The sequence below is a fragment of the Amycolatopsis sp. MtRt-6 genome (assembly GCF_017308975.1).
In the GTDB taxonomy this organism is placed as follows: domain Bacteria; phylum Actinomycetota; class Actinomycetes; order Mycobacteriales; family Pseudonocardiaceae; genus Amycolatopsis.
In genome coordinates, this window is the sequence record NZ_JADWPD010000012.1 from 180,409 (window position 1) to 236,171 (window position 55,763).

52 protein-coding genes are annotated in these 55,763 nt (G+C 71.2%); 28 read left to right on the forward strand and 24 right to left on the reverse strand.

The window, feature by feature from the left end; all coding sequences use genetic code 11:
* The first annotated feature begins 149 nt into the window (after positions 1-149).
* From mtrA to I4Q55_RS21910, 7 genes are all read left to right on the forward strand, one after another.
* Entirely contained in the window at positions 150-827 is a 678-nt protein-coding gene (gene mtrA / locus I4Q55_RS21880; protein WP_005150760.1) for an MtrAB system response regulator MtrA, read from the forward strand.
* 7 nt (positions 828-834) lie between these two features.
* A complete protein-coding gene (gene mtrB / locus I4Q55_RS21885) occupies positions 835-2,559 on the forward strand; it encodes an MtrAB system histidine kinase MtrB (RefSeq protein ID WP_206790130.1) in 1,725 nt (574 codons plus the stop codon).
* Positions 2,556-4,292, forward strand: coding sequence for an LpqB family beta-propeller domain-containing protein (locus I4Q55_RS21890; RefSeq protein ID WP_206790131.1), 1,737 nt, complete (start codon positions 2,556-2,558; stop codon positions 4,290-4,292). The genes mtrB and I4Q55_RS21890 overlap by 4 nt, the downstream gene beginning before the upstream one ends.
* 800 nt (positions 4,293-5,092) lie before the next feature.
* Positions 5,093-5,338: a hypothetical protein gene (locus I4Q55_RS49285; protein ID WP_374194481.1), complete on the forward strand. Its 246-nt coding sequence runs from the start codon at positions 5,093-5,095 to the stop codon at positions 5,336-5,338.
* A gap of 922 nt (positions 5,339-6,260) precedes the next feature.
* On the forward strand, positions 6,261-6,947 hold the full coding sequence (gene hpf / locus I4Q55_RS21900) for a ribosome hibernation-promoting factor, HPF/YfiA family (protein WP_091317677.1): 687 nt from the start codon (positions 6,261-6,263) through the stop codon (positions 6,945-6,947).
* 296 nt (positions 6,948-7,243) lie between these two features.
* Positions 7,244-10,129, forward strand: a complete 2,886-nt coding sequence (secA, locus tag I4Q55_RS21905) for a preprotein translocase subunit SecA (protein WP_206790133.1) — start codon at positions 7,244-7,246, stop codon at positions 10,127-10,129.
* A 69-nt stretch (positions 10,130-10,198) separates the two neighbouring features.
* Positions 10,199-11,410: a cytochrome P450 gene (locus I4Q55_RS21910; protein WP_206790134.1), complete on the forward strand. Its 1,212-nt coding sequence runs from the start codon at positions 10,199-10,201 to the stop codon at positions 11,408-11,410.
* A gap of 205 nt (positions 11,411-11,615) precedes the next feature.
* Here I4Q55_RS21910 and I4Q55_RS50200 read toward each other — a convergent pair whose 3' ends face one another.
* On the reverse strand, positions 11,616-12,071 hold the full coding sequence (locus I4Q55_RS50200) for an Rv3235 family protein (RefSeq protein ID WP_206790135.1): 456 nt from the start codon (positions 12,069-12,071) through the stop codon (positions 11,616-11,618).
* A 198-nt stretch (positions 12,072-12,269) separates the two neighbouring features.
* Here I4Q55_RS50200 and I4Q55_RS21920 point away from each other — a divergent pair, with 198 nt between their 5' ends.
* A complete protein-coding gene (locus I4Q55_RS21920; RefSeq protein WP_206790244.1) occupies positions 12,270-12,641 on the forward strand; it encodes an HAD-IA family hydrolase in 372 nt (123 codons plus the stop codon).
* A 3-nt stretch (positions 12,642-12,644) separates the two neighbouring features.
* Here I4Q55_RS21920 and I4Q55_RS21925 read toward each other — a convergent pair whose 3' ends face one another.
* Complete coding sequence (locus tag I4Q55_RS21925) at positions 12,645-13,406, reverse strand: RNA methyltransferase (RefSeq protein WP_206790136.1); 762 nt, start codon at positions 13,404-13,406, stop codon at positions 12,645-12,647.
* A 34-nt stretch (positions 13,407-13,440) separates the two neighbouring features.
* Here I4Q55_RS21925 and I4Q55_RS21930 point away from each other — a divergent pair, with 34 nt between their 5' ends.
* Entirely contained in the window at positions 13,441-14,847 is a 1,407-nt protein-coding gene (locus tag I4Q55_RS21930) for a wax ester/triacylglycerol synthase family O-acyltransferase (RefSeq protein WP_206790138.1), read from the forward strand.
* Positions 14,844-15,335 (forward strand): hypothetical protein, encoded by a 492-nt coding sequence (locus I4Q55_RS21935; protein ID WP_206790139.1) that lies wholly within the window; start codon positions 14,844-14,846, stop codon positions 15,333-15,335. Before I4Q55_RS21930 ends, I4Q55_RS21935 begins: the two co-directional genes overlap by 4 nt.
* Positions 15,336-15,346: 11 nt before the next feature.
* On the opposite strand, the gene I4Q55_RS21940 is transcribed toward I4Q55_RS21935, so the two are convergent.
* From I4Q55_RS21940 to rsgA, 3 genes are all read right to left on the reverse strand, one after another.
* Positions 15,347-16,093: a hypothetical protein gene (locus I4Q55_RS21940; protein ID WP_206790140.1), complete on the reverse strand. Its 747-nt coding sequence runs from the start codon at positions 16,091-16,093 to the stop codon at positions 15,347-15,349.
* A 70-nt stretch (positions 16,094-16,163) separates the two neighbouring features.
* A complete protein-coding gene (locus I4Q55_RS21945) occupies positions 16,164-17,057 on the reverse strand; it encodes a hypothetical protein (RefSeq protein ID WP_206790141.1) in 894 nt (297 codons plus the stop codon).
* A 101-nt stretch (positions 17,058-17,158) separates the two neighbouring features.
* Positions 17,159-18,181 (reverse strand): ribosome small subunit-dependent GTPase A, encoded by a 1,023-nt coding sequence (gene rsgA / locus I4Q55_RS21950; RefSeq protein ID WP_206790142.1) that lies wholly within the window; start codon positions 18,179-18,181, stop codon positions 17,159-17,161.
* Between the two features lie 116 nt (positions 18,182-18,297).
* Here rsgA and I4Q55_RS21955 point away from each other — a divergent pair, with 116 nt between their 5' ends.
* A complete protein-coding gene (locus I4Q55_RS21955; RefSeq protein ID WP_206790143.1) occupies positions 18,298-19,044 on the forward strand; it encodes an SOS response-associated peptidase in 747 nt (248 codons plus the stop codon).
* Positions 19,041-19,649, forward strand: coding sequence for an alpha/beta family hydrolase (locus I4Q55_RS21960; protein ID WP_206790144.1), 609 nt, complete (start codon positions 19,041-19,043; stop codon positions 19,647-19,649). Before I4Q55_RS21955 ends, I4Q55_RS21960 begins: the two co-directional genes overlap by 4 nt.
* Position 19,650: 1 nt before the next feature.
* Here I4Q55_RS21960 and ybaK read toward each other — a convergent pair whose 3' ends face one another.
* The gene (ybaK, locus tag I4Q55_RS21965) at positions 19,651-20,127 is read right to left on the reverse strand and encodes a Cys-tRNA(Pro) deacylase (protein WP_206790145.1); all 477 of its coding nucleotides are present in this window, start codon (positions 20,125-20,127) and stop codon (positions 19,651-19,653) included.
* A 192-nt stretch (positions 20,128-20,319) separates the two neighbouring features.
* Between ybaK and I4Q55_RS21970 the strand changes: the two genes are divergently transcribed.
* Both I4Q55_RS21970 and rsrA read left to right on the forward strand, forming a co-directional pair.
* On the forward strand, positions 20,320-20,943 hold the full coding sequence (locus I4Q55_RS21970) for a sigma-70 family RNA polymerase sigma factor (RefSeq protein WP_206790146.1): 624 nt from the start codon (positions 20,320-20,322) through the stop codon (positions 20,941-20,943).
* Positions 20,940-21,260, forward strand: a complete 321-nt coding sequence (gene rsrA, locus I4Q55_RS21975; RefSeq protein ID WP_206790148.1) for a mycothiol system anti-sigma-R factor — start codon at positions 20,940-20,942, stop codon at positions 21,258-21,260. Before I4Q55_RS21970 ends, rsrA begins: the two co-directional genes overlap by 4 nt.
* 64 nt (positions 21,261-21,324) lie before the next feature.
* On the opposite strand, the gene I4Q55_RS50985 is transcribed toward rsrA, so the two are convergent.
* Positions 21,325-21,399, reverse strand: coding sequence for a 50S ribosomal protein bL37 (locus I4Q55_RS50985; protein ID WP_098515123.1), 75 nt, complete (start codon positions 21,397-21,399; stop codon positions 21,325-21,327).
* 74 nt (positions 21,400-21,473) lie between these two features.
* Here I4Q55_RS50985 and I4Q55_RS21980 point away from each other — a divergent pair, with 74 nt between their 5' ends.
* Positions 21,474-22,994 carry a sensor histidine kinase gene (locus I4Q55_RS21980; RefSeq protein WP_091320522.1) on the forward strand — a complete coding sequence of 507 codons (1,521 nt, stop codon included), beginning with the start codon at positions 21,474-21,476 and terminating at the stop codon, positions 22,992-22,994.
* Between the two features lie 455 nt (positions 22,995-23,449).
* On the opposite strand, the gene I4Q55_RS21985 is transcribed toward I4Q55_RS21980, so the two are convergent.
* On the reverse strand, positions 23,450-23,704 hold the full coding sequence (locus I4Q55_RS21985; protein WP_072481920.1) for a WhiB family transcriptional regulator: 255 nt from the start codon (positions 23,702-23,704) through the stop codon (positions 23,450-23,452).
* 274 nt (positions 23,705-23,978) lie between these two features.
* Complete coding sequence (locus tag I4Q55_RS21990; RefSeq protein WP_206790150.1) at positions 23,979-24,905, reverse strand: diacylglycerol kinase family protein; 927 nt, start codon at positions 24,903-24,905, stop codon at positions 23,979-23,981.
* 324 nt (positions 24,906-25,229) lie between these two features.
* Here I4Q55_RS21990 and I4Q55_RS21995 point away from each other — a divergent pair, with 324 nt between their 5' ends.
* A complete protein-coding gene (locus I4Q55_RS21995; protein WP_206790153.1) occupies positions 25,230-25,700 on the forward strand; it encodes a hypothetical protein in 471 nt (156 codons plus the stop codon).
* Here the strand turns inward: I4Q55_RS21995 and I4Q55_RS22000 are convergent.
* Both I4Q55_RS22000 and I4Q55_RS22005 read right to left on the reverse strand, forming a co-directional pair.
* Positions 25,697-26,179, reverse strand: a complete 483-nt coding sequence (locus I4Q55_RS22000) for a GNAT family N-acetyltransferase (RefSeq protein ID WP_206790155.1) — start codon at positions 26,177-26,179, stop codon at positions 25,697-25,699. The two genes, I4Q55_RS21995 and I4Q55_RS22000, sit on opposite strands and share 4 nt — an antisense overlap.
* Before the next feature lies 1 nt (position 26,180).
* Entirely contained in the window at positions 26,181-26,768 is a 588-nt protein-coding gene (locus tag I4Q55_RS22005; RefSeq protein ID WP_206790156.1) for an acid phosphatase, read from the reverse strand.
* Positions 26,769-26,851: 83 nt separating this feature from the next.
* Between I4Q55_RS22005 and I4Q55_RS22010 the strand changes: the two genes are divergently transcribed.
* On the forward strand, positions 26,852-27,325 hold the full coding sequence (locus I4Q55_RS22010; protein ID WP_206790158.1) for a hotdog fold domain-containing protein: 474 nt from the start codon (positions 26,852-26,854) through the stop codon (positions 27,323-27,325).
* On the opposite strand, the gene I4Q55_RS22015 is transcribed toward I4Q55_RS22010, so the two are convergent.
* Positions 27,322-27,972, reverse strand: a complete 651-nt coding sequence (locus I4Q55_RS22015; RefSeq protein ID WP_206790159.1) for a hypothetical protein — start codon at positions 27,970-27,972, stop codon at positions 27,322-27,324. The two genes, I4Q55_RS22010 and I4Q55_RS22015, sit on opposite strands and share 4 nt — an antisense overlap.
* A 99-nt stretch (positions 27,973-28,071) precedes the next feature.
* Positions 28,072-28,677, reverse strand: coding sequence for a dTDP-4-dehydrorhamnose 3,5-epimerase (rfbC, locus tag I4Q55_RS22020; protein WP_206790160.1), 606 nt, complete (start codon positions 28,675-28,677; stop codon positions 28,072-28,074).
* Between the two features lie 360 nt (positions 28,678-29,037).
* On the opposite strand from rfbC, the gene I4Q55_RS22025 reads away from it, so the two are divergent.
* Complete coding sequence (locus I4Q55_RS22025) at positions 29,038-30,219, forward strand: NADP-dependent malic enzyme (RefSeq protein WP_206790161.1); 1,182 nt, start codon at positions 29,038-29,040, stop codon at positions 30,217-30,219.
* Positions 30,220-30,310: 91 nt separating this feature from the next.
* Here the strand turns inward: I4Q55_RS22025 and I4Q55_RS22030 are convergent, their stop codons facing one another.
* Complete coding sequence (locus tag I4Q55_RS22030; RefSeq protein ID WP_206790162.1) at positions 30,311-31,720, reverse strand: bis-aminopropyl spermidine synthase family protein; 1,410 nt, start codon at positions 31,718-31,720, stop codon at positions 30,311-30,313.
* A gap of 93 nt (positions 31,721-31,813) precedes the next feature.
* Here I4Q55_RS22030 and I4Q55_RS22035 point away from each other — a divergent pair, with 93 nt between their 5' ends.
* From I4Q55_RS22035 to I4Q55_RS22050, 4 genes are read left to right on the forward strand one after another with little or no spacing between them, the layout of a single operon-like run.
* On the forward strand, positions 31,814-32,899 hold the full coding sequence (locus I4Q55_RS22035; protein WP_206790166.1) for an ABC transporter ATP-binding protein: 1,086 nt from the start codon (positions 31,814-31,816) through the stop codon (positions 32,897-32,899).
* Complete coding sequence (locus I4Q55_RS22040) at positions 32,896-33,564, forward strand: ABC transporter permease (protein WP_206790167.1); 669 nt, start codon at positions 32,896-32,898, stop codon at positions 33,562-33,564. The genes I4Q55_RS22035 and I4Q55_RS22040 overlap by 4 nt, the downstream gene beginning before the upstream one ends.
* Positions 33,561-34,244, forward strand: a complete 684-nt coding sequence (locus I4Q55_RS22045; RefSeq protein WP_206790168.1) for an ABC transporter permease — start codon at positions 33,561-33,563, stop codon at positions 34,242-34,244. The genes I4Q55_RS22040 and I4Q55_RS22045 overlap by 4 nt, the downstream gene beginning before the upstream one ends.
* Positions 34,241-35,113 carry an ABC transporter substrate-binding protein gene (locus I4Q55_RS22050; protein WP_206790169.1) on the forward strand — a complete coding sequence of 291 codons (873 nt, stop codon included), beginning with the start codon at positions 34,241-34,243 and terminating at the stop codon, positions 35,111-35,113. The genes I4Q55_RS22045 and I4Q55_RS22050 overlap by 4 nt, the downstream gene beginning before the upstream one ends.
* 345 nt (positions 35,114-35,458) lie before the next feature.
* On the opposite strand, the gene I4Q55_RS22055 is transcribed toward I4Q55_RS22050, so the two are convergent.
* Both I4Q55_RS22055 and I4Q55_RS22060 read right to left on the reverse strand, forming a co-directional pair.
* Positions 35,459-36,418, reverse strand: a complete 960-nt coding sequence (locus I4Q55_RS22055) for an LLM class flavin-dependent oxidoreductase (RefSeq protein WP_206790170.1) — start codon at positions 36,416-36,418, stop codon at positions 35,459-35,461.
* Between the two features lie 15 nt (positions 36,419-36,433).
* On the reverse strand, positions 36,434-36,952 hold the full coding sequence (locus I4Q55_RS22060; protein WP_206790171.1) for a GNAT family N-acetyltransferase: 519 nt from the start codon (positions 36,950-36,952) through the stop codon (positions 36,434-36,436).
* Between the two features lie 125 nt (positions 36,953-37,077).
* On the opposite strand from I4Q55_RS22060, the gene I4Q55_RS22065 reads away from it, so the two are divergent.
* The gene (locus tag I4Q55_RS22065; protein WP_206790173.1) at positions 37,078-37,779 is read left to right on the forward strand and encodes a hypothetical protein; all 702 of its coding nucleotides are present in this window, start codon (positions 37,078-37,080) and stop codon (positions 37,777-37,779) included.
* 53 nt (positions 37,780-37,832) lie between these two features.
* On the opposite strand, the gene I4Q55_RS22070 is transcribed toward I4Q55_RS22065, so the two are convergent.
* Positions 37,833-41,528 (reverse strand): multifunctional oxoglutarate decarboxylase/oxoglutarate dehydrogenase thiamine pyrophosphate-binding subunit/dihydrolipoyllysine-residue succinyltransferase subunit, encoded by a 3,696-nt coding sequence (locus tag I4Q55_RS22070; protein ID WP_206790175.1) that lies wholly within the window; start codon positions 41,526-41,528, stop codon positions 37,833-37,835.
* Positions 41,529-41,786: 258 nt separating this feature from the next.
* Between I4Q55_RS22070 and I4Q55_RS22075 the strand changes: the two genes are divergently transcribed.
* Positions 41,787-42,059 (forward strand): hypothetical protein, encoded by a 273-nt coding sequence (locus I4Q55_RS22075; RefSeq protein ID WP_206790176.1) that lies wholly within the window; start codon positions 41,787-41,789, stop codon positions 42,057-42,059.
* Here I4Q55_RS22075 and I4Q55_RS22080 read toward each other — a convergent pair.
* From I4Q55_RS22080 to I4Q55_RS22095, 4 genes are all read right to left on the reverse strand, one after another.
* Positions 42,056-42,526 carry a DUF4291 family protein gene (locus tag I4Q55_RS22080; RefSeq protein ID WP_206790177.1) on the reverse strand — a complete coding sequence of 157 codons (471 nt, stop codon included), beginning with the start codon at positions 42,524-42,526 and terminating at the stop codon, positions 42,056-42,058. The genes I4Q55_RS22075 and I4Q55_RS22080 overlap by 4 nt on opposite strands.
* A 170-nt stretch (positions 42,527-42,696) precedes the next feature.
* Positions 42,697-46,443 carry an ABC transporter ATP-binding protein gene (locus I4Q55_RS22085; RefSeq protein ID WP_206790178.1) on the reverse strand — a complete coding sequence of 1,249 codons (3,747 nt, stop codon included), beginning with the start codon at positions 46,441-46,443 and terminating at the stop codon, positions 42,697-42,699.
* A 95-nt stretch (positions 46,444-46,538) separates the two neighbouring features.
* On the reverse strand, positions 46,539-47,420 hold the full coding sequence (locus tag I4Q55_RS22090; protein ID WP_206790179.1) for an ABC transporter permease subunit: 882 nt from the start codon (positions 47,418-47,420) through the stop codon (positions 46,539-46,541).
* A complete protein-coding gene (locus tag I4Q55_RS22095) occupies positions 47,420-48,484 on the reverse strand; it encodes an ABC transporter ATP-binding protein (RefSeq protein WP_206790180.1) in 1,065 nt (354 codons plus the stop codon). Before I4Q55_RS22095 ends, I4Q55_RS22090 begins: the two co-directional genes overlap by 1 nt.
* A gap of 536 nt (positions 48,485-49,020) precedes the next feature.
* On the opposite strand from I4Q55_RS22095, the gene I4Q55_RS22100 reads away from it, so the two are divergent.
* Complete coding sequence (locus tag I4Q55_RS22100) at positions 49,021-49,689, forward strand: response regulator transcription factor (RefSeq protein WP_206790181.1); 669 nt, start codon at positions 49,021-49,023, stop codon at positions 49,687-49,689.
* A gap of 58 nt (positions 49,690-49,747) precedes the next feature.
* Here the strand turns inward: I4Q55_RS22100 and ald are convergent, their stop codons facing one another.
* Entirely contained in the window at positions 49,748-50,863 is a 1,116-nt protein-coding gene (gene ald, locus I4Q55_RS22105) for an alanine dehydrogenase (protein ID WP_206790182.1), read from the reverse strand.
* Between the two features lie 171 nt (positions 50,864-51,034).
* Between ald and I4Q55_RS22110 the strand changes: the two genes are divergently transcribed.
* Positions 51,035-51,970, forward strand: a complete 936-nt coding sequence (locus tag I4Q55_RS22110) for a zinc-binding dehydrogenase (protein WP_206790183.1) — start codon at positions 51,035-51,037, stop codon at positions 51,968-51,970.
* Complete coding sequence (locus tag I4Q55_RS22115) at positions 51,967-52,383, forward strand: pyridoxamine 5'-phosphate oxidase family protein (RefSeq protein WP_206790185.1); 417 nt, start codon at positions 51,967-51,969, stop codon at positions 52,381-52,383. Before I4Q55_RS22110 ends, I4Q55_RS22115 begins: the two co-directional genes overlap by 4 nt.
* 55 nt (positions 52,384-52,438) lie before the next feature.
* On the opposite strand, the gene I4Q55_RS22120 is transcribed toward I4Q55_RS22115, so the two are convergent.
* Both I4Q55_RS22120 and I4Q55_RS22125 read right to left on the reverse strand, forming a co-directional pair.
* On the reverse strand, positions 52,439-53,359 hold the full coding sequence (locus I4Q55_RS22120; protein ID WP_206790186.1) for a zinc metalloprotease: 921 nt from the start codon (positions 53,357-53,359) through the stop codon (positions 52,439-52,441).
* A gap of 165 nt (positions 53,360-53,524) precedes the next feature.
* Entirely contained in the window at positions 53,525-55,081 is a 1,557-nt protein-coding gene (locus I4Q55_RS22125) for a PucR family transcriptional regulator (protein WP_206790188.1), read from the reverse strand.
* Positions 55,082-55,307: 226 nt separating this feature from the next.
* Here I4Q55_RS22125 and I4Q55_RS22130 point away from each other — a divergent pair, with 226 nt between their 5' ends.
* Entirely contained in the window at positions 55,308-55,643 is a 336-nt protein-coding gene (locus I4Q55_RS22130) for a class I SAM-dependent methyltransferase (protein ID WP_242546450.1), read from the forward strand.
* Positions 55,644-55,763 lie beyond the last annotated feature (120 nt).

Sequence of the window (55,763 nt, forward strand, 5' to 3'; positions counted from 1 at the left end):
CGGAATCCCGGCGCGGCCTCCACGGACCGTCCAAAGCAGCCGGTACCGGCACCCGGATGGAGCAGGGAACCCTCGCGATCTTGATCTTTCTGGTGGTCAAACACGCGGGTCGTGCGTGCGGGCGCCGGAACTAGTGCGAATATGTGGTCATGAAGGCACGTGTTCTCGTGGTCGACGACGACCCCGCCCTCGCGGAGATGCTCACCATCGTGCTCCGTGGGGAGGGGTTCGACACGGCGGTGGTCGCCGACGGCTCACGCGCGCTGCCCGCGCTGCGTGAGCTGAAGCCCGACCTCGTCCTCCTCGACCTGATGCTGCCCGGGATGAACGGGATCGACGTCTGCAAGGCGATCCGCGCCGAGTCCGGGGTGCCGATCGTCATGCTCACCGCCAAGAGCGACACCGTCGACATCGTCCTCGGCCTGGAGTCCGGCGCCGACGACTACGTCGTCAAGCCGTTCAAGCCGAAGGAGCTGGTCGCGCGGGTCCGGGCCCGCATGCGCCGCACCGAGGCCGAGCCCGCGGAGTCGCTCACGATCGGCGACCTGGCGATCGACGTGCCGGGCCACGAGGTCACCCGCGAGGGCAAGGCCATCCCGCTGACCCCGCTGGAGTTCGACCTGCTGGTGGCGCTGGCCCGCAAGCCGCGCCAGGTGTTCACCCGCGAGGTGCTGCTCGAGCAGGTCTGGGGCTACCGGCACGCGGCCGACACCCGGCTGGTGAACGTGCACGTCCAGCGGTTGCGGTCCAAGGTGGAGAAGGACCCGGAGCACCCCGAGGTGGTGTTGACCGTTCGCGGTGTCGGGTACAAGGCCGGCCCGCCGTGATCACCCGATGACGACGGAGCCGGCGAGCAGGGTCCCCGCCTCCGCGCGTTCGACGGCACGCCTGGTTCGGCGTGTCGTCGTTTTCGCGCGCCGTCGCGCGGTCGCGTTCAACGAGCTGTGGAAGCACTCGCTGCAGTTCCGCGTCACCGTGTCGACGCTCGCGCTGTCCTCGGCCGTGGTCTTCGTGCTGGGCATGGTGCTGCAGAACCAGATCACCGAACGGCTGCTGGACACCAAGCGCGTGGCGGCGATCGCGCAGACCCGCGCGGCGGCGGAGACGGCCGCCGGCGAGCTCGTCGGCCTCGGCGCCGAGAGCCGCGACGCGCTGAAGAACCGGCTCGAGAACGCGCTGAAGAAGATCGCGATCACGCCGACCAGCCAGGACGCGGCCGGGTCGGCGGCGGGCACGTTCGTCCCGGTGCTCGCCAGCGGCGGCCACGAGCAGTCCGGCGCCGAGCCGGAGTTCGCGGGCCCGTTCGAGAACGTGCCGCCGCGGCTGCGCCAGTTCGTCGAGGCCGACCAGATGAGCTGGCTCGAGCACACCGTCCCCGACGCGGCGGGCGGGCGCACGACGTACCTGATCGTCGGCACCCCGCTCAACACCGTCGCCAGCCCGCTGCAGCTGTACCTGCTGTTCCCGCTGACGACCGAGCAGAACACCGTTTCGACGGTCCAGAACACGCTGCTGGTCGGCGGGCTCGTGCTGCTGCTCCTGCTGGCCGGCATCACGAACCTGGTGACGCGGCAGGTGGTGCGGCCGGTCCGCCAGGCCGCCGCGGCGGCCGAGCAGTTCGCCGGCGGCGACCTCGACCAGCGGCTCGCCGTGCTCGGCGAGGACGACCTCGCGAAGCTCGCGGTGTCCTACAACGAGATGGCCGCCAGCATCCAGCGCCAGATCCGCCAGCTCGAGGAGTTCGGCGGGCTGCAGCGCCGGTTCACCTCCGACGTCTCGCACGAGCTGCGCACGCCGCTGACCACCGTCCGGATGGCCGCGGACGTGCTGCACGCGTCCCGCGAGCAGTTCCCGGCCGGCCTCGCGCGGTCGACCGAGCTGCTGGTCGACGAGCTCGACCGGTTCGAGGCGCTGCTCGGCGACCTACTGGAGATCAGCAGGCTCGACGCCGGTGTCGAGGAGCTGGCGGCGGAGTTCATCGACGTCCGCCCGATCGCCACCCGCGCGGTCGAGCAGGTGCGGGTGATAGCCGGCAACGCGGGCAGCTCGGTGGAGCTCGTGCTGCCGGACGAAGAGGTGATCGCCGAGGTCGACGCCCGGCGCGTCGAGCGGATCCTGCGCAACCTGCTCGCCAACGCCGTCGACCACAGCGAGGGCAAGCCGGTGGTGCTGACCCTCGGCGCGAACGAAACCGCTGTCGCCATCACGGTCCGCGACCACGGCGTCGGCCTGCGTCCCGGCGAGGCGGACCTGGTGTTCAACCGGTTCTGGCGCGCGGACCCGTCACGCAACCGGCGCACCGGCGGCACCGGGCTCGGCCTGGCGATCAGCCAGGAGGACGCGCGCCTGCACGGCGGCGAGCTCGACGCGTGGGGCGAGCCCGGCCACGGCGCCTGCTTCCGGCTCCTGCTGCCGCGCCGCCAGGACGTGCCCGCCGGCGACCCGCCGCTGGTCCTGCCGCCGCCCGACCGCTTCGCCACCGAGGTGCCGCTCGGGATCATCGACGTCACGCCGGCGCCGGAGGCGATCTTCGCCGAACGTGAGGGAATCGGCCAGTGAAACCACACGCTTTCCGGCGGACCGCCGCGAAGCTCCTGACGGCGGTGCTGAGCCTGGTGCTGCTCGCCGGCTGCGCGAACGTGCCGCTGGAATCGCAGCCCATGGTCGTCCCGGGCGAGCGCCAGGGGCAGAGCGTCGGCGACGTCGTGCCGGAGCCGCCGCCGAACATCGACCCGCTGTCGCTGGTCCGCGCGTTCGTCGAGGCGACGCTCAAGCCCGGGCAGAACAACGCCGCCGCTCGCGCCTACCTCGACGAGCAGAGCCGGGCGAACTGGCGGCCGAGCCGCAGCCTGACGATCATCCAGGACACCTTCGGCACGGTCTACGACACCGCTCCGCCGCCGGAGCCGGGCACGCAGGTCGTCAACGTGCGCGGGATCGACATCGGCACGCTGGACCAGAACAACGCGTTCGTGCCGGACTACACGCCGGCCCTGCTCCAGGTGAAGGTGCGCAAGCAGGCGAACAACCAGTGGCGGATCGTCGACCCGCCCGCCGACCTGTACGCGACCCAGTCCGACTTCAGCGAGAACTACACGTCGGTGCCGGTGAGCTTCTATTCGGAGTCGTCGGCCACCTTCGTCCCGGATCGGCGCTACGTCGTCGCGAAGCCGCAGTCCGGGCTGCCGGGCCGGGTGATGGACCTGCTGGTCAGCGGGCCGTCGGCGAGCTTGGCCGGCGCGGTGAAAAACCTGCTCGGCGAGCCCGTCGAGATCGACTCGAACGTCAAGAGCCTCGACGACGGCACGCTGGTGGTGCCGCTGACCGGGCTCTCGGGGGTGCCGGACGACATCCGGCACCTGATCGCGGCGCAGATCGTGCTGTCCCTGCAGTACGTCACGTCGGCCCGCATCCGCATCCTCGCCGACGGTGCCCCGCTCGTGCCGAACCACCCGGACTGGCGGCGGAACGACCTGCCGGCCTACGACGCGGCGCTGTCGATCAACGTCGACCTGCAGGGCCTGATGACGGTGGGCGGCCGGATCCGGTCCCTCAGCGACGGAAACCCGGTCGCCGGCCCGGCGGGCAACGGCGGTTACGACGTCGTCAGCGCGGCTCAGTCGATCGACGGCAAGCGCCTGGCGGTGGTGGAGCGCAGCGGCGGAGCGGTCCGCCTGCGGATCGGCGACCTCGGCCGCGACCTGGCGCAGACCACCCTCGTTGGCAGCTCCCTGACCCGCCCGACGTGGCGCCCCGGCACCGGCGAAGTGTGGACGGTGGTCGACGGGCTGTCGGTGGGCCGCATGGTGCTCGACCCGAACGGCCACTGGACGGCCCTGACGGTCAACGCGACGGACCTGACCCAGCAGGGCGCCATCACGGAGCTGAGGTTTTCCCGCGACGGAGCTCGTGTCGCGGCGGTGATCAAGGGCCAGCTGTGGGTGGCCTCGGTGGTCGTCAACGGCGATTCGGTGTCCCTGCGCGAGCCCCGGCACCTCCAGCCCCACGATCTCGAGGACGTCGTCGACGTGGACTGGGTGGCCCAGGACGGCCTGGTGGCGGTGACGAAGTCGCCGTCCCAGCCGGTGGTGCGCGTGACGGTGGACGGCCAGCGCCTGGACGCGTTCAACAGCAGCAACCTGACCCCGACGGTCCACGGCGTGACGGCGGCCCCCAACCGGCCGATCGTGGTGGCGGACACGAGCGGTCTCTGGACGGCCTCGGAGCTCGGCGAGGTGTGGCGCCCGCACAGCCACACGATGAAGGACGCGGACCCGTTTTATCCGGGCTGATCTTTTTCACCCGGGTGAGTGACGGCTGAGGCGCCGAAACTGTCGGTGCCGGTCGTGACACTGTCCGTGTGCTGAAGAGACTGATCGAACTGTTGATCCCCAGCCGCTGCGCCGCGTGCGGAGCCCGGGGCGAGCCGTGCTGCGTGAGGTGCTCCGGGACGTGGGGAGCGGCTCGCGAAGTGGTGCGCGGCCCGACGGCGGGGTTGGTGCGGGTGTTCACGCTGGCGAGGTATCGCGGGGTGGGCCGGAAGTTGCTGATCGCGTACAAGGAGCGCGGGCGGCGAGATCTGGCGCCGTCTTTGGGACGGGCGCTGGCGGAGGCGCTGGCGGAGCTGCCACTGGCGGCGGTTGAGGGGTGTGGCGGGTCGGGTGGTGCCGCAGGTGGGCGCGGCTCGGCGCTTGCTACGCCGGCGGCCTTGGAACGTTCGGCTGGGAGGGTGGTCTCGGGCGAGCGTTCGGGTCGGGCGGTTGCCTCGGGTGGGGTTGTCGCCTCGGGTGACGGTTCGGCTCGGGCTGTCGCCTCGGGGGAGCGGTCGGCTGGGGCGGCGACCGCGAGGGAGCGCCCGGTGGGGGCGGCGGTCTCGGGGGAGCGTTCGGGTCGGGCTGTCGGCTCTGGGGCGGCCGTCTCGGGGCAGCCTGCTGCTCGGCGGGTCACCGGGGAACAGCCCACGGCCAAGGCGATCTGCCTGGTCCCGGCACCCAGCCGCCCATCGGCAGCGCGAGTACGAGGCGGCCCGCACATCGAGCGCCTGGCCGACGCGGCAGCAGGCGTCCTGGCGGCGCGAGGCATCGAGGCGGTGGTGGCGCCGGCGTTGGAGCTGGCGGGAAGCGCCCGCGACGCGGTCGGCCTCGGCCGCGAGCAGCGCATGGCCAACCTCGCCGGCCGCCTGAGGTTCCGCGCGGCCGGGCGCCCACCCCCAGGCACCCGCATCGTGGTCCTGGACGACGTGATCACCACCGGAGCCACGGCGGCAGCCTGCACCCGAGCCCTGGCGGCAGAGGGGTTTACGGTCTCCGCCGTCCTGACCCTGCTCGCAGCCGGCTGAACCGGCCGGGCTCGCTGGAGCCCGCGAAAGGGCGACCCATGTGAACCACTGTGGCCCTGCCGGCCGAAGCGCGCAGGCCGGCCGAGCGGAAAGGCGGCTGCCGGCGCCTCACCACCAAACCCAGCCCGGCACGCTCGGGCTCCGGCTCAGCCCAACCCGGGTACGCCTCGCCCAGACTCGCTCAACCCGGCGACCCCCGCCACCCAACCGCCAAGCACGCCCGGCCCGCCCCGACCCCACCGAAAACCCACCCCGACCTCACCAAAACCAAACCCTGGTACCGGTTCCGCCCTCAACCCCACCAACACCATTCCAACCCAAGAAACCCCCAGCTCCAGCCCCAAAAACCCCACCAACCCGAACAGCAACCGCACCCGGGTGAACCGAACGTCACCTACACGAGTGACATCAACCGGGAACGCGAACGGACCGGCGCCCGTTGTCCGGGCATGAGGGCGTCGATCACGATCACTCGGCTGCCGCACCACTCCACCGGAGTGGCGGCTGCGGGAGATCGGGCCGTCACCCTCGGCGTCCACCAGGAGGCAACGATGCGCCGTCCGTGTGAACACACGTTGACCGCGGCGCGTCCGACCAGCGGGTGGTTTGCGGTGCCCACTCCGCGATCACTGCGCGGGGTGACCGAGTCCCATCCCCTGACATCCCCCGGCTCGGGGGCTGTTGTAACGGGCGTGAGGAAGCTAACGTGCTCCGCAATCAGCAATCCCCGCAGGCAGGGAGGTGACGAGCCCATGTCCCTGGCGCCGGAGGTGCGCTGAGTCCGCGCTCGGTCACCGGAACGAGACGTCGTCCACCGTTTCCGAGTTCCTTCTCAGCCCGCGATCCGGGCTTCCGTCCCCGCAATACCGGCGCCGTGTGAAAACACAACAGCTCGCAGTCATCTCAGCGAGGGAGGTCGTGTATGGACATCGTCGTTAAGGGCCGCAACGTGGAGGTGCCCGATCACTATCGGGCGCTTGTCGGCGAAAAGCTGGCCCGGCTCGAGCGCTACGACAGGAAAGTCATCCGGTACGACGTGGAACTGTTCCACGAACCCAACCGACGCCAGGCCAAGAGCTGCCAGCGCGTCGAAATCACCGGAAAGGGGCGAGGCCCGGCCGTACGCGCCGAAGCGTGTGCCGCCGACTTCTACGCGGCGCTCGATTCCGCAGTCACCAAGCTGGAAAACCGGCTGCGGAGGACACACGACCGGAGGCGCGTGCACTACGGCCGCAGCCGCCCGGAATCGGTCGCCGAAGCGACCTCGGCACTGCCGGGTGGTGGATCCCCGGCCGCAGCCAGTCCCGCCGCGCGTACCGCGGTGTTGGACGCACCCGAAGCCGAACCGCAGACGAACGGCTTCGCGAGTGCCGAAGAATTCCACCTGCCCCAGCAGCAGAGCTGGACCGACGACGACCTGGGTCACCAGCCCGGCCGCGTCGTTCGCGAGAAGCAGCACACCGCGGAGCCCATGACGGTGGACCAGGCTCTCTACGAGATGGAGCTGGTCGGCCACGACTTCTACCTCTTCAACGACTCCGACGCGGGCCGGCCCAGCGTGGTCTACCGGCGGAAAGGCTTCGACTACGGCGTGATCCGGCTCGGCTGAGCCGGGCCCAAGGGAGGTCTGGCGAAGGGTCCGCACGCGCTCGCGTGCGGGCCCTCCGCATGTCAGAACCTTATTCTGGTCAGGCCGGCGCTACGGACCGCAGGCCGTCCGCCTACGTGCCATTCGCGCCGGCCGACGGCTGAATAAGGTTCTCAGAACCTACGGCGTGTGCACACGAGGGCCACCGTTCCCTACGATGGGGGTGGGAAGGTGGCGCCGAACACGGCCGCCACCGCGGGAGAACCTGCCCGGGACCGGCCTGGGCGCGCTCATGATCAGCTAGTGAGGTCGACCGGATGGTGCTGAACCGCCTGCTCCGCGCGGGTGAGGGCAAGATGGTGAAGCGGCTGCGCAACATCGCCGATCACATCAACACCCTCGAAGACGACGTCAAGGACCTGACCGACGCCGAGCTGCGGGCCAAGACCGACGAGTTCCGCAAGCGGCACGGTGACGGCGAATCCCTCGACGAGCTGCTGCCGGAGGCCTTCGCGGTCGTCCGGGAAGCGGCCAAGCGGGTGCTCGGCCAGCGCCACTTCGACGTCCAGCTCATGGGCGGCGCGGCGCTGCACCTCGGCCAGGTCGCCGAAATGAAGACCGGTGAGGGCAAGACGCTGACCTGCGTCCTGCCCGCCTATCTCAACGCGATCCCCGGCAAGGGCGTCCACGTCGTCACGACGAACGACTACCTGGCCAAGCGCGACTCGGAGTGGATGGGCCGCATCCACCGCTTCCTCGGCCTCGAGGTCGGCGTCATCCTCTCGGAGCAGCAGCCGGACGTGCGGCGCACCCAGTACAACGCCGACATCACCTACGGCACGAACAACGAGTTCGGCTTCGACTACCTCCGCGACAACATGGCGTGGAGCCTCGACGACTGCGTGCAGCGGGGCCACAACTTCGCCATCGTCGACGAGGTCGACTCGATCCTCATCGACGAGGCCCGCACGCCGCTGATCATCTCCGGCCCGGCCGACCAGTCGTCGCGCTGGTACGTCGAGTTCGCGCGCCTGGCCCCGCTGATGCAGGGCATCGACACCACCACCATGGGGTCGCGTGAGCGCGTCGAGAAGACGAACCTGATCAACTCGAAGTACCACTACGAGGTCGACGTCCGGAAGCGCACCGTCGCCGTCACCGAGAAGGGCGTCCGGTTCGTCGAGGACCAGCTCGGCATCGAAAACCTCTACGAGGCCGCGAACACCCCGCTGGTCGGGTACCTGAACAACGCGCTCAAGGTGAAGGAACTCTTCCACCGCGACAAGGACTACATCGTCCGCAACGGCGAAGTCATGATCGTCGACGAGTTCACCGGGCGCATCCTGCACGGCCGCCGCTACAACGAGGGCATGCACCAGGCGATCGAGGCCAAGGAAAAGGTCGAGATCAAGGCCGAGAACCAGACGCTGGCCACGATCACGCTGCAGAACTACTTCCGGCTCTACGACAAGCTGTCGGGCATGACCGGTACGGCCGAGACCGAGGCCGCGGAGTTCCACCAGACCTACAAGCTGGGTGTGGTGCCGATCCCGACGAACCGGCCGATGATCCGCCAGGACCAGCCGGACCTGATCTACAAGACCGAGCAGGCCAAGTTCGAGGCCGTCGCCGAGGACATCGCCGAGCGGCACGAGAAGGGCCAGCCGGTCCTGGTCGGCACCACGAGCGTCGAGAAGTCCGAGCACCTGTCGAAGCTGCTGGTGAAGCTGAGCGTGCCGCACGAGGTGCTGAACGCGAAGCACCACGACCGCGAGGCGCTGATCGTCGCGCGCGCCGGCCAGAAGGGCGCCGTCACGGTTGCCACGAACATGGCGGGCCGCGGTACCGACATCGTGCTGGGCGGCAACCCCGACCTGATCGCCGACCAGGTGCTGCGCGAGCGCGGCCTGGACCCGGTCGAGCACTCCGAGGAGTACGAGGCCGCCTGGCCCGAGGTCCTCGAGCAGGTCAAGGCCGAGTCGAAGGCCGAGGGCGAGGAGGTCCGCGAGGCGGGCGGGCTCTACGTGCTCGGCACCGAGCGGCACGAGTCGCGCCGCATCGACAACCAGCTCCGCGGCCGGTCCGGCCGGCAGGGCGACCCGGGCGAGTCCCGCTTCTACCTGTCGCTCGGTGACGAGCTCATGCGCCGCTTCAACGCGACCATGGTCGAGCGCGTCATGACGACCATGCGCCTGCCCGACGACGTGCCGATCGAGCACAAGATGGTCTCCAAGGCCATCAAGAGCGCGCAGACCCAGGTCGAGCAGATCAACATGGAGCAGCGCAAGGACGTCCTCAAGTACGACGAGGTCATGAACGAGCAGCGCAAGGTGATCTACGCCGAGCGCCACCGCGTCCTGGCCGGCGAGAACCTGCGCGACCAGATCGAGGGCATGCTCGAGGACGTCGTCAACGCCTATGTGGACGGTGCGACGGCCAACGGCTACGCCGAGGACTGGGACCACGAGAAGCTGTGGGCGGCGCTGAAGCAGCTCTACCCGGTCAGCGTGACCTGGGACGAGCTGATGGACGACGGCGACCTCGACGCCGACGGCCTGCGCGAGGCCCTGCTCGCGGACGCCCGCCGCGCGTACGACCAGCGCGAAGAGGAGATCAACGCGCTCGTCGGCCCGGAGGGCATGCGGACCCTGGAGCACCAGGTGATGCTGACGGTCCTCGACCGCAAGTGGCGTGAGCACCTCTACGAGATGGACTACCTCAAGCAGGGCATCGGCATGCGGGCGCTGGCGCAGCGCGACCCGCTGATCGAGTACCAGCGCGAGGGCTACGACATGTTCCGCGCGATGCTCGACTCGCTGAAGGAGGAGGCCGTCGGCTTCCTGTTCAACCTGCAGGTCGAGCGCGCCGAGGCACCGCCGGCCGAGCAGGCCGCGGCGCTGCCGACGGGTGTCCCGACCGGCAACGGCCAGGCGACCGAGGGCCGCCACGCGCGGCCGGCGCCGCCGCAGCCGCCGACGACCGACACCGAGTCCGTCCCGGCCGCGCTGCGCGGCAAGGGCCTCGGCGGCGGTGGCCCGCAGTCGGGCATGATGCTGTCCGGCCCGGGCGAGGACGGCGAGGTCGAGTCCCACGTCGAGGGCGGTCCGCAGGCCGCGGGCGGCGCCACCGGCGGTACCCGCCGCGACCGTCGCGCCGCCCAGCGCGACGCCGCCAAGAAGGGCAAGAAGGGCCCGCGTCGCTGACACGGGTGTGACCACCGGGGCGCGCGGCAGGGTTCGCGCGCCCCGGAGTCGTGAACGGGGGAGTTGCCGGTGACGTCGGCCGATCCGCAGGAGTTCTTCGCGCTGTTCGCCGCCGAGCGGCGGCCGGACCCGTACCCGCACTACCGGCGGTGGCGGGAGAGCCGGCCGGTGGCGGCCTTGGCGGACCGGATGTTCGCGGTCAGCGGCCTCGCCGAGGCCACACAGGTGCTGCGCGACCCGGCGTTCGGGCACCCCGAGCCCGAGTACCTGGATCCGGCGGACCGCCTCCCGGACCAGCCGGTCGACGAGTCGGGACGCGTGGTCCGGGCGTTCCTCTCGCTCAACCCGCCGGACCACACCCGCCTGCGGCGGCTGGTGGCGAAGGCGTTCACACCGCGGATGGTCGAGCAGCTGGCGCCGCGCATCGAGGAGATCACCGCGTCGCTCATCGACCGCGCGCCGGCCGGGTTCGACCTGATGACGGCTCTCGCGAAGCCGTTGCCGGTCGAGGTGATCGCGGAGCTCCTCGGCGTGCCGCTGGACGACCGCGAGCGGTTCGCGGAATGGTCGCACGCGATGGCGCGGGCCCTGGACCCGCAGTTCCTGCAGCCCCCGGGGACGATCGAACCGGCGGTCAAGGCCCGGCAGTCGTTCGTCGGGTACTTCCGTTCGCTGGCGGCCGAGCGGCGGCGTGAGCCGGGGGACGACCTGCTGTCGGCCCTGGTCGCGGTGTCGGACGCGGGTGACGTGCTCAGCGAGGGCGAGCTGCTGGTGACGTTGACGCTCCTGCTGATCGCCGGCCACGAAACGACGACCAACCTGATCGGCAACGGGGTCTTGGCGCTGCTGCGCGGCCCGGACGGCCTGAAGCCGCTCGGCACGGACGGCGAGCACGCGGCGCGGGTGGTGGAAGAGGTGCTGCGCTACGACTCGCCGGCCCAGCTGACGGCCCGCACGGCCCTGCGCGACACGACACTGGGCGAGCTGACGGTCCCGGCGGGCAGCCAGCTGATCATCATGATCGGAGCGGCCAACCGCGACCCGGCAACGGGCCCGGCCCCGGAAACGTTCGACCCGGCCCGCGAGCCGGGCCGGCACCTGGCGTTCGGCCAGGGTATCCACTTCTGCCTGGGAGCGCCGCTGGCCCGGTTGGAAGCCCGCATCGCGTTCCGCGAACTGGCCCGCCGCCGCCCGGACCTGGCGCAGGCTGGCACCCCGGAGTGGAACCCGACCACGACCCTGCGCGGCCTGTCGACCCTCCCGGTGACGAGCGGCGGTTAGGACGCCCCGCCGGTTGGGGTGAGCCGCGCGGAAGGTGCCATCGCCGCTCGGGCGGGCGGTGGAGGCGAGCGCTTCCGGGCTGCCGGTATGCGGGCCGGGGCGTGCCGCCAGTGCCACCCGCTCGGCCAGGCGGCGGAAGCGCGAGAGCACCCCGGCCGCCGGCCGTCGGGAGGCGTCGGTGGTGAGCGGCCCCCTCCGTCGCACCTCACGCCGCCCGCCGGTTCGGTTTTGCCGGCTGCTGTGGCTTCAACAGCGCGAAACGCTCGCACCGCCAGCCCGTCGGCGTGCGGGTGAAGCGGGCCGCCAGCGCGAACGACCGGTCGTCCGCCGCCACCCGGGCGCACGCCTCGACCACGTCCGGTGCCGGGGCGCACGTGTGGATCGTCTGCGTCCGGTGGCGTGGCCGCGTCCGGCGTGGCCCGCTGAGACCCGCGTACACCTCCGGTGCCACCAGTGCGCGGACCTGCGCCGCCGGGCGACGGCCGTCGTACGCCTCCAGCAGCATGTTCAGCAGGCGGCCCACCTCGTCCGCTTCGAGCTGTCTCGGCGCCGGGCACCGCGAGCCGCGTCGGTGCTCGTGCGGCGTCACCTCCGCCGGGCCGTTCGCCCGGCGCGGCGCCTCGAAGTCGGCCAGCGTCCGCAACCGATGTTCCTCGATCATTTCCTGCCCTCCTGACTCGGCATTCGCTTGGAGGTGGGAACGGGCCGAAAAGGACATCGGAATCGCACGATTCGGGCGAGAACCGCCGAAGCCGTGGATTACCGGCAGCCGATGCGGTAATGCCGACCGGCAGAGTTGCGCTCTGCGAGACACCGCGTCGCCGCCCCGGCTATGGTGTGCCGGGTGCTGAAAGGGTTATTGGTCGATTTCGCCGGAGTTCTCACCGATCCCGACGCCGGCCGGTTCTACGATTACCTGGCGGCCGCGCGCGAGCGCGGCGTCCGCACCGCGCTGCTGTCCAACGCCCCCGGGGCGTCGGACGAGGTCAAGAACACGATGTTCGACTATTTCGACGCTCTGGTGTTTTCCGGCGAGGTCGGCGTGGCGAAGCCGGACCCGGCGGTCTACCTGATCGCGGCCGACCGGCTCGGGCTGCCCGCGACGCACTGCGCGGTCGTCGACGACTCCGCGACGAACATCCGCGGCGCCGTCCAGGCGGGCATGGTCGGGGTGCACCACCGGTCGGTCAGCGAGACGCTCGACGAGCTCGCCGCGCTGTTCCCGGGATAAGGCTCAGCGGGCGCGGCGGACCAGCTCGAACGACAGCACCGCGGCGGCGGCCGAGACGTTCAGCGACTCGACGTCACCCGGCATCGGGATCGACAGCCACTCCGTGACGAGCTCGCCGACCTCCGGCCCGACCCCGGCCGTCTCGCCGCCGAGGACGAACGCCGCGCGCTGCGGCAGGTCGACGTCGAACACCGTGGTGCGCGCCGACGCGCCCAGCGCGTAGAGCCCGTAGCCGGCTTCGGTGAGCAGCTCCGCTGCCTCGCGGGCCGAGCCGCAGCGCAGCACCGGCGCGCGGAACGCCACCCCCGCCGACGACTTGACCACCAGCGGGTCGAGCGCGGCGACCCCGCGCCGCGGCACGATCACGCCGTCCAGCCCGGCCGCGGTCGCGGTCCGCAGGATCATGCCGACGTTCGCGGGTGTGGTGATGCCGTCCAGCAGCAGCACCCGCGACGGCGGCCGCCGGTCGGCCAGCGCCGCGGCGAGCGCTCGCATCCGCGGCGCGACGACGTCGGCGAGCACGCCCTGGTCCTGCTTGCCGTTGCCGGCGAGGACCTTGACCCGGTGGGCGCTGGCGCGCTGCACCGGCACACCGGCCGCCTTCGCCGCGCGCTGGATCTCGGCCGCGCCGGGGCCGCGGGCGGTGTCGGCCAGGATCACCTTGTCCACGCGCAGGCCGTCGTCCGCCAGTGCCTCGAGCACCGGCTTCCGGCCGTACACGGTCAGGAAGCGGTCCTTCGGCGAGATTGTCGACTCATCACCCACACCCGGAAGTCTCGCATCATGAAAGGATCGGCCCATGCCCGACCGCCTTTCCGCGCTGGACGCCTCGTTCCTCTACGTCGAGGACCACGCGACCCCGATGCACGTCGGCGGCGTGGCGATCTTCGAGCGGCCGCCTTCCGGGTTCGGCTACTCGCAGCTGGTCGACCTCATCGGCGGGCGGCTGGCGTACCTGCCGCGCTACCGGCAGCGCGTGCTGGAGGTGCCGGGCCACCTGGCGCGGCCGGTGTGGGTGGACGACGTCGACTTCGACCTCAACTACCACGTCCGGCGGTCGGCGCTGCCCCAGCCGGGCAGCGACGAGCAGCTGTTCGACCTGGTCGCGCGCCTGATGTCGCGCCGGCTGGCGCCGGAGCGGCCGCTCTGGGAGGCGTACTTCATCGAAGGGCTGGCGGGCGACCGGGTGGCGCTGGTCACCAAGACCCATCAGTCCGTTGTGGACGGTGTCGGCACGATCGATCTCGGGCAGATCGTCCTCGACCCGGCGCCGGCCGAGCCGGAGCCGTTCGAGGACATCTGGACACCGCGCCGCGAGCCGAGCCGCGCCCAGCTGGTCATGGACGCCATCAGCGAGGGCGTCCAGCGGCCGGGCGAGGTCGTGGAGAACGTCCGGTCCGCGGCGAACGACGCGGTCGCGGCGGCGGGCAAGTTCGCCGAGACGCTCGGCGGGGTGGCGTCGACGCTGCGCACGCTGGTCAGCCCGGCGCCGTCCGGGCCGCTGAACGTGCGGGTCTCGGGCGGTCGCGTGTTCGCCGTGGTCCGCACGCGGCTGGAGGACTTCCGCAAGATCCGCGCGGCACACGGCGGCACGGTCAACGACGTCGTCCTCGCGGCCATCACGGGCGCGCTGCGCGAATGGCTGCTTTCGCGCGAGGTCCAGTTGACGCCGAACACGACGATCCGCGCGCTGGTGCCGCTGGCGGTCCGCGACGCCGAGACGCCCGGGTACTCGACGCCGGGCCTGGTCGGCAACCAGGTGGCGGCGTACCTGGTGGACCTGCCGGTGGGCGAGCCGAACCCGGTCCTGCGGATGCAGCACATCGGGCACGCGATGGCCGAGCACCTGGATTCGGGCCGCTCGGTGGCGGCCCGCGGGCTGCTCAAGGTCGGCGGCTTCGCCCCGGCTACGCTCCATTCGCTCGGCGCGCGAGCGGCGGGATCGCTGTCCGGGCGCATCTTCAACGTCATGGTGACCAATTCACCGGGCCCCCAGGTGCCGATGTACGCGGGAGAGGCCAGACTGGTCGAGATGTTCCCGGTGATGCCGCTGATGCGCACCCAGGCGCTGGCGATCGGCGTGACGTCGTACCACGGCGGCGTCTACTTCGGACTGAACGGCGACCGCAAGGCCGCGTTCGACGTCGATCTGGTCGCCGGGATGATCGAAGAGTCCTTGGAAGAGCTGAAGGGTGCGCACTGGTGAGGGTCTATCTGCCTGCGACCATCGCGATGCTTCGCGACCTCGAGTCATCGGGGGAGTTCCGTGCCCGCAGCGGCACGGCGTTCGCGCTGACGCCGGCGTTGCGCGAGGCGTACGTGAGCGGGTCCGACGAGGAGCTGGAGTACGCGGCGCTGCTGGACGCGGCCCGGGCGTCGCTGCGCCTGATCGCGGCGGAGGAGAAGGGTGAGCCGCGCCGGGTGGTGGTCTCGGCGGACGTGGAGGGCGTGACGCTGCGCCCGGACCTGGACGCCCCGGTGGTCCGCATCGGCGGCCCGATCCCGCTGTCGGCGGTGGCGGCGATCCACGTGGACGCCCCGGAGGCGGCGGAGGCGGTGGCCGCGGCGGCGGCGGTGATCGACGCGGCGGACCTGGGCGACCCGGACGCGGAGTTCACGTTGGGGGACGCGGAGGACCACGAGCTGGCTTGGTACGCGCCGCAGGAGCTGCCGTTCTTCCTGGAGCTGCTCTGAGCAGCCGGTGACTATCCCACCTCGCCCGCCGACGGCGGCTGGACGTCGACCGGGCTGCCCCAGTCCGAATAACGCGTGGTGATGCGGGCTTCCGAACCCGGCAGGATCGGCGAGAGGTCCAGCACGACCTGCAGCGGCCGGTGCGTTTCGTCGAGCCACAGCTCCACCGGGAACTTCCCGCCCACCCGGCCCGCCGCGTCCGGCGGTAGCCCCGCCGGCAGGTCGGTGCCCAGCCGGGCCAGCTCCAGGTCGACGCGGTAGTGCTCGGCCGGCACGCCGCCCAGGTTCGTGCGCTCGGCCGCGACGATCGTGCCCGCCGTCCGGATCCCGGCCAGCGTGTGCGCCGGGTCGTTCTGCTCCGCCAGCTGCGTCAGGCTGCCGCCGAGGACCTGGGAAAACGAATCCGTACCGTCGGCCGCGACCACCACCCACGGCTTGCCCGCCTCGTCGCGCGAACCTTCCGGCAGCTTCGCGTACAGCTTCCCGGCCACCAGCCGCAGCTCCACCGGCTCGCCGATGAAGTCCGTCGTCATCACCTGGGCCGTCCCACCGGCGCCGAACCGCGCCTGGCCCTGCCCCTTCGACCGGACCGAGCCGACCGCGACGTCCGTGGCGAACTTCGCCGAGCCGCCGTTCGTCGTGGCCGCCGTGGCGGCGTCGGCCAGCGCTCGCGCGTCCTCGAACGCCGGGCGCGGCGGTGGGTCGGAGCAGGCGCCCGCGAGCAAGGCGAACAGCAGCACCACGGCGGCTTTGCGCATGGCGCCAACAAAAACACAGCGGCTCCCCCGATCTCGTTCGGGGGAGCCGCCGCTACTGTGCGTCGTCCGGTCAGCGACCGGCCTTCTTGATCAGCTCGCCGAGGTCGACGACCTGGTCGGCGGGCGGGGCCGCGACGTCGACCTGGGTGCCCCAGTCGGTGTACTTCATGGTGAACTTCGCGTCGGTGCCGCCCGGCGCGCCCAGTGCCTGCATCATCGGGCCCTGGTCCATGGTCACCTGCACGGGCAGGTTGTCCTTGTTCAGCCACAGCTCGGCCGGGAGCTTGATGTCCTTGCCCTTGAGCATGTCGGTGAGCTTGTCGCGCGCCGCGGCCGGGACCTGGGCGGTGAACTGGTCGATGGCCTTGGCGACGTCGAGCTCCACCTTGTAGTGGTTGACCTTCTCGCCGTTCAGCTCGGTCTGGTCGGACGAGATGATCCGGCCCGTCTTGGAGATCTGGTCGAGCATCTTGCTCGGGTCGCTCTGCTCCGCCGACTGCGACAGCATGCCGCCCATCGCCTGTGAGAGCGGGTCGGAGCCGTCGGCCGAGATCTTGGCCCACGCCTTGTCCGTGCCCATCTCCTTCTGGTCCGAGGCGGGCAGCTTGATGTACATGACCTTGTCGACCAGGCGCATCTCGGTGGTCTCGCCGCCGGCCGTGGTCGTCATCGAGAACTTGGTGTCCGTCTCTTCCATGGACATCGCGCCGCTCGCGGTCATGCTCTGACCGGCGGCGGAGCCCTCCATGGTGAATTTCGCCGACTTGGACTTCACGGTGCCCTGCTTCGACGCCGACGCCAGCTGGATCGCGTCGGTGAACGGCGAAGCGAGGCCCTGCGACTGGGCCTGGGTCTGCTCGCCCGCAGCGGCTGGTTGGGCCGTGCCGGTGGTGGAGCCGCCGCTGCACGCGGTCAGCGTGAGCACCAGCGCGGCGCCCGCGGCGACCAGGGTGGTCTTGCGCATTGAGTTCCCCTCAGGATCGGATCTTCCACTCGGGATATCGCCCGAACGGGCGAATGGTTACCGGTGGGACGGTGACGATCCGCAGTCGGTTCCCGGCGGCCTCAGGTCTCGGTGGCCCGGGTCACGTCGTGGCCGCCGCGGGACGCCAGCAGGCGCCGCAGCGAAGCCAGCCGCTCGGGGCTCGCCTTCCCTTCGGTGACCACGTCGTCGAGCGCGCAATCCGGGTCTTCGGGCGCGCCCAGGTGCCCGCAGCCCGACGGGCACTCCTCGGCGGCTTCGGCGAACTCCTCGAAGGCGTCCACGATGTCGTCCGCGGTGACGTGGGCCAGCCCGAACGACCGCACGCCGGGGGTGTCGATCACCCAGCCGCCGTCCGGCAGCGGCAGTGCCACGGCCGCGACGGACGTGTGCCGCCCCTTGCCGACCGCGCTCACCACTCCGGTGGCCAGCTCGGCGTCCGGCACCAGGCGGTTGACCAATGTCGACTTGCCGACACCGGAGTGTCCGACCAGCGCCGTCACGCGGTCCTTCAGCAGCTCGGCGAGGCCTTCGGGCTCCTCGTCGAAGCGGGTCACGATGGCCGGGACGTCGAGGCCCGCGTAGCCCGCCAGGAGCTCGTCCGGGCTGGCCAGGTCGGCCTTCGTGAGGCACAGGACCGGCTCGACGCCGCCCGCGTAGCAGGCGACGAGGCAGCGGTCGATGAAGCCGGTGCGCGGCGGCGGGTCGGCCAGCGCGGTGACGATCAGCAGGCGCTCGGCGTTCGCGACGACCAGCCGTTCGTACGGGTCGGTGTCGTCGGCCGTGCGCAGCAGGGAACTGGTGCGGTCGTCGACCCGGACGATCCGGGCGAGGGTGTCCGGCTTGCCGGAGACGTCCCCGACGATGCCGACCCGGTCGCCGACGACCACCGGCGTCCGGCCCAGCTCGCGGGCCCGCATGGCCGTGACGACCCGGGCCGGATCGGCGTCGATCGCGCAGGTCCAGCGGCCGCGGTCCTTGCCGATGACCATGGCCGTGACGGCGTCGGCGTGCTCGGGACGGCGCTTGCTGCGGGGCCGGCTGCCCTTGCCCGGACGCACGCGGACGTCGGACTCGTCCAGCTTGCTCCAGTCGTTGCGCGCCAAACCCGCCGTCCTCTCGTGTGCCGGTGCCCACCCGAATGATCCCATGTCGCTCGCCACGGCCCTGGCCTGCGTGTAACGATGGCGTCCCGGACGTATCGGGCACCAGGAGGTTGGTCATGTGCGGGCGCTACGCCGCCACGAAGGATCCGGCGAAGCTGATCGAGGAGTTCGACGCGATCGACCTCACCGAAGGTCACGCGCGCGCCGACCACAACGTGGCGCCGACGAAGAACGTGGTCACGGTCGTGCAGCGGCACCCGCGTGACGAAGACGGCCAGATCCTCGAGGACGAGCCCGCCGAGCGCTCGCTGCGGATGATGAAGTGGGGCCTGGTGCCGTTCTGGGCGAAGGACCCGTCGGTCGGCTCGCGGATGATCAACACGCGCGCCGAGACGGCCGCCGAGAAGCCCGCCTTCCGCCGCGCGCTGGTGTCGCGCCGCTGCCTGGTGCCGGCCGACGGCTGGTTCGAGTGGCGCCGCACGGGCAAGGAGAAGGAGCCGTTCTACATGACGGCGCGGGATGATTCGTCGATCGCGTTCGGCGGGATCTGGGAGAGCTGGCGGCCGAAGGACGACGACGAGGCGTCGCCGCTGATCACGTTCTCGATCATCACGACCGACGCGGCCGGGCAGCTCACCGACGTCCACCACCGGATGCCGCTGATCGTGCCGCGCGCGCACTGGGACGGCTGGCTGGACCCGGACCGCGAAGACGTCACCGACCTGCTGGTGCCGACTCCCGAGGACATCGTGGCTTCGCTGGAGCTGCGGCCGGTCTCGAGCCGGGTGAACAACGTCCGCAACAACGGGCCCGAGCTGCTGGAGCGGGTCGATCCGGCACACGAGAGCACCCTCTTCTCATGACGGCGATCCCGATCGAGACGGCCTACGGCCCGGCGCGGGTGTACCTGCACTGCGCCGAGGAGGGCGTGGCGGTGCTCATGCTCGGCCACGGCGCGGGCGGCGGTCTCGGCGCGAAGGACCTGGTGGAGGTGACGCGCGCGGCGCAGGCGGCGGGCGTGCACGTGGCACTGGTCGAGCAGCCGTACCGGGTGGCGGGCCGCCGCGCGCCGGCCCCGGCGAACCAGCTGGACACGGCGTGGCTGACGGTGGCGGACGAGCTGTCGGAGCGCTTCGACGGCCTCCCGTTCGTGTTCGGCGGCCGGTCGTCGGGGGCCCGGGTGGCCTGCCGGACGGCTGCCGCCGGGCAAGCGGTCGCGGTGCTGTGCCTGGCGTTCCCGGAGCACCCACCGGGCAAGCCGGAGAAGTCGCGGCAGCCGGAGTTCGACGCGGTGGAGGTCCCGACGCTGGTGATCCAGGGGGAACGTGACCCGTTCGGGCGGCCGAAGCCGGGACCGCACCAGGAGCTGGTGCTGGTCGACGGCGACCACAACCTGGGGAAGGACCTGGAGAAGGTCTCGCGCGCGGCGACGGAGTGGCTGTCGCGCGTGCTGCGGCCGCTGGCCTGACTCAGGCCGCGATCGGGGCCACCACCGCACCCGTGAGCCGGATCAGCTCGGCCGGGGCCAGCTCCACCTCCAGCCCCCGCCGGCCGGCCGAACAGAACACCGTCTCGAACGTCGAAGCCGACGCGTCGATCACCACCGGTAGCCGGCTCCGGTGACCCAGTGGCGAGATGCCGCCCAGCACGTACCCCGTCGCCCGCTGGGCCGCCGCGGGGTCCGCCATCTTCGCCTTCTTGCCGCCCGCCGCGGCCGCCAGTGCCTTCAGGTCCAGCTGGCCCGTGACCGGGACCACGCCCACCGCCAGGCGGCCGTCCACCTCCGCCACCAGCGTCTTGAACACGCGCGCCCGGTCCAGGCCGAGCGCCTCGACCGCCTCCAGCCCGTACGACTCCGCGCGCGGGTCGTGGTCGTAAGCGTGCAGCGTGTGCGCCACTTTTTGCTTCACCAGCAACGCCGTCGCCGGGGTGCCCTTGCCAGCCATGGCGGAAGTCTAGGGAATGCCCGGTTGCCCCGATCGGTTGTACGGGACGTGACAACAACGCTCGCCACCACACGCTCACGCAGCCGCCGCCGTCCCGAGGCACCGGCGAACCGCGGCGTGCCCGGTCCCCGCGTAAACTCGGGTCCGCCGTATGCGCGCACGCGCATCGACGCCGAGCGGGAAGGGAACGGTTTGCCGAGCACGCAGAACTCAGCGCCGGAAGAAGCGACCGAGGCCGAGCGCGCCGAGCGCTTCGAGCGGGACGCGATGCCGCTGCTCGACCAGCTGTACTCGGCCGCGATGCGGATGACCCGCAACCCCGCCGATGCCGAGGACCTGGTCCAGGAGACCTACCTGAAGGCGTACGCCGCCTTCGCGTCCTTCAAGGCCGGCACGAACCTCAAGGCCTGGATGTACCGCATCCTGACCAACACCTACATCAACGGCTACCGCAAGCGCCAGCGGCAGCCGGTGCAGGCGCCCACCGACGAGATCACCGACTGGCAGATCGCCAAGGCGGAGAGCCACACCTCCAGCGGGCTGCGTTCGGCCGAGGTCGAGGCGATGGACAACCTGCCCGACACCGACGTCAAGGCCGCCCTGCAGAAGCTGCCCGAGGAGTTCCGGCTGGCCGTCTACCTGGCCGATGTCGAGGGCTTCGCGTACAAGGAGATCGCCGAGATCATGGACACGCCCATCGGCACCGTGATGTCCCGCCTGCACCGCGGCCGCGCCCAGCTGCGCGACCTGCTCGCCGACGTGGCCCGTGAGCGCGGCTTCATCCGGGGTGCCCGGGAGGAGGTGGCGGGGCGATGAGCGACATGTGCGAGGGCGCGTCCGACAAGGTCCGCTGCGAAGAGGCGCTCGCCGACATCTACCTGCTGCTCGACCGCGAGTGCAGCCCCGAGCGTGACGCCGCGCTGCGCGCCCACATCGAGGACTGCCCGCCGTGCCTCGAGGAGTACGGCATCGACGAGCACATCAAGCAGTTGCTGGCCCGCAAGTGCGGCGGCGACCACGCGCCGGCCGAGCTGAAGAGCCGGCTGCGCGCGTCGATCCGCCAGACCGTCGCCTCCCGCGGCGGCGTCACCGTGGAACGCACCGAGATCACCCTCGAGCAGCGCTCCGAGTAGCGCGCCTGAGCACGACGAAGGCCCCCGCACCGCGTGGTACGGGGGCCTTCGGCATGCCGAACGCTCAGGCGTTGGGCTTCTTGCCGTGGTTCGCGCCGTTCTTCTTCCGGTCGCGACGCTTGCGGGCGCGCTTCGACATGTTCACTCCTCGTCGTCAAAGCTGGTCAACGTCTCAAGTGTGTCATGACGTCCCGCTCTGGTTGGATGGGGTGCGTGTCCACGCTCGCCGAACTGCTCGCCGACAACACCGGCCTCCCCGGGGAGGCGGCGGATCACCTGCAGACCGTCGTCGCGGAGTGGCAGTTGCTGGCCGACCTGTCCTTCGCGGACTTCCTGCTCTGGGTCCCGGTGACCGAGGAGCTGCAGCCGGACGGCGGCGACTTCGTCTGCGTCGCGCACGCGCGGCCGACGACGGCGCCCACCGCGCACCCCGAGGACGTCGTCGGCACCCGGTTCACGGTCCAGGAGCACCCGCAGCTGGCGAAGGCCATGCGCGAAGTGCGGATCTGCCGCGAGGAGGACCCGCACTGGTACCGCGACCTGCCGATGCGGCGCGAGGCGATCCCGGTGCGCTTCCACGACGAGGTCATCGCCGTGATGAGCCGTGAGACGAACCTGGCGGCGCCGCGCGTGCCGTCGCCGTTGGAGATCGCGTACCTGGGCAGCGCCGGTGACCTGTGCCAGATGATCGTCGACGGCACGTTCCCGCCGAACGGCACCAACGCGACGGACACGCACACGTCCCCGCGGGTGGGTGACGGGCTGATCCGGCTCGATTCGAGCGGCACGGTCGTGTTCGCCAGCCCGAACGGCCTCTCCGCGTACCACCGGATGGGGCACGAGTCCGACCTGGTCGGGACGCGGCTGGCGCCCCTGACGCGCTCGCTGATCCGCGACCCGTTCGACGCGACCGAGGTGTCCCACCGGATCATCGAGGCCCTCGACGGCAAGCCGTCGAGCCGCACGGAGGCGGACTCGCGACGCGGCGCCGTGGTGCTGTTCCGCGCGCTGCCGCTGCGGCCGGCCGGCCAGGCGGCGGGCGCGCTGGTGCTGGTCCGCGACGTCACCGAGGTGAAGCGGCGCGACCGGGCGTTGCTGTCGAAGGACGCGACGATCCGCGAGATCCACCACCGGGTGAAGAACAACCTGCAGACGGTGGCGGCGCTGCTGCGCCTGCAGTCCCGGCGGACGACGTCGGAGGAGGCACGGCTCGCCCTGGCGGAGTCCGTGCGCCGGGTGACGTCGATCGCGCTGGTGCACGAGGCGCTGTCGATTTCGGTGGACGAGCGCGTCGACCTCGACAAGCTGCTCGACAACGTGCTGCCGATGGTCGGCGAGGTCGCGACGGCGGAGTCGCAGGTCAGCCTGTCGCGGAAGGGCTCGTTCGGGGTGGTGGTCGCGGAGATCGCGACGCCGCTGGTGATGGTGCTGGCCGAGCTGGTGCAGAACGCGATCGAGCACGCCTTCCCGGCGGGCCGGTCGGGCAAGGTCGAGCTGATCGTGGAGCGCTCGGCCCGCTGGCTGGACGTCGTCATCCGCGACAACGGGCGCGGCCTGCCGTCGGGGTTCTCGCTGGAGCGCTCGGACGGCCTCGGGCTGCAGATCGTGCGGACGCTGGTGGAGTCCGAGCTGCGGGGCTCGCTTTCGCTGCGCAAGGTGCGCACGGAGGCGTCGTCGACCCGCGTGACGGGCACGGAAGCCGCCCTGCGCATCCCGCTCTCGCGCCGTCTCTGACCGCGCCGTGTCGACACTCAATCGCGCGTGATGCCCCTTCGATCACGCTTGATGCCCGCTCAATCACGCGTGAAGCCTTTTTCCGCACGGGCAGGCCCGGGCGGGGCGGATTCGGCGCGTGATCGAGCGCGCGACTTGCGTGACTGGAAGCGTGACTCGTGTGATTGCGCGCGGGACTCGCGTGATTGGGCAGGTATCTCGCGTGATTGGAGGGGCATCACGTGTGATTGGAGGGGCATCACGATGAAGGCCCGGCACCAGGTGCGTGGTGCCGGGCCGTTCAGCGCTTTGCGGGAGGACTTGAAGTCCCGGTGAGGTTTCACCGCACCCGTCGCCAGGTGGTTTCGCCCCACTTGTTAAGCTCGAACCGGGTAGGTGTCACCCCGGATGGCATGGACACAGGCGTGCCCGCCGGGTGAATTTCTTCGCGGCTCGGGTGATGCAAGCGGTGAAAATCAGGCGTTGGTACGCGTGCCAATGTGCGTACGGCGGCGCTTGAGAGCGCGTCGCTCGTCCTCGCTCATACCGCCCCACACACCCGCGTCCTGCCCGCTGGCCAGAGCCCAGGCCAGGCAGTCGGAAGCGACGGTGCAGCGGTGGCACACGGCCTTCGCCTGCGCTACCTGCGACAGAGCAGGACCGCTGGTTCCCACCGGGAAGAACAGCTCGGGGTCCTCGTCTCGGCAGGCCGCGTCGTGGCGCCAGTCCATGTTCGTGAGCTCCTTCATATGGCGCGGGAGGGCCGCGCCACAGTCGTCAATGGCGGTCGTGTTCTTGGGTGCTTGTGAATGCTTTCACGAAGCACCGCTTTCGACAAGGGTTTCTGACAGATCGGTGAGTCAGGTCACCCGGCCGAGCGACCCCTCTGACCTGCGGTTTCTCTCTGAAACGGCCGACCGAAGGGAAGGCTGATGCGCTGAGTGGAGCTTCTCCGTCGACGAACGGCACCTGGTACTTATCCGCAGGCGATCAGCGGTCCCGTCGTCACACGATCACCGTGAGTGCATGGGGGACGCTGAAGAACTCCACTCGGGTCCGCTGGCCGACGAGGTCGCCGTCCACCTGGAAGTTTACCGGTTCAGCTGCGTCGATGCGGATCATCGGCAGGTCATCGTGACGCACGAGACGCCGGCCCCGCTGGTTGCTCTTCGTAGCCAAAGCTTGGCGTACATGCTTGAACACCGTGGGCAACCCCAGACCGTTCAGCGCGAACAAACCCAATCCCGTCTCGAACGAGCAACCCGGGTTGAGGTGGACGGCGCGCTCGCCCAGGTAGCTCCACGGATCGGTGTTCGACACGAAAGCGGTCAACGCCTCGACCGGGTCCTCGCCCGGGATGCGGATCGTGAGGGCCGGCCGGCCCAACGGCGGCCGGAAGTAGGAGCGGACGGCGGCCCGCATGTAGAGGCCGGCCGTGGTCTGCTTGCCGCGGCGCTTGGCGACCCGGCCGACGACGTCGGCGTCCCAGCCGAGGCCGGCGTTGAAGGTGAACCAGTGGCCGTCGGCCAGGCCGAGCCCGACCCGGCGCGAGCGGTCGTTCTCCAGCGCGTTGAGCAGCTGGTGGGTGGCCTCGAAGGAGTCCGCGGAAATGCCGAGGGCACGCGCGAACACGTTGGCCGAGCCGCCCGGGACGACGCCCAGGGCGGGTACCGGCCCGATCTGGGTGGGGTCACCGTCGGCGTCGGCCAGCAGGCCGTTGACGACCTCGTTGACCGTGCCGTCGCCGCCGTGTGCCACGACCAGGTCGATGCCGTCCCGCGCGGCCGAGCGCGCGACGGCCATCGCGTGGCCGCGGTAGTCCGTCTCGACCACGTCGAGCTTGACCTGGCTGGCGAGCGCGTGCGCCAGGACGTCCCGGCCACCCGCGGTGGTCGAGGTGGCCTGGGGGTTCACCACGAGGATTGCGCGCATTACCGCAGAGTAAGTGACTTCCGGCGGCCCGAGAACCTTCCGGCGCCGCATGGTGACGGGCGCAACCCCGGGGAACAGCACCTTCGAGACCCTGTGCCGGGCGGTCCTCCTTCACGTGCGAGTGTCCGCTCGTCGTGACAAGTGCACCCGGGCCGACCGCCCGCTCATCGACGACATCTTGATTTTCGACGCCCGGGCGGTCCCGGGAAAACGGCCGACCGGGTGGCATACGATCGAAAGAGCTCACGCACGGTGACCCGCCCTGGTCGAGTCCACTGTGCCGACGCGAAGCACCCGCCGAAGTCGCTCCGGAAGGCCGCCGCAGTGAAGCTCTCGCCCGCTCCCCGTGAGGTCCGGCTGGCCGGCGTGGTCACCGCGGTGCCGTCGCTCGCCCTGCTGGTGTTCGGGGTGGTCGTGCTGGTGAACGGCCTGGGCGCGCCGGCCCAGCCGGGCAACAACGTCTTCGTCGAGTCGGGCACGTTCATCGTGGTGGCGCTGGCGTTCCTGGCCGCGTCGGCGGGGCTGGTGCTCGGCCAGACGTGGGCGCGCTCGCCGGGCGTGGTGATCGCGCTGATCGTGATCGGGCTCGGCTGGTACCTGCTGGGCCCGTCCGGCGAGCCGCTGTGGGGCGTCCCGATCGCCCTGCTCGGCATCGCGGCCCTGGTCCTGTTGTTCCGGCGGCCGTCGCGGGCCTGGGCGCTGGGCCTGCGCGAAGGCGAGACCGAGACCGAGGCCGCCGAACGCGGCGGGCTGGCGGGCCGTCGCGCCGAGCGCGAAGGCCACGAAGAGGACTAAGCCTGGGCGGCCAACGCGCGAAGCGGGGCGTCGGTGAGGCGGTTGACCGTCCACTCGTCCATCGGGACCGCGCCCAGGGCCTTGTAGAACTCCGTCGCCGGGTTCCAGTCCAGCACCGACCACTCCAGCCGCGCGTAGCCGTTCGCGACGCACTCCGCCGCCAACGCCGCCAGCAGCGCCTTGCCCAGGCCCGAGCCGCGCTGGGACTCCCGGACGTACAGGTCCTCCAGGTAGATCCCGTGCACCCCGCGCCACGTCGAGTAGTTCAGGAACCAGACGGCGAAGCCGACGATCTCGCCGTCCACTTCGGCCACGTGCCCGAACAGCTTCGGCGATTCGCCGAACAGCGCCTCGTGCAGCTGCGCCGGCGTCAGGTGGCACTCGTCCGGCGCGCGCTCGTACGCCGCCAGCTCGTACGCCAGGCCGACCGCCGCTTCGACGTCCGAAGGGCGGATCCGGCGGATGCGGTCGTCGGGCACGTCAGTCCTCCGCGGGCAGCAGGTTGAGGTGTTCGATCTGGGGCTCGCCGCGCTCGTCGCCGAGCACCGCGATGCCGGCCGCGTCGAGCCCGAAGTGGACGCCGGCGGTGGCGGGCAGGCCGAGCCAGCGGGCCACCAGCACGCGGCTGAAGTGCCCGTGTCCCACCAGGATGACGTCGCCGGCCTCGCAGGCACGCCGGGCGCGCTCCAGCACGCGATCCGCACGCGCGGAGACGTCCGAAGCGCTTTCGCCGCCGGGGCTCGGGTGGCTCCAGACCGTCCAGCCCGGCACGGTTTCGCGGATCTGCGGCGTGGTGATGCCTTCGTAGTCGCCGTAGTCCCACTCGGCGAGGTCCTCGGTGACTTCGTCGACGCGGAGCCCGGCCAGCGCCGCCGTGCGCAGCGCCCGGGCGCGCGGGCTCGACAGCACCCGCGACGGGCCGCCCACCAGGCTCCGGAGGGTGCCGCCCGCGGCGCGTGCCTGGCCTTCGCCCGCCGGCGTCAGCGGGATGTCCGTGCGGCCCGTGTGCCGCCCGTTCAGCGACCATTCGGTCTGCCCGTGCCGGAGGAGGAAGAGACGGTTGGTCACGCGGCCGAACATACCCGGCCGTTTGCGCGGCGGCTGGCCGTCTGCTTAGCTACTGAACGGTAGCTTAGTTCGAGGAGACGCCCATGTCCGAGACGCCGACGTTCGCGCTGTGGCGCAAGCTGGCCGGGAAGCCCGGGGGAAAACAGCTGTTCAGCGCCGCGATCTGCCTGCGCGTGCCCTACTTCCGCACGGTGCTGCCCTCCGTGCGGGTGCTGCGTCCGGGCCGCTGCGAGGTGACCGCGCCGAAGTGGTGGGGTGTTTACAACCACATCCACACCTTCCACGCGATCGCCGCCTGCAACCTCGCCGAGATCGCGATGGGCATGCTCGCCGAGGCGACCGTCCCCGCCACGCACCGCTGGCTGCCGAAGGGCATGAACGTCCAGTACGTCGCGAAGGCCGAGACGGGCCTGCGCGCGGTGGCGGCGCTGCCCGAGCTGCCGGAGTTCGGCGACGAAGGCTTCGACCTCGAGGTCCCGGTGACCATTTCGGACAAGAACGGCAAGCCCGTGGTCACCGGGACGATCACCATCTGGGTGACGCCGAAGAAGCGTTAGAGCTGCTTGTACTGCACGTACGTCGCCTGGTGGAACTCGGCTGACGACGGCAGGCCCAGCTTCCGGTCCACGAGCTTGCCGAGCGGGCCGCAGCCCTGCGTCGCCGGGAGCGCCAGGTCCGGGTCGACGACGCCGAAGTGGAACGTCGGCGGGTTCCGGGAAAGCACGGTCGGCGGCAGCGCCGGGTCGTCGTGGACGACGGTGTGCAGTGGCGCGGCCGCCGTGCCGACGCTGCATTCCTTGCGCAGCAACGGGTGCGACAGCACGGCGTAGACGTCGAGCTCGCCGCGGCGCTCGTCGTTGCCCTCGAAGTCGGAATAGCCGCCGTAGCGCAGCTGGAGCGTCGTGCCGGCCAGGCCGGGTACGCGGACCGGCTCGTGTTTCAGCGTGCCGAACACCTGCGCGTACTGCCCGTTGACCCTGCCCTCGCTGAACGTCAGCCGCATTTCCCCGAGCGGGATCTCCTGCCGGCCGATCGTCAGTTTTCCTTCGGAGACAAAGGCTTCGCAGCGCCACGTGCCGGGGTCGGCGTTCGCGGGCGGTGCCGGGCAGTCAGTGAAGTCGAACGCCGGCAGCGTGTCGGCGGAGGCGATTCCGGGTGTCAGTGCCAACGCGACCGCGGCCGCCCCCAGTGCGAGAAGTTTCATGGCGGTGAGCCTGCCCGCGTGGCGCCGCCGGGACATCCGGGATCGTCCCCAGGGAGAACCCGGGATTCCCGCGAGGATCGAGCCGGGCCCGGCGGCGGGTCAGTTCGCCGAGCGCAGCTTGTCGTAGTAGGCGACGCAGTCCGCGTACAACGGGAGAAGGCCCTGTTCCCTGGCCTCGGCCAGGGTCGGCGCGGAGCGGTCCTTGGCGGAGAGGATCGGCGCGATGTCCGCCGGCCAGGGCAGGTCGAGCGCCGGGTCGAGCGGTGTGATGCCGTGCTCGCCCGCCGGGTTGTACGGCTCCGAGCAGAAGTAGGCCATCACGGTGTCGTCCTCGAGGGCGACGAAGCCGTGGCCGAGGCCCTCGGCGAGGTACATGGCGCGGAACTCCCGCGAGTCCAGCACGACCGCGTCCCACTGGCCGAAGGTCGGCGACCCGGCGCGGATGTCGACGACGACGTCCAGCAGCGACCCGCGGGGGCAGTAGATGTACTTGGCCTGGCCGGGTGGGGTGTCGGCGAAGTGGATGCCGCGGATCGTGCCGCGCCGGGACACGCTGTGGTTCGTCTGGCCGAGCCGCAGCGGGTGGCCGACGGCTTCGCGGAAGGCGTCCTCCTGGAACGGCGCGACGAACAGGCCCCGGTCGTCGGGGAACGCCCGGGGGGAGAACTCGAAGGCGTCCGGGACGCTCAGCGGGCGGAATTGCATGTCATCACCTTAACCGGCGCCAACAAAACCGGACGGACGTCTTGGGAATTGCCGGGAAAACGGGCCCGGTGTGACATCAACCGCACCGAGGGGTCACCGGTGGCCGGGGACCTGTCACAATGAACGAACCGCCGCGTCCGCGGCCATCGCCAGACCCACGGCACCGATGGCCGACGTGACGCCTCGCCGACAGGCCGGCGCTACCGCGCTGGGCTGCCGTGCCGGGACCCCCCACGGTTTCCCCTTGCTCGACCGTGGTCCCAGCCCGCATGCCCAGGAGAAATTCCAGTGACCCAAGTCCGATCCGCGAGTTCCGTCATTCCCACGGGGGGAATGACGGAAACGACGACAGGAAACCCCATGACCGACCCCACCGGCGCCGTCGCGCCGGTCACCGACGAAGAGATCTTCACCGGGCACGAGGGCGGCAAGCTCTCGGTGGCGGCCACCCGCCCGATTTCCAGCCCGCGTGACCTTTCGATCGCGTACACCCCGGGTGTGGCGAAGGTGAGCCGCGCGATCGCCGAGGACGCGGCCAAGGCCCGGCGCTACACGTGGGCGGACCGGCTGGTCGTCGTGGTCAGCGACGGGACGGCGGTGCTCGGCCTCGGTGACATCGGCGCGAGCGCGTCCCTGCCGGTCATGGAGGGCAAGTCGGTGCTCTTCAAGACCTTCGGCGGGCTCGACTCGATCCCGCTGGTGCTGGACACGACGGACGTCGACGAGATCGTCGAGACGCTGGTGCGGCTGCGGCCGTCGTTCGGGGCCGTCAACCTGGAGGACGTCTCCGCGCCGCGGTGCTTCGAGCTGGAGGACAAGCTCAAGGAAGCCCTCGACTGCCCGGTCATGCACGACGACCAGCACGGCACGGCGATCGTGACGCTGGCCGCGCTGCGCGGCGCCAACCTGGTGCTCGACCGGGCCATCGCCGACCAGCGCGTGGTCGTCTCCGGCGCCGGCGCGGCGGGCGTGGCCTGCGCGAAGATCCTGCAGGAGGCGGGCATCGGCGACGTCACGGTGCTCGACTCGCGCGGCATCATCCACTCCGGCCGCGAGGGGCTCAACCCGGTGAAGGAGCGGCTGGCCGCGTCGACGAACAAGGCCGGCCTGCGCGGCGGCCTGGCGGAGGCGCTGGAAGGCGCGGACGTGTTCCTCGGCCTGTCGGGCGCGACGATCGACGAGTCGCTGCTGGCCAGGATGGCGGGCGGCGGCATCGTGTTCGCCCTGTCCAACCCGGACCCGGAAGTGCACCCGGAGGTGGCCGCGCGGTACGCGTCGATCGTGGCGACCGGCCGGAGCGACTTCCCGAACCAGATCAACAACGTGCTGGCGTTCCCCGGTGTCTTCCGCGGTGCGCTCGACTCGGGCGCGCGGGCGATCACGGAGAACATGAAGCTGGCGGCCGCCGAGGCGATCGTGTCGGTGGCGATGGACGACCTGGGCCCGGACCGGATCGTCCCGTCGCCGCTCGACCCGCGCGTGGCCCCGGAGGTCGCGGCCGCGGTGGCGAAGGCCGCCGAAGCCGACGGCGTCACCGACTGACCCAAGCGCCCCAATGTGGCCTTCGGTGCGTTCAACGCACCGAAGGCCACATTGGGTGCGTTCAACGCAACCAAGGCCACATTGGGGCGCTTCAGCCCAGGAGCTCGGGCAGGCGATGGCGGGGGACGTCGACCAGGCGCAGGTCGGTGAGATCCGACGGGACGTCGAGGGAGACGTTCGCCAGGCGGGCGTGGGCCCGGGTGAGGATCTCGTCCTGGTGCTCCACTGCCTCCGCGACCACCACCGCGTGCCGGTTGTCCGGCGTGCTTCGCAGGTACCGCAGCGCGTATTTCCCCCGGACGAGTGACGCGAGCGCCTCCTGGGACGCCTGGTCCGCCAGGTCGGGGTGGGCGTTCGGCAGCAGGAGTGCCAGGCGCCGGGCGTTCGTGCCCAGCAGCGTCCGCAGCAGCCACGGGCCCGGGTCGGCCGAGAGGTCCATCGCGACCGCGTCGCCCTCGGGGCCGGAAATCGACCAGTCCACCGGCCGCGACTCCAGCGCCAGACCACCCGCGCCGGCGATCTCCTTCAGCTTTTCCAGCAGTGCCGGCTTCGTCCCGGCGGCCTCCACCGACTGCGGCCCGTGCGTGTAGATCGCCTTGGCGCCGCGCATCTTCTTGGCCTTCGCCGTCGGCTGGCAGACGTACAGGTCCGCCGCGCTGCCGATCGCCTGCGCCCCGAAGTAGCGGTTGAAGCCCGGCAGGATCGCCTCGAACGTCAGCCCGAGCGTGGCCAGCGAGCGCTGCACCTGCGCGCCCAGCGCCGGGTGACGCGGGCTGTAGCCGTACGCCAGCAGCAGCCGTCCCTCGCTCGGCTCGCGCAGCGCCTGCACCCCGCGCGCCGCGAACAGCCCCATTCCTTCGGGTGTGTACGGCGGATCGCTGAACACGAGGTCGAAGCCCCCGCTCAGCGCCGGGGGCAGGCCGACGCGCAGGTCCGCGTGCACGGTCCGGATCTCGCGGCCGCCGCGGTCGTCCAGGTAGGCGAGCACGCGCTCGTCCAGGTCGACGACCGTCAGCGACGCCGACGGGCAGACCGCGCGCACGGCCGGCGACGTCAGGTCGTGGTCGCCGAGGAACAGCAGGCGCGCCGAGGCGAGGTCGTACTGCGCGTCCAGCCAGAGCGCGCGGCGCAGCACGGTCTCCGGCGTGGCCTGCACGTGGTCGAGCGCGGCCAGCGGCGACGGCACCTCGGCCACCCACTCGGCGACCTTCGGCAGCAGCTCGTGCGTCGCGACGGCTTCGTCGAGCGGGTCGGCGTAGCGGGGCGCGCGGTACTGCAGGTACGACGCCGCGACGCCGGGGGCGATGCGCAGGCGGTCGCCGCTGCGGTCCAGGTCGTCGCCGAGGGCGGCGAGGACGGCTTCGACACTGCGGCGAGGGGCGGTCGAGAGCCGCACCAGCTCGCCGAGGTCGTGGTCGCCGGTGCGCAGCAGGTCGAGGACGCGGTACAGCGGGCGGACGCCGACGCCGTGCGCGGCGAGGACGTCGTCGAGGGCGTTCACGGGCCTTGAGCCTACTGGCCACCTGCCGGAACGCCGTGCCAACCACCGCCGACTCGGCTACGGTCGGAAGCGACCGGGACATGGGGAGTGGCAGTGACCATCGAATTCCGCGACGTGACCAAGCAGTATCCGGATGGGACGGTCGCCGTCGACAAGCTGAACCTCACGGTCGAAGACGGCACGATCACCGTGTTCGTCGGCCCGTCCGGCTGCGGCAAGACGACGTCGCTGCGGATGATCAACCGGATGGTGGAGCCGACCGCCGGCCAGGTGCTGCTCGACGGCAAGGACGTCGCCGAGGGCGACCCGGCGCTGCTGCGCCGCGGCATCGGCTACGTCATCCAGCACGCCGGCCTCTTTCCACATCGGACGGTGCTGGACAACATCGCCACCGTGCCGCTGCTTTCGGGCTGGGACAAGGCGAAGGCACGCAAGCGGGCCGCCGAGCTGCTCGAGATCATCGGCCTGCCGGTCGAGCTCGGCAAGCGCTACCCGGCCCAGCTCTCGGGCGGCCAGCAGCAGCGCGTCGGCGTCGCCCGCGCGCTCGCCGCGGACTCGCCGGTGCTGTTGATGGACGAGCCGTTCTCCGCGGTCGACCCGGTGGTGCGCGAAGGCCTGCAGGACGAGCTGCTGCGGCTGCAGTCCCAGCTGGGCAAGACGATCGTGTTCGTCACGCACGACATCGACGAGGCCGTCCGGCTCGGCGACAAGGTGGCGGTGATGCGGGTCGGCGGCAAGCTGGCCCAGTACGGCACCCCCGCCGACGTCCTGCGGCACCCGGTGGACGACTTCGTCGCGTCGTTCGTCGGCCGTGACCGCGGCTACCGCGGCCTGTCGTTCCTCTCCGCCGAAGGCGTCGAGGTCAAGGACCTGGAGCTGGTCGAGATCGGCGCGGCCGTCGCGGCGAGCGACGGCTGGCGGCTCGCGGTCAACACCGAGAAGCAGCCGCGCGGCTGGCTGCCGCCGAACTCCACTGTGGACGGAGAGTTGGGCGAAGACGACCTGGTGGCCGGCGGTTCCCTCTGGGTGCGGGGGACGCCGATCCGCGGCGCGCTCGACGCGGCGCTGTCGTCGCCCGCCAGCCTCGGCGTGGTCGTCGACGAAGAACACCGCGTACTCGGCGCCGTGGTCGCGCGGCAGGTCCTGGACGTCATCGAGGGCACGCCGCAGGCGTCATGAGCTTCTTCGACGAGCTCGGCCGGTACCTGAGCAGCGCGAACAACCGCGTCCAGATCCTCGGTGACCTGGGCGATCATGTCTACCTCGCGCTGCTCCCGCTGGTCCTCGGCATCGTGCTGGCGATCGCGGCGGGCTGGCTCGGGTGCCGGTGGCAGCCCGCGCGGCAGGTGCTCATGGTGCTGGCGAACCTGCTCTACACGATCCCGTCGCTCGCGCTGTTCGTCGTCATCCCCGGCCTGATCGGGACGAAGATCCTCGACAGCGTCAACGTCGTCGTCGCGCTGACGATCTACACCACGGCGCTGCTGGTCCGGCCGGTCCTCGACGCCCTCGACGCGGTGCCGCCGCCGGTGATCGCCGCGGCGACCGCCGTCGGGTACAAGCCGGTGCGGCGCTTCTTCGCCGTCGAGCTGCCGCTGTCGGTGCCGGTGCTGGCGGCCGGTGTGCGGGTCGCGGCGGTCAGCAACATCAGCCTGGTCAGTGTCGGCGCCCTGATCGGCACCGGCGGCCTCGGTGTGCTCTTCACCGACGGCTTCCAGCGCGAGTACTTCTCGCCGATCGTGGTCGGCATCGTGCTGACGCTGCTGCTGGCGCTGGTCGTCGACCTGGTGCTGGTGGGCTCGCGCAACCTGCTGACGCCGTGGACCCGGGTGGGGGCGCCGTGATCACCGATCTCGTCCGCTGGTTCGGCGACCCGGCGCACTGGTCCGGGCCCGGCGGCATCCCGCAGCGGCTGCTCGAGCACGTCGGCTACACGGCGTTGTCGCTGGCGATCGCGCTGGTCGTCGCGGTACCGCTGGGCCTGTTCGTCGGCCACACCGGCCGCGGCGGCGTCGCGCTGGTGAGCGTCGGCAACGCCATCCGCGCGCTGCCGACGCTGGGGCTCGTCACGTTCCTGTTCCTGCTGTTCACCGAGAGCGTCACCTCGACGATCATCGGGCTCGTCGTGCTGGCCGTGCCGCCGATCCTCGCCGGGACGTACGCCGGGCTGCAGGCGACCGACCACGGCGTGGTCGACGCCGCCGAGGGCGTCGGGATGACCGGCTGGCAGCGGCTGTGGCAGGTCGAGGTGCCGATTTCGCTGCCGCTCGTGCTCGGCGGCATCCGCAACGCCGTGCTCCAGCTGGTGGCGACCGCCGCGGTGGCCGCGTACGTCGGACTCGGTGGCCTGGGCCGGTTCCTGCTCGACGGACTGGCCATTTTGGACTATTCGGAGGTGATCGCGGGCGCGCTGCTGACGACGTTGCTGGCGATCGTCCTGGACCTGCTTTTCGCGCTGCTGAACCGGGCACTGGTGCCCCGGGGCGTCCGGCTCGCGGCGGCCGTGAAGAAGGTGGCGGCGTGAAGCGTTTTCTGACGGTCGCTGTCCTGCTCTTGGCCGCCGGCTGTGGCAACCCGCTGGCCGGCGGCGGCGAGGGCGGCACTTCGGGCGACATCATCATCGGCGCGTCCGACGTCGGCGAAAGCCTGCTGCTGGCCCAGATCTACGCCGGCGCGCTGCGGCAGGCGGGTGCTTCGGACGTGACCGTGCGGCCGCCGGTGGGCAGCCGCGAGGTCGTCGTCAAGGCACTGCAGGACAAGTCGCTGTCGGTGGTGCCCGACTACAGCGGGAACCTGTTGCGGTACTTCGACAAGGACACGACCGCGACGACGTCCCAGGACGTCTACGCGCAGCTGCGCCAGAAGCTCCCGGCCGGGTTCGAGGTGCTGGACCAGGCGCCGGCGGAGGACAAGGACCTGCTCGTCGTCGGCCCGCAGCTGGCGTCGTCGGGGGTGAAGACGTTCTCGGACCTTGGCCCGCGCTGCCGCGACCTGGTGTTCGGCGGGCCGGGCCAGTGGAGCAGCCGCTGGAAGGACAAGATCAAGGCGCTGTACGGCTGCGAGTTCAAGGAGATCCGCACGACGGACACCGGCGGTCCGGTGACGGTGGCGGCGTTGAAGTCGGGTGAGGTCCAGGTGGCGGACCTGTTCAGCACGTCGTCGACGATCGCGGCGAACGGGTTCGTGCCGCTGGTGGACGACAAGAACATGTTCCCGGCGCAGAACATCGTGCCGCTGGTGGCGCGGGGAACGCTGTCGCCGGCCGAGGTGGCCGCGTTGAACCGCGTTTCGGCGGCGCTGACGACCGCGGAACTCACGCGGCTCAACGTCGAGTTCACCGAGGAGAAGCGCAATCCGCTGGACATCGCGGAGGACTTCCTCGCGCGGGCTTAGCGGTCCGGGGCCGGCTTGAGGCCGATGATGCCTCCGGTGGCCACCTCGATATGGCCTGAACGCCGAGGTGGATGAGGTAGGCGGTGCCGACGATCCGCGCGACGGTGAAGGCAACGGACACGGCGGCGAAGAGCGGCCTGCCCGGCCGCGGCGACGTGGATGGCCTCGCTGGTGGCGTCCCCGGCGGTGGCGAGCGGGCCGGCCTCGGGCGCCCACGCGCGGGGGCGCCCCCCGAGGCCAGCGTATCGGCCCGGACCGACGAAAAGGCCGCATACAGGCGTCGGTAGGCCCGGTTGTCCACACCCTGGTCCGACTGTGGGCAACCGGTCCCGTGCCGCGGTGGTGTCAGCCGCGCACCGCCGCGGCCACGCGGCCCGCGTCCTCGATGCCCTGCTCCGGCGGCTCCTCCGGCAGCGGCAGCAGCACCACCGAGCCGCTGCCCGCGTCGTGCAGTGACCGGACTGCCGCCGCGCAGGTGTCCAAGTCTCCGCAGATCGCCAGGCGGTCGATCCACTCCGGGCGCAGGCCGGCCGCCACCTCGTCCACTGTGGACGTCGAATCCAGCAGGGCCAGCAGCTCCCCGGCGAACGGCAGGCCCTCGAGCTGCACCCGCGAACCGGGGTTCAGGGACTCCGCGACCGTCCGGCGGGCCCGCTCGCGGTCGCCGAGGGCGAGCCAGTTGTACGTCACCAGGGCGTGCGGGCCGGTCGCCGCGATGCCGGCCAACGCCGTCCGGACGAACTCCGGCGGGGACGGCTCGGCCAGGATCGTGCCGTCCGCCGTCGCGCCCGCCACCGCCAGGGACTTCGGGCGGCGGACGCCCGCCACCAGCGGGGGCGGCGAGGACGGCGGGAACACCAGCTCGACCTCGTCCAGCTGGACGTGCTTGCCGTCCATCGAGACGCGTTCGCCCGCCAGCAGCCGCCGGACCGCCAGCAGCGTCTCCTCCAGAGCCGCCAGCGGCGACTCCGGGTACGCGCCGATCTGCCGCATCCACGACGCGACGCCGTGGCCGAAGCCGCCGATCAGCCGGTCCGGGTGCAGCTCCGCCAGCGCCGCGAGCTCCATCGCCGCGATCGCCGGGTTGCGCGCCACCGCCGGCAGGACGCCGATGCCCACCTTGATCGTCGACGTCACCGCCAGCGCCGTCGCCACCGTGGCGATGCCGGCCGCCCAGAAGCAGTCCTCGACCAGCCAGAGTTCGTCGAGACCCGCGTCTTCGGCCTGGCGCGCCAGGTCGCGCAGCTTGGCTGGCGGCTGCTCGCGGTTGATCCGGACGCCGACCGAGGTCGTGGGTGCGTACATGCGCTGTCTCCTGGCTCAGAGGCGGGCGAGGGCCGGCGCGTAGGTGAACGCGCCCGACTGGGTGGGTTCGTACGCGGCCAGCGTCCGGGCCTGGAAGTACTTGCCCCAGCTCGCGTCCGGCGAAACGATCGACAGCGTCGCCGCCTCGACGAACCCGAACCGCGAGTAGTAGGCGGGTTCGCCGAGCAGGACGACGAGGCCGTAGCCGAGGGCGTCGGCCGCCCCGACGACGGCGTGCATCAGCGCCGAGCCGACGCCGCTCGTCTGGTGCGCGGGCAGCACACCGAGCGGCCCGAGCCCGACGGCGGTCTCGGCGTGGTCGCCGAGGCGGGCCCGGCTGCAGCACACGTGCCCGACGACGGCACCGTCGTGGACGGCCACGAGCGAGAGGGCGTTGATCAGGTCGCCTTCGGCCCGAAGGTCGTCGACGAGGGGCGCCTCGATCGGGGTGCCGCCGGGCTCACGCCGGAAGGCTTCACTGTGGACGGCGTGGATCGCCGCCTGGTCGGCAGGCGTCTCGCGGCGGATCAGCATGAGCGCCACCTTGCCGCGAACCGGGTGGGGACGGCAATCGGGTTTCGCGCGCCGAGCCGGAAGGCCGCTGACGATTTCGGGTGAACGGCCTGCTCAGGCCGGGCGAATGGCCTAATGTCCGATCCGTGCAGCAAGGACCTCAGTACCCGTATCCGCAGTACCAGCCGTACCAGCAGCAGCCCGGCTACCCGCCGCCCAAGTCCGGGGGGAAGACCGTCCTGATCGTCGTGCTCGTGGTGGTCGGCGTGCTCGTGCTGGCCGGGGCGGGCGTCGGCGCCTTCTTCCTGCTGACCGCGGACGACAAGCGGTCCACCGCCGCGCCGACCTCCACCGCGCCGGCCGGTGAACCCGACAAGTACTCCTCGCTGCCGCGGTGCAGTGAGGTCGGGAGCCGGATGAACAACCTGCCGCCGCTGACCAGTGACAGCCCCGCCGAACCCGCCAGCGGCTCGGACGACAGGATCCAGCTGTCCCAGCTCAGCTGCTCGTGGATGAAGTCCGGCTCGTCGTCCGGCACGGTGTCGATGATGCTCGCGAAGTCGAACCGGCCGGGCTCGGGAGATGGTCCCGGGTACGCGAAGGCGGGCTACGACATCGAAGTGGACCGCGGGGCCAAGCCGATCACCGAGAAGATCGGGAAGGCCACGAAGGCCGCGGACGTCGACTACGACCAGAGCGGCACCATGCAGTGCGGGGTGCGGTTCTACCAGGGCAACGTCGACGTCACCGTGATCGTCACGGCCGCCGACACGTCCGACCGGAACATCGAACGGTGCCGCCGCAACGCGCACAGCCTGGCCAAGGCCGCTTCCGAGTCCCTCGAATAGAAAAGGCCTCCCCACGGCGAACCAGAACCGTGGGGAGGCCTTCCTTCAAGCGATCAGTCGAACGCCTTCGCGATCAGCGCCTTCTGCTCGACCTCGTGCACCTTCGACGAACCCGCCGACGGGGCCGCCATCGGGCGGCGGGACACGACCTCGAGCTTCGAGAACACCTCCGGGAACTTCCGGGGCAGGTTCAGGCCGAAGAACGGCCACGCACCCTGGTTCTCCGGCTCCTCCTGGACCCACGCGACCTGCGTCGCGTTCGTGTACCGCTCGATCGCCGCCAGCAGCTTCTTCTTCGGCAGCGGGTAGTACTGCTCGATCCGCACGATCGCGATGTCGTCCGCCTCGCGCTTCGTCCGCTCGGCCACCAGCTCCCAGTACAGCTTGCCGGAGGTCAGCAGCACCTTGCGGATCTTCGCCGGGTCCGGCGTGACGTCGTCGATGACGGACATGAACCGGCTCTCGCCGGTGAAGTCCTCGACGCCCGACGTCGCGGCCTTGTTGCGCAGCATCGACTTCGGCGTGAAGACGACCAGGGGGCGCTGGATGCCGTCGAGGGCGTGGCGGCGCAGCAGGTGGAAGTAGTTCGCCGGGGTGGACGGGACCGCCACCGTCATCGAGCCCTCCGCGCACAGCGAGAGGAAGCGTTCGATGCGGCCGGACGTGTGGTCCGGGCCCTGGCCCTCGTGGCCGTGCGGCAGCAGCAGCACGACGTCCGAGCGCTGGCCCCACTTGGCCTCGCCGGAGGAGATGTACTCGTCGATGACCGTCTGGGCGCCGTTGACGAAGTCGCCGAACTGCGCTTCCCACATCACCAGCGCCTCGGAGTTCGCCACCGAGTAGCCGTACTCGAAGCCGACGGCCGCGTACTCCGACAGCGCCGAGTCGTAGATCATCACGCGGCCCTGGCCGTCGGCCAGGTTCTGCAGCGGCGCGTACTCCTGGCCGGTCTTGCGGTCGATGAAGACCGAGTGCCGCTGGGTGAACGTGCCGCGGCGGGAGTCCTGGCCGGACAGCCGGACCAGCCGGCCCTCCATCGCCAGGGAGCCGAACGCCAGCAGCTCGCCGAACGCCCAGTCGATGTCGCCTTCGCGCGACATCTTGTGGCGGCGCTCCATGACCGGCTTGACGCGCGGGTGCGGGGTGAAGCCCTCCGGCACGTTCACGAACGCGTCGCCGATGTGCTCGATGACCTTGTTGGTGACCGCGGTCGGCACCTTCGCGGGCATCGGCTGCTCTTCCTCGACCGAGGGGCTGGCCTTCGCCGGGTGCTTCTCCAGCTCGCGGACCTCGTTGAAGACGTGCTCCAGCTGGCTCGAGAAGTCGCGCAGCGCGGCCTCGGCCTCCTCGACGGAGATGTCGCCGCGGCCGATCAGCGACTCGGTGTAGGTCTTCCGGACCGAGCGCTTCGTGTCGATGATGTCGTACATCGCCGGCTGCGTCATCGACGGGTCGTCGCCCTCGTTGTGCCCGCGGCGGCGGTAGCAGATGAGGTCGATGACGACGTCCTTGTGGAACGCCTGCCGGTACTCGACGGCCAGCTTGGCCACCCAGTGCGCGGCCTCCGGGTCGTCGCCGTTCACGTGGAAGATCGGCGAGCCGATCATCTTCGCGACGTCGGTGGCGTACTGCGAGGAGCGCGAGTGCTCCGGCGCGGTGGTGAAGCCGACCTGGTTGTTGACGATGACGTGCACGGTGCCGCCGGTGCGGTAGCCGCGCAGCAGCGCCAGGTTCAGCGTCTCGGCGACGACGCCCTGGCCCGCGAAGGCCGCGTCGCCGTGCATCAGGACGGGCAGGACGGTGTAGCCCTCGCCGCCCTTGTCGAGGATGTCCTGCTTGGCGCGGACGATGCCCTCGAGCACCGGGTCGACCGTCTCCAGGTGGGACGGGTTCGCGGTCAGCGACACCTTCGTCTCGCCGTCGCCGAACATCCGGAAGTACTTGCCCTCGGCGCCGAGGTGGTACTTCACGTCACCGGAGCCGTGCGCCTGGCCCGGGTCGAGGTTGCCCTCGAACTCCTGGAAGATCTGGCTGATCGGCTTGCCGACGATGTTGGCCAGCACGTTGAGGCGGCCGCGGTGCGGCATGCCGATGACGACCTCGTCGAGCTCGTGCTCGGCGGCCTTGTCGAGGATGGTGTCGAGCAGCGGGATCGCCGTCTCGCCGCCTTCCAGCGAGAACCGCTTCTGGCCGACGTACTTGGTCTGCAGGAACGTCTCGAACGCCTCGGCGGCGTTCAGCTTCGAGAGCACGTACTTCTGGACCGCGGGGTCCGGCTTCTCGTGCGGGATCTCGACGCGCTCCTGGATCCAGCGGCGCTCCTCGGGGTCGAGGATGTGGGTGTACTCGATGCCGACCGTGCGGCAGTACGAGTTGCGCAGCACGCCCAGGATGTCGCGCAGCTTCATCCGCTCCTGGCCGGCGAAGCCGCCGACCGGGAACTCGCGGTCGAGGTCCCACAGGGTGAGACCGTGGGACAGGACGTCCAGGTCGGCGTGGCTGCGCTGGCGGTAGTTCAGCGGGTCGGTGTCGGCCATCAGGTGGCCGCGCATCCGGAACGCGTCGATCAGCTCGATGACGCGGGCGGTCTTGTCGACCGGGCCGTCCGGGATGTCGGCGACCCAGCGGATCGGCTCGTACGGCAGGCGCAGGCTGGTGAAGACGTCGTCGTAGAAGCCGTCCTCGCCGAGCAGCAGCTCGTGGATGCGCTTGAGGAACTCGCCCGACTCCGCGCCCTGGATGATGCGGTGGTCGTAGGTCGAGGTCAGCGTCATGATCTTGCTGATGCCGAGGTCGACCAGGGTCTTCTCGCTGGTGCCCTCGAAGGCGGCCGGGTACTGCATGGCGCCGACGCCGATGATGGCGCCCTGGCCGGCCTGCAGGCGCGGCACCGAGTGGTTGGTGCCGATGCCGCCCGGGTTGGTCAGCGAGATCGTGGTGCCGGAGAAGTCGTCGGCGGTGAGCTTGTTGTTGCGGGCCTTCTTGACGATCTCCTCGTAGGCCTGCCAGAACTGCAGGAACGTCATGTCCTCGACGCCCTTGATCGAGGCGACGACGAGGTTGCGCGAGCCGTCCTTGCCCTTCATGTCGATCGCGAGCCCGAAGTTGACGTGCTCCGGCGTGACCGCGAACGGCTTCCCGTCGATCAGCTGGTAGTGCCGGTTCATGTTCGGGTAGGCCTTCAGCGCCCGCACCATGGCGTAGCCGATGAGGTGCGTGAAGGAGATCTTGCCGCCGCGGGTGCGCTTGAGGTGGTTGTTGATGACGATGCGGTTGTCCGCCATCAGCTTCGCCGGGACCGCGCGCACGCTGGTCGCGGTGGGGACGCTCAGCGAGGCGTCCATGTTCTTGGCGATGGCCGCCGCGGCGCCGCGCAGCTGCTTCGACTCCGGCTCTTCCTTCTTCGCGTCGGCCTTGGGCTCGGCCTTCGCCGCCGGCTTGGGAGCCGCCTTCGCCGCCGGCTTCGCGGGGGCCGGCTTGGCGGGCGCGGCCTGCTTGGCCGCCGACTCCGCGTTCTGCACGGCCTTGGGCGACGGCTGGGCGGCCTGGCCGTTGGTGGCGGGCTTGGCGTCGGCCTGCTGCCGGGCGGTGTCCGCCTTGGCCTGCGCGCTCTGCGTCGGCTTGAAGTCCGCGAAGAAGTCGTGCCAGGCGGCATCGACTGAGGAAGGGTCGGCGAGGAACTGGTCGTACATCTCTTCGACCAGCCACTCGTTGGGGCCGAACTGTGACGCAGGGCTGCTGCTGGACACGGCTGGGGCTCGCCTCTATCCGTCTCGATCTCGATCTTGAATCCGCTGATGCGCCTACCAGGCTAACCCCCTCGGTGACCGCGATGTGATGGAACCGGCCTGTGTGAGGCGTGGCGCACTAGGGTATCGGTCACTGACTCGATCAAGATGTGCTAAGGGAACCTTAAGCAGTGGACCCGGTACAGGGTTCCCGGGTTCTTTTTCCCGGGTTCGTCCCGTGGCCGGTGGACGTTCACCGGCGGGGGTTCTCCTGGGACGATGTGGCTGGTCGAATGTCCGTCGTTCTGGGACCAGGGCCTGGTGCGGCCGCTGGTCACCGAGTCCGGCACGGTCGTGCTCCGGTGTGATTCGTGCTCAGCGGTCTGGCTGTCGCCGTCCGACGTCGAGGAGATGGCGTGGGTCGAGCCCGACGAGCCGGACTGGCTGGTCGGGGCCGGGATCCACGTCCGGCCGGGGACGGTCCGGTGGGCGTCGCGCCCGGACGTCGAGGCGGCGGGAATGGGGGCGTTGGCCTGGCGGGCGCTGCCTTAGGACGTCGGGTACGGCGGCTCGTGGGGGACGAGCTTGACCGCGAGGTGCAGCTGGTCGGTGGCCAGCAGGCCGGCGATGTCGCGCATCACGGGTGTGACGTCGGTGATGGCGGTGATCCACTCGTCGCGGGGTTCGCCGTCGATCCGGACCGCTTGGAAGTTCAGCGCCGTGTGGTCGAGATCTCGCTCCGGGACCCATTCGACGTGCCCGGCGAGGGCCTGTTCGAAGCCTGCCCGGGTGATGTCGAGGGCCAGGACGCGCTCGTGCCCCGGCTCGCGCCCGTTGCCGCTGAGGTAGGCCGCCAGGCGGAACGACGGCACGAACCACGTGGTCCCGCCCCCCTCGAAGGCCTGCTTCTCGAGCGCGGCATCGGCGACGGCGGGCGAGCAGGCCAGGTAGACCCGGATGGTCGTCTCGGTCCGCGCCGCCCGGACCTGCCGGTCGGGGACCCGCTTCTCCTCGAACATGCCCGCCATGCTCCCAGCGCCGGCCCGCCCCGGCCACGAACTTTCGTGCGCAAGGAGGCATCTCGCGTGATTGGAGGGGCATCACGCGTGATTGGGCGGGCATCGGGGTGATGCCTCTCCAGACACACGTGATGCCTTCCTGATCACGCGTGATGCCTCTTTCCGCACGGTCAGCCGAGGGACCAGAGGCGGGCGTAGTGGCCGCCCGCGGACAGGAGCTCGGTGTGGGTTCCCGTTTCCACTATGCGGCCGTGGTCCAGGACCACGATGCGGTCCGCGCGGGCCGCCGTGGCCAGGCGGTGGGCGACCACGAACGTCGTGCGGCGGCGGGCGACCGTCTCCGTCGCGCGCAGGACCGCCGCCTCCGTCGAGGGGTCGAGGGCCGCCGTGGCCTCGTCGAGGAGGAGGACGTCCGGGTCGACCAGCTCCGCCCTCGCCAGGGCCACCAGCTGGCGCTGGCCCGCCGACAGCGACCGGCCGCGCTCGCCCACCGGCTGCAGGAAGCCCGACGGCAGGGCCGCCACGCCGTCGAGCGCGCCCACCGCGCGGACCGCCGCCTCGACCTCCGCGTCCGTCGCCGACGGGCGGCCGTAGCGGACGTTGTCGGCCACCGTGCCCGAGAACAGGTGCGCCTCCTGCGGGACCACGCCCATCCGGCGCCGGAGCCCGGCCAGCTCGTACTCGCGGACGTCCGTGCCGTCGATCCGGACCTCGCCGCCGGTGACGTCGTAGTAGCGCGCCACCAGCTTCACCGCCGTCGACTTGCCCGCGCCGGTCGCGCCGACCAGCGCGATCGTCTCGCCGGCCGCGACGTCCAGCGAGAACTCCGCCAGCGCCGGGGCCTCCGCGCCGGCGTAGGAGAACTCGACCTCCTTGAACGAGACCTCGCCGCGCAGCCGGGGCGGCACGGCGACGGGCTTCTCGGCCGGCGGCACCGACGTCGGCGTGCGCAGCAGGTCGCCGATCCGGTTCAGGCCGACGCTCGCCTGCTGGTAGCCGTCGAACACCGCCGACAGCTGCTGGATCGGCGAGAAGAACTGCTGCAGGTACAGCAGGAACGCGAGCAGCACGCCGGCGGACAGCGTGCCCGCCGAGACGCGGTTCGCGCCCGCCACCAGCACCGTCGTGGTCGCCAGGTCCGACAGCAGCGCCACCAGCGGGAAGTACGTGGCCACGTACCGCTGGGCCCGCAGCCGCGAGCGCCGGTAGTCGTCGCTGCGCGAAGCGAACGCCTCCGCGGAGCGGTCTTCGCGCGTGTACGCCTGCGCGACGCGCAGCCCGCTGACGTTCTCCTGCATGTCCGCGTTGACGACGCTGACCCGCTCGCGGGCCTCGTTGTACGCCTTCGACGCCGACCGCCGGAAGATCACCGTGGCCACCGCCAGCACCGGCACCATCGCCAGCGCGTACAGCGCCAGCCCGGCGTCGGTGACCAGCAGCGCGCCGGTGATCCCGGCCAGTGTCAGCGCGCTGACCACCGCGGTGGCGAGGCCGGTCTGCAGGAACGTCGAGAGCGCGTCGACGTCCGTCGTCATCCGGGTCATGATCTTCCCGGACAGCTCCCGCTCGTAGTAGTCGAGCCCGAGCCGCTGCAGGTGCGCGTAGCTGCGGACGCGCAGCGCGTACAGCACCGTCTCGCCCACCCGCGCCGTCAGCCGCGTCTGCGCGAAGACCACCAGCCAGTCGGCCGCGATCACCGCGGCCCCGATCCCGGCGGCCAGCCAGATCATCCACTCGACACCCGCGCGCACGCCGTGGTCGACGCCGAACTGGTACAGCCCCGGCAGCGCGATCGACGCCAGCGCGTCCGCCGCCACCAGCGCGATCACCGCGGCCAGCGGCCAGCGCACCGGCCGCAGCAGCCCGGCCAGCCGGAACTTCGGGTCGGCCGCGGTGACGTCCACGCCCGGCAGCCGTGGCTCGTCGACGGCGGCCGGGAGCTTGCGCACGCCCTCGATCAGCTCCGGTGTCGGCGGCACGTCGAGCCCGCCACCCCCGCCGACCCACCCGCTGTTGTTCGGGTCGCCGCTGCGCATCCGCGCCGCTTCCGCCAGGGCGTCGACCTCGTCGCGGCTCTCGTCACGCGGCCACAGCGCCGGGGTGACACCGTCTTGGCCGCAGTCCAGGCCCTCGCAGCGGTGCTTCTCTTCGACGTCGTCGCCCGGGCCCGCCACCAGCTCGCGGAACAGCGGGCAGCGCGCCATCAGCTCGGCCTCGGTGCCGACGTCGACGACGCGGCCCTCGTCGAGGACCGCGATCCGGTCGGCCAGCGCCAGGGTGGAGCGCCGGTGCGCGATCAGCAGGGTGGTCCGCGTCGCGGTGACCGAGCGCAGGGTGTCGTGGATCGCCGCCTCGGTGACGGTGTCGATGGCCGACGTCGCGTCGTCGAGGACCAGGATCCGCGGGTCGGTGATCAGGGCCCTGGCCAGCCCGAGCCGTTGCCGCTGCCCGCCGGAGAGCGTGAGCCCGCGCTCGCCGACCAGCGTGTCGTAGCCGTCGGGCAGCGCGCGGATGAAGCCGTCGGCTTCCGCGGCCCTGGCCGCCGCGACGATCTCCTCCTCGGTCGCGTCCGGCCGGCCGTAGGCGATGTTGTCCCGGATCGAGGAGGAGAACAGGAACGCCTCTTCGAACACCACGCCGATCGCCTGCCGCAGCTGCCGCAACGGCACCTCACGGACGTCGAGGCCGCCGATCCGCACCGCGCCCTCGTGCACGTCGTAGAACCGCGGCAGCAGCAACGAGATCGTGGACTTCCCCGAGCCCGCGGTGCCGACCAGCGCGAGGGTTTCGCCCGGGTGGGCGGTGACCGAAAGGCCGTCGAGCACCGGTTCGCTGCGGGTGTAGCCGAACCGGACGCCGTCGAGCTCCACGCCCAGCGGCCCGGCCGGCAGCGGCCGCGCGTCCGGCGCGTCGACGACCTCCGGCTGCGCGTCGATCAGCTCGTACACCCGCTCGGCGCCGGCGCGGGTCAGCTGGGCCTGCACGACCAGCCCGGACAGCATCCGGGCCGGGCCGATCAACGTCGCCAGGTAGGTGGCGAAGGCCAGGAACGTGCCGAGCGTGATGGAGCCGTTCAGCGCGAGGACGCCGCCGATGCCGAGCACGGCGACCTGGCCGGCGGCGGGCAGGGCGGCGGTGGTCGCCGTCGGGAGCGCCGAGAGCTTCGCCGCGCGAAGCCGCTCCCCGAACAGCTTGCGCGCGGTCGCCTCGAGCTTCGAGACCTCCCGCGTCTCCTGGCCGAAGCCCTTGACCACCCGGACACCGGTGACGGTCTCTTCGACCTGCTGCGCGACGTCCGCCGCGCGCTGCTGGGCCGACCACGTGGCCGGGAACAGGCGCTTGCGGCTGCGCGTCACGATGATGCCGACCGCCGGCGTGACGACCAGCGCGATCAACGTCAGCACCGGCGACAGCCACAGCATCGCGACGAACGACAGCAGCGCGAAGACCACCGAGCCGAACGACAGCGGGACCTGCATCAGGATGCTGGTGACCAGCTGCAGGTCGGAGATCGCGCGCGAGGCGACCTGGCCGGTGCGCAGGGCGTCCTGCTTGCCGCCGTCCAGCCGCGAAACGGCGTTGAAGACGCGCTGACGCAGATCGTGCTGGACGTCGAGGGCGAGCTTCCCGCCGAGGTAGCGGCGCGCGAACGCGGTGCCGAAGGCGATCAGCTGCAGCGCGACCAGGAAGGCGGCGATCCCGGGCAGGCCGCCGGTGTGCCCGGCCACCGCGTCGTCGACCGCCGTGCGCACCAGCAGCGGGCTCGCGGCCTGCACGCCGACGCCGACCGCGGCGGCGAGCAGCGACAGCACGACGAGGACGCGGTGCTCCCACGCCGCGGCGGACAGCCGGCGGATCCAGCCGGCCGTCTCGGCGGGTGGGAGCTCTTGACGGGAGCGAGGCGGTGCGGTGGTCACGTTGTGACAGTAAGCGCCACCACCGACAAAATATTTCCCCGAATGCTCCGAAGGCCACCTCGAGCTGCTCGAGGTGGCCTTCGGGACAGGGAAAACTACGTGATGTCGCGCTTCTGGTTGCCCGCCCAGCCGAGGCCGAAGAAGAGCATCGTCCACGCGAAGAAGATCAGCGCCGACGCCCACCACGAGATCACGCCCGGCGCACCCGCCGCGAGCTGCAGGCCGAGCGCCGACCAGTGGTCGACGCCGCCCGGCAGGTTGAGCGAGTTGATCCCGAACGCGTCCGCCGCGATCCCGCCGACGATCCCGTTGGCGGTGCCGTTCGGCAGGATCCCGCCCAGGATGTCGGCCGGGCCCCAGAGCGCGATGACCAGGACGTTCTCGATGATCAGGAACCACACGATGAACAGCACCACGGCCAGCGGCACGTTGCGCAGCACCGCGCCGAACCCGATACCGAACAACGTCACCAGCACCGAGGCCAGGATCGTCCCGCCGAGCGCGGCCAGCCACTGGCCCGCGCTGGGCCACCGCCCGGAATCGACCGAAGCCATCACCGCGATCGCCGAGACACCGGCGCTCACCAGGCCGTAGATGGCGCCCCACCCCACGTAGGTGAGCATCTTCGCGGTCAGCGCGGTGACCCGGTTCGGCGCCGTCAGGAACGTCGTCGTGATCGTCTTGCTGCGGTACTCGCCGGCCAGCGCGAAGACGCCGAACAAGCCCGGGATCAGCTGCGCGATGTTCACGCCGTGCGCGAACGCCAGCAACCCGACCGGCAGCTTGCTCGCGTCCAGGCCGACCGCGCCCGCGATCTCGCGAGCGTCGGAACCGCCGATGTAGTCCGCGAAGTCGTTCGTGATCTTGCCCCACACGAACGTCAGCCAGAACGCGACCAGCGCCAGCGGGATCAGCAGCACCCACCACGTGTTCAGCGAGAGCGTCTTGCGGAACTCCGCCTTGATCAGGTTGCCCATCACTGCTGCGGTCCTCCCCAGTGCTGCTGCTGTTGCTGCTGTGGACCCGACGGCGGGCCCGGCTGGTAGTGCTGCTGGTGCGGCGGATAACCGGGCGGCGGGCCCTGGTACTGCGGCTGCGGCGGGTAACCCGGCGGCGGCTGGCCCGGCGCGCCGGCGTACTGGCCCTGCGTCAGCTGGAAGAACATCCGCTCCAGGTCGGCATGTTCCTCCTGCATCCCGTAGACGGCGATCCCGGCCTTCGCGGCGATGTCACCGATCTGCTGCACGCTCGACCCGGCCACCGCGACCCGGCCGTCCGGCGTCGGCGAAACCCCGACGATGCCGTTGTCCTGCAACGCCTTCACCAGCGCCGACGGGTCCGCCGGCTGCACCAGCACCCGCGACTGCTGGCTCTTGCGCAGCTGCTCCAGCGGGCCGTAGTACCGCGTGACGCCCTGGCTGATGATGACGACCTGGTCGATCAGCTGCTCGACCTCGTTGAGCAGGTGACTCGACACCAGCACCGTCCGCCGCTGCTCCCGCGCGTACGAGCGCAGGAAGTTGCGCAGCCACAGGATGCCCTCGGGGTCCAGGCCGTTCGTCGGCTCGTCGAGCACCAGCACCTGCGGATCGCCCAGCAGCGCCGTCGCCAGCGCCAGCCGCTGCCGCATGCCGAGCGAGAACCCGCCCGCCTTCCGGTCCGCGGCGCTGCCCAGGCCCACCAGGCCCAGCACCTCGTCGGCGCGCCGGTCCGGCACGCCGATCGCCGCCGCGTACACCCGGAGGTGGTTGCGGGCCGTCCGGCCCGGGTGGAAGCCCTCGTTCTCCAGCACCGAGCCCACCACCCGCGCCGGGTTCCCCAGCTGCGAGTGCGGCCGGCCGTTGATCGTCGCCGTCCCTGAAGTGGGTGTCACCAACCCGAGCAACATGCGCAATGTCGTCGTCTTCCCGGCGCCGTTCGGCCCCAGGAACCCCGTCACCGAACCCGGTTCGACCGTGAAGCTCAGGTTCTGCACGGCGTTCACTGCGCCGAACCGCTTGCTCAGGTTCTGCACCACAATCCGGCCACTGCCGTCGTGCATACCGTCCCCTAACGTTCCCCGCTGATGCGGCGTCATCCTGCCTTACCGGCGGCGACCGCGCGCACGGAACACCCGAGAGCGACTTTCGTCACTTTCCGCTACCGCCCGATGGCGGCCCCGATGCCGCTGACCAGAGGATTCGTGATCTCCGGCCAGATCAACTTGGTAAAGAATTCGTGCGACTTGCCGACCCGGTGCAGCCAAGTCCGCCGAAGCCCTCTAAGCTAGGTATCGGCGGCCCGCTCCCAGTGACCCCCAGGCTGGTTGAGCGGGTCGCCCCTTCGTCTCTGCATCGCGGCTTCGCCGCTCATGTCGACTTCGTCCTCTCACCCGGGGGGCCGAGCCCCCCGGACCCCCACGGTGCCTTTCGCTGCGGTTCCAGCCCTGCCGGACTCCCACCGTGCCTCTTTCGCTCGGCTTCCAGCCTTGCCGGACCCCACCGTGCCTTTTGCTCGGCTTCCAGCCCTGCCGGGTCTTCGGGCTTCCTGCTGCGGTTTCGGGCCTGCTGCGGTGGGTGGGTGTGGCATCGTGGCGCGGTGCGGATCTTGCTCGTTGAGGATGAACGGCGGCTTGCTGAGGCGCTGCGGGCCGGGCTCTGTGCTGAGGGGTATGCCGTTGATGTTGCCCACCATGGGCGGGATGCCCTCTGGCTTGCCGGTGAACATCCCTACTCCGCCATCGTGCTGGACATCATGCTTCCCGGGCTGAACGGCTACCGCGTCTGCCGGCGGCTGCGGGAACAAGGGGACCGGACTCCCATCCTGATGCTTACCGCCAAGGATGGGGAAGATGACGAGATCGAGGCCCTTGATACCGGGGCCGATGATTTTCTGCCCAAGCCCTTCTCCTACGGCGTCTTGCTCTCGCGGCTTCGCGCGCTCATCCGGCGTGGGGGTGCCACCCGGGCGGGTGTTCTCACGCTCGGGGATCTCGCGCTCGATCTGGCGGGGCGGACCTGCCGGCGCGGTACGGCCGACATCGTGCTCACCGGGAAGGAGTTCGCTCTCCTTGCCTACCTGATGCAGCGGCCGGGGCAGGTCGTCACCAAGAGTGAGCTGCTCGACAACCTCTGGGACTTCGCCTCCTCCGCGACTGCCAACCTGGTCGAGGTGCACGTCAGTGCGCTGCGGCGCAAGATCGATGTCCCGTTCGGGGCCGAGACCATCCGGACCGTGCGGGGCGCTGGTTACCGCGTGGCGACATGAACACAAAGAGAGCGGGCCCCTGCCGCGGTGCGACAGGAGCCCGCTCGGGCGGGATGGCTCAGGCGAGGACGGTGTCCAGCGGCGTGTGCGGCAGGTCGTGGGCCACCGCGACCGGGCCGTTCGTCAGGGCGCCGTCGTGCGTGTTGAGGCCCTTCGCCAGCGCGGCGTCGGCCTGCAGCGCGGCCTTCCAGCCGTGCTCGGCCAGCTGGACCGCGTACGGCAGGGTGACGTTCGTGAGGCCGTAGGTCGACGTCCGGGGCACCGCGCCCGGCATGTTCGCGACGCAGTAGAAGACCGACTCGTGCACGGTGTAGGTCGGCTCGTCGTGCGTGGTCGGGCGCGAGTCGGCGAAGCAGCCGCCCTGGTCGATCGCGATGTCGACGAGGACGCTGCCCGGCTTCATGCGGGCGACCAGGTCGTTCGAGACCAGCTTCGGCGCCTTCGCGCCGGGGACGAGCACCGCGCCGATGACCAGGTCGGCCTGCAGCACGGACTCCTCGACCGACAGCCGGTTCGACGTCACCGTGCGGATGCGGCCGCCGAAGTCGTTGTCGATCTGGCGGAGGCGGTCGACGTTGGTGTCGAGGATCTCGACGTCCGAGCCGAGGCCGAGAGCGACGCGGGCGGCGTTGAGGCCCGCGACCCCGCCGCCGATGACGACGACGCGCGCCGGGTGGACGCCGGGGATGCCGCCGGGCAGGACACCGCGGCCGCCGCTCGGCTTCATCAGCGAGAACGCGCCGACCTGCGGGGCCAGCCGACCCGCGACCTCCGACATCGGGGCGAGCAGCGGCAGCGCGCCGTTGGCGGTCTGCACCGTCTCGTAGGCGATCGCGGTGGTGCCGGCGGCCAGGAGCGCGTCGGTCAGCGGGCGGTCGGCGGCGATGTGCAGGTAGGTGAAGAGGACCTGGTCGCGCCGGAGCCGGCCGTACTCCTCGGCGATGGGCTCCTTGACCTTGAGGACGAGCTCGCCCTCGGCCCAGGTCTCGTCGGCGGTCGCGAGGATCTTGGCGCCGGCGGAGACGTACTCCTCGTCGGTGATGGACGAGCCGACGCCCGCACCGGTCTCGACGAAGACGTCGTGCCCGCGGCCGACCAGCTCGTGCACCCCCGCCGGGGTCAGCGCCACCCGGTATTCGTGCTTCTTGATCTCACGGGGAACGGCGATACGCACAGTCGGCCTCCTGGGTCGGTCTGCGTCCGGATTCGGTGCGGTGTCGCCACTCACGGTGAACCACCCGGACGGCGGTGTCATCGTGCTGGGCGGACAGTTCTGGTCAGTATTCGTGGTGCTGCGCGAACAATGCCTTGACCTCGACCTCACTGGAAGTTGCACGGTTGCCTCATGCGTGCGGTGTGGTTGAGAGAGTTCGGTGGTCCGGAAGTCCTGGTCCCGGGGGAGGCGCCGGATCCGGTGCCCGGGCCGGGGCAGGTGCTGGTGGAGGTGTGTTTCGCGAACATCACGTTCGTCGAGACGCAGTTCCGGGCGGGGGCGCCGGGGCCGTTCCGGGCTTCGCCGCCGGTGATCCCCGGCAACGGCGTCGGCGGCGTGATCGGCGCGGTCGGCCCGGGGGTGGAGCCGGGGCTGGTGGGGCAGCGGGTGGTCACGGCGACGGGCGGGTCCGGCGGGTACGCCGAGCGCGTCGCGGTGGACGCGGCGGCGGTGTTCGAGGTGCCGCCCGCGCTCTCGCTCGACGCGGCGGTGGCGCTGCTCGCGGACGGCCGGACGGCGACCGGTTTGGTGCATGCGACCAGGGTGCGCCCGGGCGATCGAGTCCTGGTCGAGGCGGCGGCGGGTGGCGTCGGCAGCCTGCTGGTCCAGCTCGCGAAGGCGGCGGGCGCGACGGTGATCGGCGCGGCCGGCGGGCCGGCGAAGGTGGCACGGGTGCTGGGGGCGGACGCGGTGGTGGACTACCTGCGGCCGGACTGGACGTCTTCGGTCGGCCCGCTCGACGTCGTGTTCGACGGGGTGGGCGGAGCGATCGGCACGGCGGCGTTCGGGCTGCTGCGCCGGGGCGGCCGGATGGCGGCGTACGGCCTGGCGGGCGGCTCGTGGGCGGAAGTGTCCGAAGAGGACGCCGCGGCCCGGGGAGTTTCGCTGGTGCGGTCGATCGGGACCCCGGCGGAGCTGCGGGCGTTCACGGAGTCGGCGTTGGCCGCGGCGGCGGCGGGGGACCTGGTGCCGGTGATCGGCCAGCGGTTCCCCCTGGAGAAGGCGGCGGACGCCCACGCGGCGATCGAGTCGCGGGCAACGGTGGGGAAGACGTTGCTGGTCACATGATCGACGAATTCCTTGCCCGCCCGTTGACGGCGCGGGTGGCCACGGACGGGCCGACGGTCAGGCCGACCTGGTACCTGTGGGAGGACGGCGCGTTCTGGATCCTCAGCGGCCCGTGGTCACGCTTGCCGTCGCTGGTTCTTTCGCGGCCTCGGATCGCGTTGTCGGTGGATGTCTGCGAGCTCGACACCGGGGTGGTTGTGCAGGTGCTGGCGAGCGGTGATGCTTCGGTGCGCCCGTTCGACGTGCCGCGGGGGCGGCGGAAGCTGGTGCGGTACCTGGGGGACGACGAACAGCGGTGGGATCCGCGGTTTCGCGAGTACCTGCACGGGGATGTCGGCGCGGTCTGGGTGCACCTGCGGCCTTCGCGGCTGGTGGCGAAGGACCTCAGCTACGAGGTGCCGGAAAAGCCGTGAAGGCCTCCTCCGGAGGGAGAAGGCCTTCACGGGTTCCGCCGCGGGAAGCGGAGGCTCAGGCGCGGTACGCCGACCAGGCGTTCTGCATCCGGGTGCTCTGGCCCGCGGTGAACTCGTACATGCAGCTGTCGTAGCTGTAGTCCATGAAGTTGTGCACCGGGTCCACGCCCGCCGTCGCGCAGGTGTCCTTGTTCGCCGGGCAGCCCGACGTCGCCGTGGCCTCGGCCGGGGTGTCCGCCACGTAGTCGCCCGATCCCGAGCAGCCGCCCTGGAACGTGTGGTACAGGCCCATCCAGTGGCCGACCTCGTGGGTTGCGGTGTCGCCCTCGTTGTAGTTCGTCGCCGAGCCGCCCGGGAGGGACGTGTCCAGCAGGACCACGCCGTCCAGCTTCGGCTGCGACTTGTAGTTCGAGGGGAACGTCGCCCAGCCCAGCAGGCTGTCGCCGAGGTTGGCCGTGTAGATGTTCAGCGCGTTCGCGCCGCCCTTGCGCAGCGCGTTCTTCATGTTGCGCTCGGCCGAGGTGCCGTCGGTGATCCCGTTGTACCAGGTCGCGTTGTTCGTGTAGTCGGTGCTGACCAGCGAGAAGCTGAAGCCGCTCGACGCGTACGCGCTGTTCAGGACCGAGATCTGCTTGCTGATCGTCGCCGCCGGGATGTTGCCCGCCGAACCGCTCGTGATCACGTGGAAGTACACCGGGATCGAAACCGCGGCCGCGGCCTGGGCGGAGCGGACCATGCGCTTGCCGGCGAGCTTGCTCTGCATGTCCGCCTCCATGCGGGCCGCCTCGGCCGGGGACACCGTGCCGGCGTGGCCGTCCCTGCTGCGGTCCGCGGCGTGCGCGGGGGTGAAGCAGTCGCCGCTCGGCGCCGCGACGGCGCTCCCGGCTCCCGCGGCCGGGATGGTCAAGGCGACCAGGGAGAGCGCGGACACCGCACCCAGCTTGACCGCCTTGCCGAAGCGCTTCGAACTGCTCATGGGCGAACTCCTCTTGCAACGACCCGGCTACCCGGGGTGGTGAGGAGAAAATGCGGCACGCGATCTTCGGAATCCACCATCTTTCGGCTGGAAAAGACAATCCGAACGATCGGCGCGATCCATGCGGAGTAGTGCATAAGTCCGGTGTTACGCCGAACGGCCCAATCAGCTCCAGCGCACGGCGACGAGCTGGGTCAGCAGCGCCAGCCGGACGTCGGGGTCGTCGAGGTCCAGCGGCACCAGCTCGAGGAGCTTCCGCATCCGGTACCGCAGGGTGTTCGGGTGGATCCGCAGCTCCCGCGCCGCCGCTCGCGGGTCGCCGGGGTGCCGCAGCCACTCGTACAGCGTCTCGACGTAGCCGGCCTTGCCCGACTCGTCGTGCGCGCGCAGGGTGCTCAGCGGGCCGAGGTCGGCGACCCGGGCCGCGGCCGCCGCCGTCGCGCCGCGGTGCAGCGTCAACGCCGTCCAGGCTTCGTCGAACGCGATCACGCGGTCGTGCAGGATCTCGGCGCGCAGCAGGCCCAGTGCTTCGTCGGCCTGGGCGCGTGACGCCGAGAGGTCGCCGATCCCGCCGGGGGAGCCCGCCGCCGCGCGCGGGGCTCCGCCGCGCCGGGACGCCGGTTGCGCTTCCAGCGCCTGGCGCAGCTCGGCCCAGCCGCCCGGGCCCGGCCGGTCCGGCACCACCGCGTAGAGCAGCCCGGCGAGCTCGGTCGCCACCGGACGGCTGCCGATGCCCTGGGAGATCCGTTCGAGCAGGGCCAGCCGCAGGCCCTCGGCGTCGCGCCCGTCGCCGCCGGTGACCTCGATGACGACCACACGGTGCGGCTCGTCGGACAGGTCCAGCTCCGCCATCGCCTTGCGCGGGTTCGCGTTGCCTTCGAGCACCGCCCGCAGCAGCTCGGCCGACGCGCGGCGCTGCGCGTCGGTGTGCGCGCGGCGTCGCAGCAGGTGCAGCGCGACGACCGGGGCGGCGTCGGCGAACGCGGCCGCGCGCTCGTCGGACACCGGCCCCGCGACCACCGCCCACATCGACCCGAGCAGCTCGCCGCCCATCCGGATCGGCACGATCAGCCGCGGCAGCGTGCCGTCGCGCTGGGCGGGGACGAAGATCGTCTGCCGGCCGCGGGACAGCTCGCGGAACACCCCGCGCGAGCGGAACCGCGCGAGGACGTCGTCGGGGATGCGGCGGCCCATGATCGTGGCGACGCGGGCGGGGTCGGTCAGGTCCTGGCGCGCGGAGTAGGCGAGCACGCGCGAGTTGGTGTCCTCGATGGTCACCGGCGCGTCGACGACGCTCGCGACGGCGTCGGCCAGCCGGAAGAGGTCGCCGGACCCCGGGTCGAGGTCCTCCGACTCGTCGGCGAGGGCGTCGAGGACGGTCCGCAGCAGCCAGACGAGCTGCGCCCATGACGTCGCCGCGTGCACCTGGATCAGCGCGATCCCGCTGGCCTTCGCGGCCCGCTTCACCGCCGGCTTCGCGGCCAGCGGCGGCTTGAGCAGCACGGCGGCCGCGCCCTGGCCGGCGCTCTGCCGCACCAGTTCGGCGGCGTCTTCGGGGCCGGTCGTGGCGACGCCGAGCACGAGGTCGCCTGCCGACAGGGTGAGGGCACCGCCGGGTTCGGCGATGACGACGTCGGCGACCGCGGGCGAGTCGTCGGGCAGCTGGAGCGCGTGCAGCAGCGTCGGACCCACCCGGTCGACCACGCTGCGCACCGAAACCACCAGTGCATTCTCGCCGAGAAACCTGTGGACGGCTCGGTAGGGTCGCCGGGGTGAGCGATGCCCGGCAGATCGTGGAAAGCGGTTACGACAGCGTGGCGCGGCGGCGCTGACCGGACGGCTCGACGACGGCGCCCGGGTCCTCGACCTCGGCTCGGCGTCGACCTCTCCGCGAGGCAGCTGGCGCTGGCGCGGCGGAACGTCCCGGGCGCGGTTCGAGCGGGGCGACATGACCGCACTGTCCTTTCCGGACGGCAGCTTCGACGCCGTGACGGCGTTCTGTTCGGTACTGCACGTGCCCCGCGAGGACCAGGGCGCGCTGTTCGCGCGGATCGCCGGCTGGCTGCGTCCCGGCGGCTGGTTCCTCGCCGCGCTCGGGTACAGCGAGGCGAACGGCGCCGAGGACGGCTGGCTGGGCACGCAGATGTTCTTCAGCAGCCACGCCCCGGCGGAAAACCGGCGGCTGCTCGCCGCGGCCGGGTTCACGCTCGAGGTGGACGAGACCGCCACGATGCGGGAACCGGAGGGGCCGGCGACCTTCCACTGGGTGCTTGGCCGGCGCTGAGCCGGGGCGACCAGCCGCAGTTCCGTGCCGCCGATACGGCGAGCCGGTGGTCCGGTCGGCCCGGCACGCGCCGAGCGCGCGGGCGAGCGAGCCGAACGAAGACCGGGCTTTATTTCATTC

What these genes read in the sequence shown, in the direction of transcription:
- rfbC (WP_206790160.1), bottom strand. Translation starts at nt 28,677, where the DNA reads ATGCAATTCCGCCCGCTGAGCGTCCCGGACGCCTTCGAGTTCTCCCCC.
- I4Q55_RS22080 (WP_206790177.1), bottom strand. Translation starts at nt 42,526, where the DNA reads ATGTTCGAGGAGAAGCGGGTCCCCGACCGGCAGGTCCGGGCGGCGCGG.
- ybaK (WP_206790145.1), bottom strand. Translation starts at nt 20,127, where the DNA reads ATGGCTGGCAAGGGCACCCCGGCGACGGCGTTGCTGGTGAAGCAAAAA.
- I4Q55_RS22055 (WP_206790170.1), bottom strand. Translation starts at nt 36,418, where the DNA reads ATGTACGCACCCACGACCTCGGTCGGCGTCCGGATCAACCGCGAGCAG.
- mtrA (WP_005150760.1), top strand. Translation starts at nt 150, where the DNA reads ATGAAGGCACGTGTTCTCGTGGTCGACGACGACCCCGCCCTCGCGGAG.
- secA (WP_206790133.1), top strand. Translation starts at nt 7,244, where the DNA reads ATGGTGCTGAACCGCCTGCTCCGCGCGGGTGAGGGCAAGATGGTGAAG.
- I4Q55_RS22040 (WP_206790167.1), top strand. Translation starts at nt 32,896, where the DNA reads ATGAGCTTCTTCGACGAGCTCGGCCGGTACCTGAGCAGCGCGAACAAC.
- I4Q55_RS22130 (WP_242546450.1), top strand. Translation starts at nt 55,308, where the DNA reads ATGACCGCACTGTCCTTTCCGGACGGCAGCTTCGACGCCGTGACGGCG.
- I4Q55_RS21990 (WP_206790150.1), bottom strand. Translation starts at nt 24,905, where the DNA reads ATGCGCGCAATCCTCGTGGTGAACCCCCAGGCCACCTCGACCACCGCG.
- rsrA (WP_206790148.1), top strand. Translation starts at nt 20,940, where the DNA reads ATGAGCGACATGTGCGAGGGCGCGTCCGACAAGGTCCGCTGCGAAGAG.
- hpf (WP_091317677.1), top strand. Translation starts at nt 6,261, where the DNA reads ATGGACATCGTCGTTAAGGGCCGCAACGTGGAGGTGCCCGATCACTAT.
- I4Q55_RS22075 (WP_206790176.1), top strand. Translation starts at nt 41,787, where the DNA reads ATGTGGCTGGTCGAATGTCCGTCGTTCTGGGACCAGGGCCTGGTGCGG.
- I4Q55_RS22015 (WP_206790159.1), bottom strand. Translation starts at nt 27,972, where the DNA reads ATGAAACTTCTCGCACTGGGGGCGGCCGCGGTCGCGTTGGCACTGACA.
- I4Q55_RS21940 (WP_206790140.1), bottom strand. Translation starts at nt 16,093, where the DNA reads ATGCGCAAAGCCGCCGTGGTGCTGCTGTTCGCCTTGCTCGCGGGCGCC.
- mtrB (WP_206790130.1), top strand. Translation starts at nt 835, where the DNA reads ATGACGACGGAGCCGGCGAGCAGGGTCCCCGCCTCCGCGCGTTCGACG.
- I4Q55_RS21930 (WP_206790138.1), top strand. Translation starts at nt 13,441, where the DNA reads ATGCCCGACCGCCTTTCCGCGCTGGACGCCTCGTTCCTCTACGTCGAG.
- I4Q55_RS21985 (WP_072481920.1), bottom strand. Translation starts at nt 23,704, where the DNA reads ATGGACTGGCGCCACGACGCGGCCTGCCGAGACGAGGACCCCGAGCTG.
- I4Q55_RS22115 (WP_206790185.1), top strand. Translation starts at nt 51,967, where the DNA reads ATGATCGACGAATTCCTTGCCCGCCCGTTGACGGCGCGGGTGGCCACG.
- I4Q55_RS22120 (WP_206790186.1), bottom strand. Translation starts at nt 53,359, where the DNA reads ATGAGCAGTTCGAAGCGCTTCGGCAAGGCGGTCAAGCTGGGTGCGGTG.
- I4Q55_RS50200 (WP_206790135.1), bottom strand. Translation starts at nt 12,071, where the DNA reads ATGATCGAGGAACATCGGTTGCGGACGCTGGCCGACTTCGAGGCGCCG.
- I4Q55_RS21955 (WP_206790143.1), top strand. Translation starts at nt 18,298, where the DNA reads ATGTGCGGGCGCTACGCCGCCACGAAGGATCCGGCGAAGCTGATCGAG.
- I4Q55_RS21945 (WP_206790141.1), bottom strand. Translation starts at nt 17,057, where the DNA reads ATGCGCAAGACCACCCTGGTCGCCGCGGGCGCCGCGCTGGTGCTCACG.
- I4Q55_RS22060 (WP_206790171.1), bottom strand. Translation starts at nt 36,952, where the DNA reads ATGCTGATCCGCCGCGAGACGCCTGCCGACCAGGCGGCGATCCACGCC.
- I4Q55_RS21960 (WP_206790144.1), top strand. Translation starts at nt 19,041, where the DNA reads ATGACGGCGATCCCGATCGAGACGGCCTACGGCCCGGCGCGGGTGTAC.
- I4Q55_RS22025 (WP_206790161.1), top strand. Translation starts at nt 29,038, where the DNA reads ATGACCGACCCCACCGGCGCCGTCGCGCCGGTCACCGACGAAGAGATC.
- I4Q55_RS22110 (WP_206790183.1), top strand. Translation starts at nt 51,035, where the DNA reads ATGCGTGCGGTGTGGTTGAGAGAGTTCGGTGGTCCGGAAGTCCTGGTC.
- I4Q55_RS22090 (WP_206790179.1), bottom strand. Translation starts at nt 47,420, where the DNA reads ATGGGCAACCTGATCAAGGCGGAGTTCCGCAAGACGCTCTCGCTGAAC.
- I4Q55_RS22095 (WP_206790180.1), bottom strand. Translation starts at nt 48,484, where the DNA reads ATGCACGACGGCAGTGGCCGGATTGTGGTGCAGAACCTGAGCAAGCGG.
- I4Q55_RS22010 (WP_206790158.1), top strand. Translation starts at nt 26,852, where the DNA reads ATGTCCGAGACGCCGACGTTCGCGCTGTGGCGCAAGCTGGCCGGGAAG.